At 45.1% G+C, this 47,931-nt stretch carries 41 protein-coding genes, 1 tRNA gene and 1 pseudogene; 21 read left to right on the top strand and 22 right to left on the bottom strand.

What is annotated here, in order from left to right; genetic code table 11:
- Positions 1 to 205: 205 nt before the first annotated feature.
- A tRNA-Glu gene (locus tag L2744_RS16135) sits at positions 206 to 281 on the top strand.
- 519 nt (positions 282 to 800) lie between these two features.
- Here L2744_RS16135 and L2744_RS16140 read toward each other — a convergent pair.
- Positions 801 to 2,630, bottom strand: coding sequence for an ABC transporter ATP-binding protein (locus L2744_RS16140; RefSeq protein WP_248992886.1), 1,830 nt, complete (start codon positions 2,628 to 2,630; stop codon positions 801 to 803).
- A 166-nt stretch (positions 2,631 to 2,796) separates the two neighbouring features.
- Between L2744_RS16140 and L2744_RS16145 the strand changes: the two genes are divergently transcribed.
- From L2744_RS16145 to L2744_RS16175, 7 genes are all read left to right on the top strand, one after another.
- Positions 2,797 to 4,443, top strand: a complete 1,647-nt coding sequence (locus tag L2744_RS16145) for a DNA-3-methyladenine glycosylase 2 family protein (protein ID WP_248992887.1) — start codon at positions 2,797 to 2,799, stop codon at positions 4,441 to 4,443.
- A gap of 60 nt (positions 4,444 to 4,503) precedes the next feature.
- Positions 4,504 to 5,070, top strand: coding sequence for a methylated-DNA--[protein]-cysteine S-methyltransferase (locus L2744_RS16150; RefSeq protein ID WP_248992888.1), 567 nt, complete (start codon positions 4,504 to 4,506; stop codon positions 5,068 to 5,070).
- 37 nt (positions 5,071 to 5,107) lie between these two features.
- Complete coding sequence (locus tag L2744_RS16155; RefSeq protein ID WP_248992889.1) at positions 5,108 to 6,391, top strand: DEAD/DEAH box helicase; 1,284 nt, start codon at positions 5,108 to 5,110, stop codon at positions 6,389 to 6,391.
- Positions 6,392 to 6,455: 64 nt separating this feature from the next.
- A complete protein-coding gene (locus L2744_RS16160; RefSeq protein WP_248992890.1) occupies positions 6,456 to 6,926 on the top strand; it encodes a phosphatase domain-containing protein in 471 nt (156 codons plus the stop codon).
- 131 nt (positions 6,927 to 7,057) lie between these two features.
- Positions 7,058 to 7,957 (top strand): chemotaxis protein CheV, encoded by a 900-nt coding sequence (locus L2744_RS16165; protein ID WP_248992924.1) that lies wholly within the window; start codon positions 7,058 to 7,060, stop codon positions 7,955 to 7,957.
- Positions 7,958 to 8,129: 172 nt separating this feature from the next.
- Complete coding sequence (sstT, locus tag L2744_RS16170; protein ID WP_248992891.1) at positions 8,130 to 9,356, top strand: serine/threonine transporter SstT; 1,227 nt, start codon at positions 8,130 to 8,132, stop codon at positions 9,354 to 9,356.
- A 76-nt stretch (positions 9,357 to 9,432) separates the two neighbouring features.
- Positions 9,433 to 9,957 (top strand): CIA30 family protein, encoded by a 525-nt coding sequence (locus L2744_RS16175; protein WP_248992892.1) that lies wholly within the window; start codon positions 9,433 to 9,435, stop codon positions 9,955 to 9,957.
- A gap of 66 nt (positions 9,958 to 10,023) precedes the next feature.
- Here L2744_RS16175 and L2744_RS16180 read toward each other — a convergent pair.
- A pseudogene (locus tag L2744_RS16180) lies at positions 10,024 to 10,551 on the bottom strand (alpha-N-acetylgalactosaminidase); the annotation flags it as partial.
- A gap of 329 nt (positions 10,552 to 10,880) precedes the next feature.
- On the opposite strand from L2744_RS16180, the gene L2744_RS16185 reads away from it, so the two are divergent.
- Positions 10,881 to 11,315, top strand: a complete 435-nt coding sequence (locus L2744_RS16185; RefSeq protein ID WP_248992893.1) for a hypothetical protein — start codon at positions 10,881 to 10,883, stop codon at positions 11,313 to 11,315.
- A gap of 66 nt (positions 11,316 to 11,381) precedes the next feature.
- Here L2744_RS16185 and L2744_RS16190 read toward each other — a convergent pair whose 3' ends face one another.
- The 3 genes from L2744_RS16190 to L2744_RS16200 form a co-directional block, all read right to left on the bottom strand.
- Complete coding sequence (locus L2744_RS16190; protein ID WP_248992925.1) at positions 11,382 to 12,053, bottom strand: RluA family pseudouridine synthase; 672 nt, start codon at positions 12,051 to 12,053, stop codon at positions 11,382 to 11,384.
- 180 nt (positions 12,054 to 12,233) lie between these two features.
- Positions 12,234 to 12,731 (bottom strand): protein disulfide oxidoreductase, encoded by a 498-nt coding sequence (locus L2744_RS16195; protein WP_248992894.1) that lies wholly within the window; start codon positions 12,729 to 12,731, stop codon positions 12,234 to 12,236.
- A gap of 149 nt (positions 12,732 to 12,880) precedes the next feature.
- Positions 12,881 to 13,495, bottom strand: coding sequence for an acyl carrier protein phosphodiesterase (locus L2744_RS16200; RefSeq protein WP_248992895.1), 615 nt, complete (start codon positions 13,493 to 13,495; stop codon positions 12,881 to 12,883).
- 208 nt (positions 13,496 to 13,703) lie between these two features.
- Between L2744_RS16200 and L2744_RS16205 the strand changes: the two genes are divergently transcribed.
- From L2744_RS16205 to L2744_RS16245, 9 genes are all read left to right on the top strand, one after another.
- The gene (locus L2744_RS16205) at positions 13,704 to 13,919 is read left to right on the top strand and encodes a hypothetical protein (RefSeq protein ID WP_248992896.1); all 216 of its coding nucleotides are present in this window, start codon (positions 13,704 to 13,706) and stop codon (positions 13,917 to 13,919) included.
- Positions 13,920 to 13,975: 56 nt separating this feature from the next.
- Positions 13,976 to 15,013, top strand: a complete 1,038-nt coding sequence (gene queA / locus L2744_RS16210) for a tRNA preQ1(34) S-adenosylmethionine ribosyltransferase-isomerase QueA (RefSeq protein WP_248992897.1) — start codon at positions 13,976 to 13,978, stop codon at positions 15,011 to 15,013.
- Between the two features lie 160 nt (positions 15,014 to 15,173).
- Positions 15,174 to 16,298 carry a tRNA guanosine(34) transglycosylase Tgt gene (tgt, locus tag L2744_RS16215; protein WP_248992898.1) on the top strand — a complete coding sequence of 375 codons (1,125 nt, stop codon included), beginning with the start codon at positions 15,174 to 15,176 and terminating at the stop codon, positions 16,296 to 16,298.
- A 26-nt stretch (positions 16,299 to 16,324) separates the two neighbouring features.
- Positions 16,325 to 16,657 (top strand): preprotein translocase subunit YajC, encoded by a 333-nt coding sequence (yajC, locus tag L2744_RS16220; RefSeq protein WP_248992899.1) that lies wholly within the window; start codon positions 16,325 to 16,327, stop codon positions 16,655 to 16,657.
- A 17-nt stretch (positions 16,658 to 16,674) separates the two neighbouring features.
- The gene (gene secD, locus L2744_RS16225) at positions 16,675 to 18,525 is read left to right on the top strand and encodes a protein translocase subunit SecD (RefSeq protein WP_248992900.1); all 1,851 of its coding nucleotides are present in this window, start codon (positions 16,675 to 16,677) and stop codon (positions 18,523 to 18,525) included.
- A gap of 12 nt (positions 18,526 to 18,537) precedes the next feature.
- Entirely contained in the window at positions 18,538 to 19,485 is a 948-nt protein-coding gene (gene secF / locus L2744_RS16230; RefSeq protein WP_248992901.1) for a protein translocase subunit SecF, read from the top strand.
- A 233-nt stretch (positions 19,486 to 19,718) separates the two neighbouring features.
- Positions 19,719 to 20,036 carry a putative signal transducing protein gene (locus L2744_RS16235; RefSeq protein ID WP_248992902.1) on the top strand — a complete coding sequence of 106 codons (318 nt, stop codon included), beginning with the start codon at positions 19,719 to 19,721 and terminating at the stop codon, positions 20,034 to 20,036.
- A 183-nt stretch (positions 20,037 to 20,219) separates the two neighbouring features.
- Complete coding sequence (locus L2744_RS16240; protein WP_248992903.1) at positions 20,220 to 21,131, top strand: precorrin-2 dehydrogenase/sirohydrochlorin ferrochelatase family protein; 912 nt, start codon at positions 20,220 to 20,222, stop codon at positions 21,129 to 21,131.
- A gap of 147 nt (positions 21,132 to 21,278) precedes the next feature.
- A complete protein-coding gene (locus L2744_RS16245; RefSeq protein WP_248992904.1) occupies positions 21,279 to 21,824 on the top strand; it encodes a YaeQ family protein in 546 nt (181 codons plus the stop codon).
- A gap of 56 nt (positions 21,825 to 21,880) precedes the next feature.
- Here L2744_RS16245 and L2744_RS16250 read toward each other — a convergent pair whose 3' ends face one another.
- The 17 genes from L2744_RS16250 to L2744_RS16330 form a co-directional block, all read right to left on the bottom strand.
- The gene (locus L2744_RS16250; protein ID WP_248992905.1) at positions 21,881 to 24,331 is read right to left on the bottom strand and encodes a S8 family serine peptidase; all 2,451 of its coding nucleotides are present in this window, start codon (positions 24,329 to 24,331) and stop codon (positions 21,881 to 21,883) included.
- A gap of 640 nt (positions 24,332 to 24,971) precedes the next feature.
- Positions 24,972 to 25,364, bottom strand: coding sequence for a rhodanese-like domain-containing protein (locus L2744_RS16255; protein WP_248992906.1), 393 nt, complete (start codon positions 25,362 to 25,364; stop codon positions 24,972 to 24,974).
- 31 nt (positions 25,365 to 25,395) lie between these two features.
- The gene (locus L2744_RS16260) at positions 25,396 to 25,608 is read right to left on the bottom strand and encodes a YgaP family membrane protein (RefSeq protein ID WP_248992907.1); all 213 of its coding nucleotides are present in this window, start codon (positions 25,606 to 25,608) and stop codon (positions 25,396 to 25,398) included.
- A 42-nt stretch (positions 25,609 to 25,650) separates the two neighbouring features.
- Positions 25,651 to 28,878 (bottom strand): efflux RND transporter permease subunit, encoded by a 3,228-nt coding sequence (locus L2744_RS16265; RefSeq protein ID WP_248992908.1) that lies wholly within the window; start codon positions 28,876 to 28,878, stop codon positions 25,651 to 25,653.
- A gap of 24 nt (positions 28,879 to 28,902) precedes the next feature.
- On the bottom strand, positions 28,903 to 29,925 hold the full coding sequence (locus L2744_RS16270) for an efflux RND transporter periplasmic adaptor subunit (protein WP_248992909.1): 1,023 nt from the start codon (positions 29,923 to 29,925) through the stop codon (positions 28,903 to 28,905).
- Positions 29,926 to 30,095: 170 nt separating this feature from the next.
- Positions 30,096 to 30,812 (bottom strand): SIMPL domain-containing protein, encoded by a 717-nt coding sequence (locus L2744_RS16275; protein WP_248992910.1) that lies wholly within the window; start codon positions 30,810 to 30,812, stop codon positions 30,096 to 30,098.
- Positions 30,813 to 30,919: 107 nt separating this feature from the next.
- Positions 30,920 to 31,306 (bottom strand): VOC family protein, encoded by a 387-nt coding sequence (locus tag L2744_RS16280; RefSeq protein ID WP_248992911.1) that lies wholly within the window; start codon positions 31,304 to 31,306, stop codon positions 30,920 to 30,922.
- A 104-nt stretch (positions 31,307 to 31,410) separates the two neighbouring features.
- Positions 31,411 to 32,718 (bottom strand): OmpP1/FadL family transporter, encoded by a 1,308-nt coding sequence (locus L2744_RS16285; RefSeq protein ID WP_248992912.1) that lies wholly within the window; start codon positions 32,716 to 32,718, stop codon positions 31,411 to 31,413.
- 347 nt (positions 32,719 to 33,065) lie between these two features.
- Entirely contained in the window at positions 33,066 to 34,517 is a 1,452-nt protein-coding gene (putP, locus tag L2744_RS16290; protein WP_248992913.1) for a sodium/proline symporter PutP, read from the bottom strand.
- Between the two features lie 156 nt (positions 34,518 to 34,673).
- Positions 34,674 to 35,378, bottom strand: a complete 705-nt coding sequence (locus L2744_RS16295) for a DUF3379 domain-containing protein (protein ID WP_248992914.1) — start codon at positions 35,376 to 35,378, stop codon at positions 34,674 to 34,676.
- Complete coding sequence (locus L2744_RS16300; RefSeq protein WP_248992926.1) at positions 35,371 to 35,934, bottom strand: sigma-70 family RNA polymerase sigma factor; 564 nt, start codon at positions 35,932 to 35,934, stop codon at positions 35,371 to 35,373. Before L2744_RS16300 ends, L2744_RS16295 begins: the two co-directional genes overlap by 8 nt.
- 58 nt (positions 35,935 to 35,992) lie before the next feature.
- Positions 35,993 to 37,639 (bottom strand): BatD family protein, encoded by a 1,647-nt coding sequence (locus L2744_RS16305; protein WP_248992915.1) that lies wholly within the window; start codon positions 37,637 to 37,639, stop codon positions 35,993 to 35,995.
- Positions 37,633 to 39,636, bottom strand: coding sequence for a vWA domain-containing protein (locus L2744_RS16310; protein ID WP_248992916.1), 2,004 nt, complete (start codon positions 39,634 to 39,636; stop codon positions 37,633 to 37,635). Before L2744_RS16310 ends, L2744_RS16305 begins: the two co-directional genes overlap by 7 nt.
- On the bottom strand, positions 39,636 to 40,655 hold the full coding sequence (locus L2744_RS16315) for a vWA domain-containing protein (protein WP_248992917.1): 1,020 nt from the start codon (positions 40,653 to 40,655) through the stop codon (positions 39,636 to 39,638). Before L2744_RS16315 ends, L2744_RS16310 begins: the two co-directional genes overlap by 1 nt.
- The gene (locus tag L2744_RS16320; protein WP_248992918.1) at positions 40,649 to 41,230 is read right to left on the bottom strand and encodes a DUF4381 domain-containing protein; all 582 of its coding nucleotides are present in this window, start codon (positions 41,228 to 41,230) and stop codon (positions 40,649 to 40,651) included. Before L2744_RS16320 ends, L2744_RS16315 begins: the two co-directional genes overlap by 7 nt.
- Before the next feature lie 79 nt (positions 41,231 to 41,309).
- A complete protein-coding gene (locus L2744_RS16325) occupies positions 41,310 to 42,263 on the bottom strand; it encodes a DUF58 domain-containing protein (protein ID WP_248992919.1) in 954 nt (317 codons plus the stop codon).
- Positions 42,264 to 42,289: 26 nt separating this feature from the next.
- Positions 42,290 to 43,246: an AAA family ATPase gene (locus L2744_RS16330; protein WP_248992920.1), complete on the bottom strand. Its 957-nt coding sequence runs from the start codon at positions 43,244 to 43,246 to the stop codon at positions 42,290 to 42,292.
- 269 nt (positions 43,247 to 43,515) lie between these two features.
- Between L2744_RS16330 and fadI the strand changes: the two genes are divergently transcribed.
- The 3 genes from fadI to L2744_RS16345 all read left to right on the top strand — a co-directional run bounded on the left by fadI (position 43,516) and on the right by L2744_RS16345 (position 47,438).
- Positions 43,516 to 44,826: an acetyl-CoA C-acyltransferase FadI gene (gene fadI, locus L2744_RS16335; RefSeq protein WP_248992921.1), complete on the top strand. Its 1,311-nt coding sequence runs from the start codon at positions 43,516 to 43,518 to the stop codon at positions 44,824 to 44,826.
- A 5-nt stretch (positions 44,827 to 44,831) separates the two neighbouring features.
- Positions 44,832 to 46,964: a fatty acid oxidation complex subunit alpha FadJ gene (gene fadJ / locus L2744_RS16340; protein ID WP_248992922.1), complete on the top strand. Its 2,133-nt coding sequence runs from the start codon at positions 44,832 to 44,834 to the stop codon at positions 46,962 to 46,964.
- 261 nt (positions 46,965 to 47,225) lie between these two features.
- Positions 47,226 to 47,438, top strand: a complete 213-nt coding sequence (locus tag L2744_RS16345; RefSeq protein ID WP_248992923.1) for a hypothetical protein — start codon at positions 47,226 to 47,228, stop codon at positions 47,436 to 47,438.
- Positions 47,439 to 47,931 lie beyond the last annotated feature (493 nt).

Below are 47,931 nucleotides of genomic sequence, written 5' to 3' on the forward strand. Positions count from 1 at the left end.
TGGTTCCTGTCGAATGACTAACGAGTTGTTTGATAAGAACAAAGCATTTGCTTCCTAGCCTACTGAAGTGAGTGTGTTACCAAGCTCGGTTACGAGTTAAATATAAGTCCGGGGTCCGCTTCGTTTTTTAGAAGAGAGTGCCTAGGACACCGTAGATGTTAAACGGGGACCTTTCATAACGAAAAGTTCAAATTAATATGTCCGGGTCCCCTTCGTCTAGAGGCCTAGGACACCGCCCTTTCACGGCGGTAACAGGGGTTCGAATCCCCTAGGGGATACCAATTTTAATCAAGGTTTATCGAAACTTTGGTTAAAGACAATAAACCACCTTAGGGTGGTTTTTTTGCGTCTAAATTTTGAGTATTTAATAGAAACCCACGCGATTAATTTACGATTGGTATTATGAGTCGAATTTACCCATCCAATCATATGACGATTAATAATGCTTCGAGGGCTTATCCCACGGGCTGCAACTCTGTTCACTCACAGCATCAGATTTGTTAGCTGTTTACGCCTAACCCTGTTTTAAGCCATTGCTAGAATCGAACTTGCTGAGTGTTCAATGCATTGGCACTCTGAATGCTGCTGCGAACGCAATTACTTTATCTCGTATCCCCAAACTAGTGTTGTGTGCAGTGAAAATCTCGCAGTATCTATTGTGGCTGATGTGTAGAGTGGAACTGGCTTGTGGCTTTGGATAAGGTGAATCCGAAGAAAGGGCTATTGCTGCGAAATTTATTTGAGAGAGAAGGCGACACTCAAGACTGTTCAGTGTCGCCTTTTGTTATTTAACTTTTGGCTTACTCTACACCTAAGAATCCACCGGTTTGGTGGGCCCAGAGCTGGGCATAAATACCGCCTGCGGCGATAAGTTCATGGTGCGTGCCTTGTTCTACGACTCGGCCTTGGTCTAGTACTATTAGTCTGTCCATTGCGGCAATGGTTGAAAGCCGATGGGCAATAGCGATCACTGTCTTACCTTGCATTAATTCGTATAAACTTTCTTGAATTGCGGCTTCGACTTCCGAATCCAGTGCTGAAGTCGCTTCATCAAGCAGCAAAATCGGCGCATTTTTCAGTAAAACCCGCGCAATGGCGATACGTTGCCTTTGGCCGCCAGAGAGTTTAACACCGCGTTCCCCCACTTGAGCCTCTAAGCCATGATTGCCGTTAGGGTCGCTCAAGCTTTGAATAAAATCATAGGCTTGTGCTTGTTTTATGGCACTGTCGAGTTGTTCTTCACTGGCACTGGGGTTACCGTAGAGAATGTTTTCACGAATAGTACGGTGTAAGAGTGAGGTATCTTGGGTCACCATACCGATTTGTGAGCGTAGCGAATCCTGTTTAACGGTTTTAATGTCTTGGTCATCAATGTAGATATGACCCTTTTCAACGTCGTAGAATCGCATTAATAAATTCACTAAGGTGGATTTACCCGCACCAGAGCGACCCACTAAACCGACTTTTTCACCCGCTTGAATATTTAGATTGAGATCCTCAATCACACCGACCTGCTCACCATAATGAAAGCTAACCTGATCAAATGATATTTTTCCTTGATTAACAATAAGATCACTAGCATTAGGTTCATCTTGGATAATTGTCGTTTTTGATAATGTGTTCATACCATCGGTAACTGTGCCGATATTTTCAAATAACGAGCTGATTTCCCACATGATCCACTGTGACATACCGTTTAGGCGCAGGGCTAAACTCACCGCAATCGCAATTGCACCTACTGTAATGGCGCTCTCGGTCCAAAGCGCAATCGACACAGCGGCAATACTAAAGGCCAATAGGTAGTTGATGATCTGCACACTGACACTGATCCCTGTGACTAAGCGCATCTGGCGATAAACCGTATCTAAAAATATCCGCATGCTGGATTTTGCATAGTCAGCTTCTTTTTGCGTATGAGCGAATAGTTTGACCGTGGTGATATTGGTATAGCTGTCGACAATGCGGCCCGTCATGGTTGAGCGCGCGTCGGCCTGCTCGGTGGAAACCGTTTTTAGCTTAGGTACAAAGTACCATTGCAACCCTATATATAGAGCTAACCAAACCAGCATAGGCAGAACTAAGCGCACGTCGGCACTGGCGATCATCACCAGCATAGAGGTGAAATACACTAAGATGTACACCAACACATCGAGCAGTTTCATCACGGTTTCGCGCACTGCTAAGGAGGTTTGCATCACTTTAGTGGCTATACGACCAGCAAAGTCATTCTGATAGAAGGATACGCTTTGCTTAAGCAGGTAGCGATGTGCCAGCCAGCGGATCGACATGGGATAATTGCCAAGCAAGGTTTGATGCATGATAAGCGCATGCAACAACACCAATATCGGCATCACAATTAAGACCATAGCCCCCATCAGCATTAAGGTTGTGCCTTCGTCTTCAAATAGGGTTTGTGGGTCTTTATTGACAAGCCAATCGACCAATTGGCCCATAAATCCGAACAGTGACACTTCGAGCATGGCCAGCATGGCGGTGAGTACTGACATTAAGATCAAGGGGCGCTCGTAGCCTTTGGTGTAGTGTCGACAAAAGGCATACACCCCAGTGGGTGGCTTAGTGGGTTCATCATCGGGAAGGGCTTCCACCCAAGATTCGAATCGTTTAAACATGAATTGGCTCTATTGGTGAGATAAAAAATAGTCGTGTCTAGCATATAGGATTTTATGTCTTAACAGCATTGAAATGATTGAGTTCCGTTTTCCGCTAGTTCTATAGGGTAGATTTACGTAAAGTAATGAACAAGGTTTTAATTGTGAGCGAATATTGTCTGGTGTTATGAAAATTAATCCAAGAATTGTATCTGAAGCATCTTGCTTGGCTGGAGCCGATGTAAGCTTATTATCGCCAGCAGTTTGTCGTGAGGCACGTCTGAGCCGAGATCCGCGCTTTGATGGTAAGTTTTTTGTAGGAGTTTTCAGTACTGGGATTTACTGTCGCAATGTGTGTCCCGCCGTTGCTCCAAAAGAGCAAAATGTTCGTTATTTTGACTCAGCAATAAAAGCTTCGCACGCGGGGTTGCGGCCCTGTTTGCGTTGCAGACCGGATAGTGCGCCGGGTTCTAATCCATGGAAGGGCACGGGCACGACTTTAGAGCGGGCCATTAGGCTTATTGATGCGGGGGCACTTTATGGCGACACAGCGTTAACCGTGACGGAGCTTGCCGATAAGTTGGGGATCAGTAGTCGGTATCTTAATAAGCTTTTTACTGAAGGTTTCGGTACATCCCCAAAACAATACGCACTATATCGGCAATTATTGTTTGCAAAACAGCTGTTACACCAAACCCAGTTACCTATCACTCAAGTGGCACTGGCATCGGGCTTTAATAGCATTCGTCGTTTTAATGAGGCGTTTAAACAAACCTTACAATTGACGCCGACTCAGTTAAGAAAGACCGCAGTAACTAAAGCGGCAAAGGAGCAGGGTATTGATTCTGCAACCGAATTACATAAGATTGATGCTATGGGTGAATGTGTGTCGCACTATGGATTAACCCTATTTCAGTATTACCGTCCGCCGCTGGATTGGGCATCACAACTGGCATTTTATCAATTGCGTGCAGTTACTGGAATGGAATGGTTCGCACCGCAGAGCGGTGCTCAACAAGCTGGCAGTGTCCGACAAGATAGTGCTGAGGTACAAGTCACCAATGATGGGCTCGAATATGGTCGCAGTTTTGCGCTAAAAAGAATGCGCGGCACAGTACACATTGCCCATGAGCCTAAATTAAATCGCTTTAAACTCTCGATTGCATTGACTGAAGATTCCCATGTAGAGGAGTTACAACGGTTAGTGACTGAGGTGCGGCGTATTTTAGATCTCGATGCAGATATGCAGCAGATAGAACAGAGCTTAAGTGCGTTACCACGTCTAGGATTAACCCCGCTGAGCGGCCTGCGTATTCCTGGGGCAGGTTCGTTATTTGAAGCGGTTTGCCGCGCAATTTTAGGTCAGCAAGTGAGTGTGTTGCAGGCAACTAAATTACTCAATCAATTGGTTGAGGCCTATGGTGAGCGCTTTAGTCTTAATGGTTGCGAATATCGTTTATTTCCCACCGCTGAAACCATCCGAGATGCGAGTTTAACTGAGCTTAAAATGCCGGGTGCGCGCAAACTCGCACTCAATGCCCTCGCGGCGTTTATCTGCGATCATCCTGAGGCGAGTGTCGATGATTGGCTCAGTGTTAAGGGCATCGGCCCTTGGACGATTGCGTATGCCAAGCTTCGCGGTTTAGGTGAACCAAACGTGTTTTTGCATACCGATTTGATTGTCAAAAAGCATTTGCTTGCTCTGTATGCGAACACCAATCAGCTTGATGAATCCGAGGTGGAAACAGTGAACTATCCCCAATTGTGCCAGCAGTTAAGCGCTGACATTGCGCCCTGGGGCAGTTATTTAACGTTTCAGCTTTGGCATCAATAGCGACCTAAAGCGATTTAAATTGATAGAGATAAATGTAAGACATAAATAGAGAGATAAATTATGAAACACGCTATTCGTCAATTGATCCACGCGCCGAGTATTGCAGAGTATCAGCCCTGCGCCGTGGATACTTTTATCAGCCCTGCCGGTTTGTTGCAGCTCAACGCCAATGCTTATGGGTTGACTCATTTAACGGTTGTTGGCTCCAATCGCACTGATATTGCGCTTGCTAACGTGAGTGACGAAGCCCTAAATCAAGCCAAGGCACATATCCGTGAAACTCAGGCGCAGCTTGCACGTTACTTTGCCGGTGAGCTGGTTGAGTTTGATTTAAAACTCGCGCCCAAGGGTACTGAATTTCAGCGTGACGTGTGGCAAGCCTTGCTCAATCTAGAGTACGCTCAGAGCTGTAGCTATGCCGATATCGCACAACAAATAGGTCGTCCTAAGGCTGTGCGTGCCGTGGGTGCTGCCAATGGCGCCAATCCCATCGCGATTATTGTGCCTTGCCATAGAGTCATAGGTAAAAACGGCAAATTAACCGGTTATGCTTATGGACTTGAGATGAAACAACAGTTGTTAATGCTGGAATCGGCAAGCACGGGCGCGAGTTTTACGCTAGAATAGCCGCCATATTCGTTATTGATGAGCTATTACATTTTCTATGACCCAAGCTTCTTCTCCTGTGGCAAGCTTTGCCAAACTCGGTATTATTGCGCCACTTTTGAATCGACTCTCTGAGTTAGCCTATGTTTCACCCACGCCTGTGCAGGTGGCAACCATTCCTGCTGTACTTGCGGGGCGTGATGTATTAGCGGGCGCCAATACCGGTTCAGGCAAAACGGCAGCCTTTGCTGTGCCTTTACTGCAGCAGTTAGTTGAAGCTAAAACGGATGATAAATCTGGGTCTTATATTCGTTGTCTTGTGTTGGTGCCAACGCGCGAACTAGCGCAGCAGGTTGCCGATAGCTTTTTATCCTATGCATCACATTTGAATGGCAAACTGAAAATAGTTGCGGCTTTTGGTGGTGTGTCTGTTAATGCTCAGATGCAAAGTCTGCGCTCCGGCGCCGATGTATTAGTGGCCACGCCGGGGCGTTTGTTGGATCTACTGTCGAGCAATGCCATCAAGCTTAATCGCGTTAGCGCCTTAGTGCTCGATGAAGCCGATCGTATGTTAAGCCTTGGGTTTACGGAAGAATTGACTCAAGTGCTTGAAGCCTTACCTCCTAAGAAACAAACCTTGCTATTTTCGGCGACGTTCCCTGAAGAAGTGCGCGAGTTAACCGCCAAGTTACTTAAAAACCCGCTTGAATATCAATTGCAAAGTGAGCAGGAAAGTACTATTGAGCAGCGAGTTTTCACTGTTAACCGTCCAATGAAAACGGCATTATTAGCGCATCTGATTAAAGAGCATCAATGGTCACAGGCGCTTATTTTTGTGAGTGCAAAAAATACCTGTAATCATCTTGCGCAAAAATTGTCTAAACGAGGGATTAGTGCCGAGGTATTCCATGGCGATAAAGCCCAAGGTGCGCGTACGCGGGTGCTCGATGGTTTTAAAAATGGTGAAATAAGTGTATTGATTGCCACGGATATCGCCGCCCGTGGGATTGATATCGATAAACTGCCCGTTGTTATTAACTTTGATTTACCAAGAAGCCCCGCCGATTATATGCACCGTATTGGCCGTAGCGGCCGCGCCGGTGAAGCGGGGTTAGCGGTGACGCTGATTTCCCATGAGGATTATCACCACTTTGGGGTGATTGAAAAAAAGAACAAACTTAAGTTAGTGCGTGAGCAAATTGTCGGTTTTGAAGCGGATGATGAGATGCCAGCCGAACTGTTAGAACAAGTTAAGCCTATGGCCAAACCCGAAGGGACAGGTAAAAAAAAACGTAAACGGTTACCGCCTGCCAATGTTGAATTTTGGGACAAAAAATCTTAAGTCGTTGGAAAGGCTACTATAAGCTAATCTTAACGTTAGTTGTTATCTCACTTGTGGGAGTTGTATGCAGCATTTATTCTGGTTGGTAGAAGGGCAGATTGCCGGTCGCAGTGGCCCCAATAAAGATCCTTGGGATTTAACTGAGTTGAAGGCGGCAGGCATTGGTGCCGTGCTGTCGGTCAATGGTGGTGAAGGCTGCGAACCTAACAGCTTTAAAGACTTGGGTTTACGTTATGAATGTATTCCTTTTTCACGTAATGTGCCGCCTCACGATGGGGATATCGCGATTTGTGTCGCCCAATTACCCCGGGCTTTGGCCTTTATTCAGCAGTGTGAGGCCGATAATATTCCCGTCGTTATCCACTGCCGCTCGGGTAAGGATCGTACTGGACTCATTATGGCCTATTATTTAATGGTCAATGGTGCCGCGCCTCTTCATGCAGTAAGCCAAGTGCGCAGTATTCGTGATATTGCATTTACCGCCGAGGGCTGGGATCAGTTTGCCTTTGACGTATTGTATGCATTGCAGGAGTAATTCAGTTGCAGGTCGACTTTTCGCCTGCTAATACAAGATAGATTTAGTTTCATTTGACCTTAGTCATCTCTTTTTGCTGTGATAAGGTTAATATACTGGCAGGTTACATTGAGAGAGTTATAAATTCAATGATGAAAAGTAAGGCAAATCAGTCACAAGGCTTACTCCTTTTTCGGCTATCCCAATCCCAAGTTTTTGCTTTGGGCACGTTAAAAGTGCGTGAGTTGGTGCCTTATACACCACTAAACAAAATTCCCCAATCACATCCCACGATTCTTGGGGCTGCAACTATCCGCGGCCATACTATTCCCGTGATTGATATGGCGGCAGCTATTGGTTATCGGCCGATTACGGTGGAAGAGCGGGAGAGTTGCTATATCATCATCACAGATTGTCAACGGATGATTATCGGCTTCTTAGTGCGTGGTATTGATAAGATCATTGAATGCAATTGGCGAGATATTGAGGCGCCGTCTGCTAATTTGGGTAAAAATGCGTTTTTAACTGGCGTAACCCGTTTTGAAAATCAACTTGTTCAGTTACTCGATGTCGAACTCTTATTATCTAAAGTATTCCCCGATAATCCTGAGGCTAATCGCGCTATTTTGACCGATGTGCAGCGTGAAAAATTAAAACCGATGAATATTCTGCTTGTCGATGACTCTAAGGTGGCTCGTAAACAGTTGTCGGATGCCCTCGATATGATCAATATTTCTTACCGAGTGACGGCTGATGGTAAAGATGCACTGGCGATAATGGAGCAGGCTGCCGCTGAGCATCATCCGATTGATATCTTAGTTAGCGACATTGAAATGCCTGGGCTTGATGGGTATGAATTAGCGTTTGAGGTGCGTGATAATCCGCAAACGGCAAATGCTTATATTATTTTGCATACTTCGCTTTCCAGTGAGATCAGCGTGAGTCAGGCTCATCAAGTGGGTGCCAACGAAGCACTGACTAAGTTTGATGCCCATGAACTGATCGATGCTATGTTGCGTGGCGCCGATTTGGCCACGAAAAAGTCAACCTAAGCTGATTATTGGATTTTTGTAGGCTTTTTGCGGCGAGAGGGTAATTTAGTTTACTTATTTCCCTGCAAAACTAGACAAGTCCCGCCACATCCTATAAAAACCTTATTGGCCTCAAATCCGAAGGCGTGGGTTGAGTTATCTCGGCCGAAATATAATAACGATAGGTTAAGTCATGAAACAAGAATCATCACTTTTAGCTAAGTTGGCTAATGGCAGTCTGGTATTGCAAATTCTATTTGGGATAGTCGCGGGGGTTATTCTTGCGAGCTTTTCACAGGATGCGGCTAAGCAAGTTGCGTTTTTAGGTAATTTATTTGTGGGGGCATTAAAAGCAATTGCTCCCATTTTAGTTTTTATCCTTGTGGCATCTTCTATTGCCAATCAAAAGAAAAATACTCAAACCAATATGCGCCCGATTGTGGTGCTCTATCTATTTGGGACCTTTGCCGCGGCGTTAACGGCTGTTATTTTAAGCTCGATTTTCCCAACTAATTTGATATTAGTTGCGGGTATTGAAGGTACCAGTCCGCCTCAGGGAATTGGTGAGGTCATTAATACTTTGCTCTTTAAGTTAGTGGATAATCCAGTTAATGCGCTGATGACGGGCAACTATATTGGTATTCTTGCTTGGGGTGTTGGTTTAGGCTTAGCACTACACCATGCCAATGATTCGACTAAGCAAGTGTTTGCGGATATGAGCCATGGTATTTCGCAAATGGTACGCTTTATTATCCGTCTTGCACCTATTGGTATTTTTGGTTTAGTGGCGGCAACCTTTGCCGAAACGGGTTTTGCTGCAATTGCGGGGTATGCGCAGCTATTAGCCGTATTACTGAGTGCGATGGCAATTATTGCACTGATTGTTAATCCACTCATTGTTTACGTAAAAATTAAGCGTAATCCTTATCCTTTAGTGCTTCGTTGCCTGCGTGAAAGCGGGGTAACGGCATTTTTTACTCGCTCTAGTGCGGCGAATATTCCTGTGAATATGGCGCTGTGTGAAAAGCTCAATCTCAATGAAGACACTTATTCAGTTTCTATTCCCCTTGGTGCGACCATTAATATGGGCGGTGCGGCAATTACCATCACAGTGCTGACGTTAGCGGCTGCTCATACACTTGGTATTCAAGTCGATTTACCCACGGCTTTATTACTGAGCGTGGTCGCCGCTATTTCGGCTTGTGGAGCTTCTGGTGTCGCGGGGGGATCATTATTACTCATTCCTCTGGCTTGTAGCTTATTTGGTATTTCCAACGATATCGCCATGCAAGTTGTGGCAGTGGGCTTTATTATTGGTGTGGTCCAAGATGCCGCTGAAACCGCGTTAAACAGTTCGACCGATGTGATTTTTACCGCAGCAGCCTGTGAAGCTGCCGAAAACAAAGCTAGACTTGGGTAAAGTGCTGTTATTAATGTAAGAAGAAAGTATCATAGGAGCAGTCACTTAGGTGGCTGCTTTTTTTATGGGAGTAGTTATGATCCTTTTTGATTTTAGAACGTTAGATGCCGCGAAGCCTTGGTATAGTGTGAGTGATACTGTTATGGGTGGTTTATCCCGCAGTAAAATGACACTTTCACCCTCAGGCTATGGGGTGTTTAGTGGGCATGTGTCGCTCGCCAATGGCGGTGGTTTTGCCTCGGTTCGTGCTGAGTTTACGCCTATTGATCTAAGCTCTTATACTGGAGTTTACCTCGATCTCGATGGCAGTCGAGCCAAACACTATAAAGTGAATCTTAAGGATGTAGGTACTCCTCAAAGTACCGTTTACCAAGCCCCTATGCCAGCTCCCTGTCATCAAGTCTTTGGTCTTGATGCAACGAGCGCACTTAACTGGCAGCGTATTGAAATCCCCTTCAGTGATTTTTTGCCCCAATGTCGGGGAAAACCTATTTCCCGTGTGGCAATAGACTTAAGCCAGCTTTGTAGCCTAGGGCTGGTGATTGGTGCCCAGCAGAGTGGTGATTTTTCGTTAAAGATTAAAACGATTGGCTGCTATTGATGGTGAGTGGGTATGTCACATAATCAATTGCAGTCAGCCGATAAGGATAAGATTGCCTCTTAATACTTAAGCGCCAACGATCCCTAAGGGGCGGGCATCTTCCCATACGCCGCGGGTAAAATCAGGGAAAGTCACTGAATTACTGCGATCATTAACCGATTGCTCACTTAAAATATTGACCACTGACCAAGAGGCTGCATCGTACACATCTTGATCTAATGCCTCACCATTACGTAAGCAATACACCATTCGCCACAACATCACAAAATCCATTCCACCGTGACCACCGTTGATCTCAGCTTCTTTGCCTATGCGTTTCCATAGGGGATGATCGTATTTGTCGTACCACTTTTGCATATCCATATCCCATTCATGATAGCTTTTTCCAAAGCCTCCGAGTTCAAGTGCAATGCGATTAGGGAAACCCGCAAACACGCCATTTGTTCCTTGAATAAGATTATGACGGCTGTAAGGTCTCGGCGTTGTAGTGTCATGTTGCACCATGATAGTTCGACCTTTAATGGTTTTAATCAGGCTGGTATTAATATCACCATTAATGTACTTGAGCTGATTACGCCCATGATCGGCGGTGAATATTATGCATAGCGCTTCCTGCATTATTTTTTGTTATGTAGGGGTATTGGCTTATTTGTTATATCAGAAACCCCATTAGAATTGGCAATAAAAGATGTAAAAAGCTCGTTCATTAGAGCAGCTAAATCATTTCGCTATCTTTACTTTAGCGATAGGTAAATAGTGATAAAGATCGCGTTTTTATTTTTAGATTAAGTTACACTGCCGATTAATTAGTCAAAGGTATTTATCTTTTATATTTTAAATATTTAGCAAATTTAAATTAACCAAAAAGTTACATTTCACGGTCGATTTGACGTAATTTGCTTCGGTGGGGAGTAAAGAGTTAAATGGGTTCTATGCTTAATGTATTACCACAACTGACTTTCACTTTAGGTGATTGGGTATTGCATAAGGATATCAGGATGTCTGGGATTGAAAAACGCCGTCGCCTTCACTGGCGGGAGACAGATATGCAAAATCGTGAAATTATTGGTCGTTGGCTGGATGAACGTCCTTTATTAGGTGACAAAATCACCCTGTATAAAGAGGACACCAAGTATTTTTTAGAAACATGGTTTAGCGATGGCTGCCATAGTTTAGATGAAGTCCTTATGACAGATACGTCTGAAGGTCATAAAGTAGAAGATGTGGGCGGTAATTTTTTTGGTGAGTTTTTTATTGTTACCCCAACACAGCAACTGCAATTTTGTAATGAGCAGGGCTGCTATTTCCAGGTTGACAAATTAATGGCTGATATCGATTTTGGTCAGCGAGTCGCTTAAGTTTATTCACTTATTCTGTATCTAAAAGGTCGCCTTAAAGGCGACCTTTGTGTTTATTTGGCATCATTATTCATTAAAAGGATGTTTGCTGCTAAAGCTCATAGCCTTACTTGAATAGGGATGGCTAAAACTAAGGCTTTGGGCATGTAAGCATAGACGGGGTTTGGCGGCGATCACTTCTGCATCACCGTAAAACTCATCGCCTAAGATAGGATGCCCTAAGGCAAGCATATGTACTCGGAGTTGGTGGGTTCGGCCAGTTTCTGGAGTGAGTTCAACTAAGGTGCTGTTTTCCCTACGTTCCAATACGCGATAATGGGTAATGGCGCTCTTACCGCCGGGTTCTCCCACTAGCAGCGCTTTTTGATAGGGAGGATGCTCACTGTCTGGCGCAATAGCCAATGTGATCATTCCCTGTTCCTGCGGCATATACCCCATTACCTCGGCAATATAAATCTTCTTACTTTGCCTATCCTGAAACTGAGTTTTTAAATGCGACTCGGCTTTTTTATTACGGGCGAACACCATAATACCCGAGGTCGCGCAGTCGAGCCGATGCACTAAAATCGTTTCTGGATATAGGGCTTGTAAGCGGGTTAACGCGCAATCAGAGGTGTGAGCCGCTCGACCCGGATTAGACAATAATCCAGAAGGTTTATTGATAATAATCAAGTCTCTATCTTTATAGCGGATGTCTAGCCAGGGAACTGCTGGGGGCTGGTAATCAAATATCTGCATCTTGTCCTCATCTTTACGCGGCAATACTAGCAAAATTTCCGAGGGTAAACAGCCATTCTCTATATCCATTACCTTGTTCAGGAGATCTTGTTCTAATCACCGGGCTCTGATTATCGCTCCTCTAACAAAAGAGGCGCTACAAAATATTCTTGAAAGAGGACGGGGTAAATTGCAGGGCGGTTAAAATTTTGCCAGCCATAATCGGAATTTCATACCTAGAGTGGAAGTGACCCCTGATGTGACATAACGAATTTGTCCTTCATTGTCGACAATATAAATGGCTGGAAATGCCATAGCCCCCCAAGCGTGACTTTGTGCTCCGTTATCATCATTTAACACGGGAAAATGATATTGATGCTCTGCCATAAAAGATTGAACTTCTGTATCGCTGCCAGATGCAACCGCAACGGAAATGACCCTGTGACTTTCACTTACGCTTTCAACCATAGGGGAGGTGATGCGACACACTGGGCACCAAGTTCCCCAAAAATACACTAGCGTCGGCGTGGTATTGTTAGTCGATAGCGCAAGTTGAGAACCATCGATAGCGATCCCACTTAAGGCCGGTGCTGGCCCCGTTACCATATCCCGCTGCAGATAACTCCCCATGACATAAAACACTATGCTAATTAGGGCGAGATCTCGAAGTTGCTTTAACCAAAACTGAGGACTTTTCAATCTTTGTTGCCAGCTTGGTTTTGGTATTGGATTGGATGGAGTATTAGGTGATATCACATTGCGTTCTTATAGTCAGTGGTCATGAAAGGGATCCTATCAACAAGGAGCATCAGCTTAGGCCTGTTGGCTTAAATGAGCCAGATTGATCCCTAAGGCAAAAATTCAGAGGGTGTTTTACGGCTCCATATACGGGTATAGGCCATTAATTGTGGATAAAAAGTGCGGAACGCTGTTTCGATTTCTATCTGCATTTTATTGAGCACTTTATGGGCATCTTTAAACAACGCTGCCTGTGGATGCTGCTTTGCCACTTGTGCTAAGGCTTGTTGTAATCCTTTTTCCGTGGTGTAGCTGCCAAGCCAGTCTTCGCTGCGCATCGTGGGTAGGAGCTTAAATAGTGCCTCTGGATGATATTTATCAACGCCTTGCGCAGCAAAAGTATCTAAAGCGTCATAGGCCTTGCTGCTAAATTCATCCAAAGGTTGGTGGTGATATTCTTCCCAGTAGTAGGCTAAATAGTGATCGAAACTTACTGCCATAAGCTCTGTTGCTATGCTTCTTAATGGCGCAGGAAAGGATTCCATTAACTCTATGGTGAGTTCGTGGCTGGCACAGAGTGTATTAATCTCTTGGTTTAGCCATAAAGCTTGGCGTAATTCAATGGGTGCTTGCGCAATTGGTGCTTGAATATAGTTACCCGTCACATTAGCTGCAAGGTGGGTTTTACTGATGTCGGCGAGATGTAAGTGCGTAAGAAAATTCATATTTTGTGCTTGGTTAACCACGTCGGTTCACGGTATCATGCACAGCCGCGCTTAGGAAAGCGCGGAAGCTAAAAATACTGTATTTTTTCACTTTTCATTGATAGCCACTTTTTATTCACCATGAATAATCCTAGCTAGTCTAAACGCTGATATAGCAATCAATAGACAAAAAGTGAAATTAAATCAATAACCTTTTTTAGGATCATGGATGATGTGGAACTGGTTCCGTAAAGTTTTCGGTAAAACCGAGCAGCCTAAGCGCAAAAAAGTGCTTGTAGATATTCCCTTTGAACAACACAGTTTCAGTTTGGATGATTTTGCCCGTTCGCGACCTAAATTCCATGCCGATGACAATCTGTCCCAAGATGACGTAACCCCTGCGGAACCAGATCGAGAAGTTGAGGCTGGCAATAAGTCATCTTGATCTTATTGGCCTCTAACCATAGACTAGCCGCCGTTCTAAGCTACCTAGAGGCCAATATGCGCGTTGCAGACTTTTCTTTCGATCTCCCCGATGAGCTGATCGCTCGTTATCCTATGGCGCAGCGTAATGCATCACGTCTGTTAACCTTAGACGGCAACTCAGGCGCCTTAGGCGACAAACAGTTTACCGATCTGCTGGCAATGATAAATCCCGGCGATTTAATGGTGTTCAACAATACTCGCGTGATCCCCGCACGTATGTTTGGCCAAAAGGCCAGCGGCGGCAAGTTGGAGATCTTAGTCGAGCGTATGCTCGATGATAAGCGTATCCTCGCCCATGTTCGCAGCTCAAAATCCCCTAAAGTCGATTCGTTAATCCATCTTGACGGGGGCTATCAAATGAAGATGGTTGCCCGCCACGATACTTTGTTTGAACTTGAGCTGTTATCTGAGTTAACCATCTTAGAAGTACTCGACGCGGTAGGGCATATGCCATTACCTCCTTATATCGATAGACCCGATGAAGATGCCGACAAAGAGCGCTATCAAACGGTTTATAACCAAAACCCAGGTGCGGTTGCGGCGCCTACTGCGGGCTTACATTTTGACGATGCCATGCTCGAAGCATTAAAAGCCAAGGGCGTCAATATTGCCTTTGTGACTTTGCATGTGGGCGCGGGAACGTTTCAGCCGGTGCGCGTTGATACCATTCTTGAACACAAAATGCATTCCGAGTGGGCGAATGTGCCGCAGGATGTAATCGATTTAATCGCGCAAACTAAAGCTGCGGGTAAACGTGTTGTGGCAGTGGGAACAACGTCAGTGCGCTCACTCGAGAGTGCGGCGCGTGCAAGCCTTGGTGAGCTTAAAACTTTTAGTGGCGATACCGACATTTTTATTTACCCTGGTTATCAATTCCAAGTTGTGGATGCGATGGTGACAAATTTTCATCTGCCTGAATCGACTTTGATTATGTTGGTCAGCGCTTTTGCAGGTTTTGATCATGTGATGACGGCGTATCAACATGCTATCACCCAAAAATATCGTTTCTTTAGCTACGGCGATGCCATGTTTGTGACGAAAAAAGCCCACTAAACTAAGATTTTGTTTTAAAATAGCCGCCCAAATGAGTTTGAGCGGCAATTTTTTTATCTATAGGGTTGAACCTTTTAGATCTGTCCCTATCTCTATTGTTAATCTAAATGGCGCTTGCCATTAAAAATGTAGTCAGACTGTTTATCTGGCGAGGTGAATTATGAAATTTGAACTTGATACTACCGACGGGCGTGCACGCCGTGGTCGGTTAATTTTTGAACGTGGCACTGTAGAAACCCCCGCTTTTATGCCTGTGGGAACTTACGGCACAGTTAAAGGTATGACGCCGGAAGAAGTGCGCGCCACTGGTGCGGATATTCTGCTTGGTAACACTTTCCATTTATGGCTACGCCCAGGCGAAGAAATCATGCGTAAGCACGGTGACTTGCATGACTTTATGAACTGGCAACGGCCTATTTTAACGGACTCGGGCGGTTTCCAAGTCTTCAGCCTTGGCGATATTCGTAAAATTACCGAAGAAGGGGTGCATTTTCGTTCGCCAATCAATGGTGAGAAAATCTTCTTAGATCCTGAAAAATCAATGCAAATTCAAGATGCATTGGGCAGTGACGTGGTAATGATTTTTGACGAATGTACGCCGTATCCCGCCACCGAAGATGAGGCGCGCAAGTCGATGCAGATGTCTCTGCGTTGGGCAAGACGCTCCCGTGATGAATTTGATCGTTTGAAGAACCCTAACTCACTGTTTGGTATTATTCAGGGTGGCGTGTATGAAGATTTACGCGACGAAAGCTTAAAAGGCTTAGTCGATATTGGTTTCGACGGTTATGCCGTCGGTGGTTTGGCTGTAGGTGAGCCTAAAGCGGATATGCATCGTATTCTTGAGCATATTTGCCCGCAAATTCCAGCAGACAAACCTCGCTATCTGATGGGGGTCGGTAAACCAGAGGATCTCGTTGAAGGTGTACGTCGTGGTATTGACATGTTTGACTGTGTGATGCCAACCCGTAACGCCCGCAACGGTCATCTGTTTACGAGTGAAGGTGTTATCAAAATACGCAATGCGCGTCATAGAGATGACACGTCACCACTTGATACTAAGTGTGATTGCTATACCTGTAAAAATTATTCACGGGCGTATCTTTACCACTTAGATCGTTGTAATGAGATTCTGGGTGCGCGTTTAAACACCATTCACAACTTGAGATACTATCAAATGTTAATGGAAGGTTTGCGCGGTGCGATTGAGACGGGTACATTAGACGCCTTTGTAGCGGACTTCTATACCAGCCAAGGTCGCGAAGTACCAGAATTAGTCGATTGATTTTTTGCTAATAAGAAGAGAAAACTATGTTTATTTCAAATGCATATGCAAGCGCAGCTGGCGCCCCACAGGGTGGCGGCACGATGGAACTGATTTTCATGCTGGCGATTTTCGGCCTGATTTTCTATTTCATGATTTTCCGTCCGCAATCAAAACGCGTTAAAGAGCATAAAAACCTGATGTCATCATTAGGTAAAGGCGATGAAGTGCTGACCAGTGGCGGGATTTTAGGCAAGATTGCAAAAATCAGCGATGAAACTGATTACGTGTTATTGAGCCTTAACGACACGACTCAAATTACGATCAAGAAAGACTATATTGCAGCTGTATTGCCTAAGGGCTCTATCCAGTCGTTGTAAGCCAAGAGGGCTCAGGCGTGTTAAATAAATACCCAATGTGGAAAAACATTATGGTGATGCTCGTCATCGCCATAGGTTGTTTCTATGCCGTACCGAACCTTTTTGGTGAAGATCACGCGGTGCAAGTGGTGGCGACTCGAGGTGCAGAAGTAACTGCATCAACCCAAGCCAAAGTGAACGAGCTGTTAGCCGGTAAGGGCATTGCGGTAAAGCGCTCTGAGCTTGAAAAAGGCCAATTGTTGGTTCGCGTACAAAACGCGGATCAACAATTATTAGCAAAAGAAGCGATTGCTGAAAGTTTAGGCGACAAGTTTAGTGTCGCGCTCAACTTAGCCCCGGCGACACCGCTGTGGCTAGAGTCCATGGGCGGCAGCCCAATGAAACTCGGTCTTGACCTTCGCGGTGGTGTGCACTTCTTAATGGAAGTGGATATGGGTGAAGCCATCCGTAAGATGGAAGAGGCCAAGGTTGCTGACTTTCGCTCGCAATTACGTGAAGAAACAATCCGTTATGCAGGCATTCGTGTTAATGCCACTGGGATTGAAATTAAATTCCGTGATGCCGAAAGTTTAGCCAATGCCGAGCGTTTCCTTAAGTCTCGCAGTAACGATATGGTGTTTAGCGATGTGAGCCGTGGCGAAGATTTCGCGCTGCAAGCAGTGATGAGTGAAACCTATCTTAAGCAGATTAAAGAAGAAGCACTGCAACAAAACATTACCACCATTCGTAACCGTGTTAACGAGTTGGGCGTGGCTGAGCCTGTAGTACAACGTCAAGGTGCCGAGCGCATTATCGTTGAGCTACCAGGGGTACAAGATACCGCGCGCGCTAAAGAAATCCTAGGGGCAACCGCATCGATTGAATTCCACATGGTGGATGACAAAGCGGACCCTAATGCTGCGCAATCAGGTCGTTTATCTGCGGGGTCTGAAGTATATCAACGCCGTGAAGGCGGCCAAGTGGTATTGAAAAAAGAAGTGATGTTAACGGGTGATCATATCACTGGCGCGCAGCCTAGCTTTGACCAATACAGCCGTCCACAGGTGAGCATTAACCTTGATGCCAAAGGTGGCACCATTTTCTCTGACGTGACTAAGGACAACATAGGCAAGCCTATGGCAACCTTATTCATTGAGTATAAAGACAGTGGTGAACGTAACGCCGATGGCAGCGTGAAAATGCAGAAAATCCAAGAAGTGATTTCTGTGGCAACCATTCAAGCGCGCTTAGGCCGTAACTTCGTTATCACTGGCTTAAGCCACGGTGAAGCACAAAATCTCGCCTTATTGTTACGTGCTGGAGCCTTGATTGCGCCCGTATCAATTGTAGAAGAACGTACCATTGGCCCAAGCTTAGGCGCTGAAAACATCCAAAACGGCGTGCAGGCCATGGTGTGGGGTATGGCAGTCGTCTTAGTCTTTATGCTGGTGTACTACCGTGGCTTTGGTCTTATCGCCAACCTCGCTTTAACCGCAAACTTAGTCATGGTCGTGGGCGTAATGTCGATGATCCCTGGCGCTGTATTAACCCTTCCAGGTATTGCGGGTATGGTGTTGACCGTTGGTATGGCGGTTGACGGCAACGTGCTGATTTATGAACGTATCCGTGAGGAACTGCGTGCAGGACGTAGTGTACAACAGGCCATCCATGAAGGTTATGGTAATGCATTCTCAACGATTGCCGATGCGAACATCACCACTTTCCTCACAGCGTTAATTTTATTTGCTGTGGGTACTGGGGCGGTTAAGGGCTTCGCTGTGACCTTGATGATCGGTATTGCGACTTCAATGTTCACCGCCATCGTGGGTACTCGCTCTATCGTGAATGCGATTTGGGGCGGTAAGCGCGTGAAGACACTGTCTATCTAAGGGGAAGTGACAATGCTTGAGATTTTATCTTTAAAAAAGACGGTAAACTTCCTCCGTCACGCTTTGCCTATCAGCATAATGTCGGCTCTGTTAGTGCTCGGCTCGCTGGTGTCACTCGCGACCAACGGTATTAACTGGGGGCTCGATTTCACTGGTGGTACCGTCGTTGAAATGGAGTTTACTCAGCCTGTTGATTTGAATGCATTGCGTGTGCAACTGACAACGCCTGACTCTGAAGGCGCAATAGTACAAAACTTCGGTTCTAGCCGTGATGTATTAGTGCGTTTACAGGTTAAAGAAGGCGTGAAGAGTGATGTGCAGGTTAAGTCTGTGATGACGGCTGCACAGCAAGTTGATCCACAAGTGCAACAGAAGCGCGTTGAGTTCGTTGGTCCACAAGTGGGCAAAGAGCTGGCAGAGCAAGGTGGTTTAGCGGTATTAGTCGCGCTGATCTGTATTATGATCTACGTGTCGTTCCGCTTTGAGTGGCGCTTAGCTTTTGGGTCTGTGGCGGCATTGGCACACGATGTTATCGTAACCTTAGGGGTATTTTCGCTATTCCAACTGGAATTCGATTTGACCGTGCTCGCGGGGTTGTTAACCGTGGTGGGTTACTCACTCAACGATACTATTGTGGTATTTGACCGGATCCGTGAAAACTTCCTTAAGATGCGTAAGAGTGAACCAGAAGAGGTCGTTAACACCTCCATCACTCAAACCATGAGCCGTACTATTATCACCACTGGTACAACCTTAGTGGTAGTCGTGGCGCTGTTCCTTAAGGGGGGCACTATGATCCACGGGTTTGCGACTGCATTGCTGATGGGTATTTTTGTGGGTACCTATTCTTCAATTTATGTGGCGAGTTTCTTAGCCATTAAACTGGGGATTAATCGCGAGCATATGATGCCAGTTGAAATTGAGAAAGAAGGCGCCGATCAACCTCCTATGATGCCTTAACGGCTCCGTTGGGATAAAAACCACCTTTGTAAGGTGGTTTTTTTTATCTTGTTTTTCAGGTAGTACAAACATTCTGCTAGCTATCTCACAAAGTTATAGTCAGTAATGCTGTAAAAAGTGAATGTTAATTAAATTAACAACTGGTGTAAAAAACAGCGCTCGACAGGCTCGGCTATTTAGCAGTAGGATGTCGGCAACCCGTATTCTTGATAGTTGTAGCAGTAGGATGTCGCATGGAAGAACGTAAGAATTTAGTTGCTGGTGGAAATTTATTACAGGCCCATACATGGAAAGGACTTTTGGAAGCTTGTGGTATTCATGTTGAATTACGTGGCGAAGCATTATTAGGTGGTATCGGTGAGTTACCAACGGATATGCACAATGTGGAATTATGGGTTGCTGAATCGCAATATATGTTGGCTAAGGCCCAATTAAGTGCTTTAGATGTGGTGAGCCCACAATGGCAGTGTGTGCAATGCCATGAGTTAAATGATGGTAATTTTGAATTGTGTTGGCAATGTAGCTCTGAACGCAGTGAAAGCCACAATTAGTTAGTTGTAGTCTGTGAGCTAATATTTCCTTATTAATATCCGTTAAAACCCAGTGTTATTATTCTAATTGAGTATAATCACCAGCTTAAGTGAGTATAGAAGCCTGCGGTACACAGGATACTCGAAGTGAAGCAATAATTCCTCTATTAGGATTAAGGCGATTTAGCTTTAGGATTGAATCTAATGCAATATTTTCCGTTATTTATCGATACCATTAACTTAAATGTGTTGTTAGTGGGAGCGGGTGATGTCGCGAGCCGTAAACTGGCGCTTCTAACCCGAACTGAGGCCAATATTCATGTGATTGCGCCACAAGTGAACACCGAGGTGCAGCGTTACGCTGAGGCAGGTCGTATTCTTCTCTCTGTGCGTGAAGTGGCTCACGCTGATATTCAAAATTACGATTTAGTTTACTTAGCTACTGCGAACGACAGTCTTAATGCCGAACTTGCGACCCTAGCTACAGCGCGGAGGATCTGGGTTAATGCGGTTGATAACCCTGCTTTTTGCCGTTTTATCACACCATCAATCGTTGACCGTGGTCGCTTAGTTGTGGCGATAAGTACGGCGGGTGCAGCACCAGTTTTTGCTCGGACAGTTCGTTCGCGCTTAGAGATCAGCCTGCCGCAATCACTTAAGCCACTCTTTGATTTTGTCGCCGATAAGCGTATTGAAGTGCAGGATAGGCTTGAGTCGACGACCGCCCGGCGTTTATTTTGGGAGCGCTTTTTTGACACAAATGGTGATCGTTTCGATAATCGGACTCTTGAACACTATCATAATGCCTTTAATAACTTGGTCGGCCGCGGTGAAATCTTACTAATAGAGGATGCTGTTCCAGTCGACTTACTACCCGTTGCCGCTATGCCATTATTGCAACGACTCGATTGGATATATAGCCAAGGGGAGTTGAGTGAAGAGCTTGCTGAATGGGTGCGTCGAGATGCTAGTCGGGGCGAGTTACCTGCACTTAGCGAATTGAGTAAAGCCTATGAGCAGGGTACGCGGATGTTGTTGGTTGCCGATATACAAAAAATCAATCAGTTAAAAGCCCATTTCCCTATGGCGAAGCATTTACGCCCCGGGGCGATTTAATCTCACTCTTGGATTTATCCTCTGGGCACGATTTAGCTGGGCGTATCCTATTGTTCGTTTGAGCTAATGGCGAGTCTCAGGTAGACTCGGCTCCTTTGTTATAGATTTCATATGACTTTGAATTTCACTCTTTATTCGGAATAGGCTATGGCCCTCAAATCGACCGTATTTAAGGTCAACTTACAGATTGCCGATATGGATCGGAATTATTATCAAGATCATCAACTGACCCTCGCGCAACATCCTTCTGAAACCGACGGACGTATGATGGTACGTTTACTGGCTTTCATCATTAATGCCAGCGATACCTTAAGTTTTAGTAAAGGACTTTGTGTCGATGATGAGCCTGAGCTATGGGATAAAAGCCTTTCCGGTGAAATCAATTTGTGGGTCGAATTTGGTCAGGCCGATGAAAAGTGGCTGAGAAAGGCCAGTGGTCGTGCTAAAGCGGTACAACTCTTTACCTACGGTGGCCGTAGTGTGCCTATTTGGTGGAAGCAGAATCAGCAGGCACTAGAACGTTATCAAAACTTAAAGGTTTGGAATATTGCCGAAGAGTCAGTGACCGCGATGGAAGCCTTTGTCGGGCGCAATATGGCATTGCAAGTTTCTATCAGTGAAGGACAAATTTGGATATCAGATAATGAAAACAGCGTACTGATCGAGCCTGAAATCTTAAAAGATAATCAGTAGACCAAACGAAAAAGAGCCTGCGAATGCAGGCTCTTATCATTTATATAGGTTTGTGGTTAGTTGAAACTTAGTTCCCAGCTATCGATATAACCTACATCGCTTCGACCGCTATCTACTGCTTTTAACTTCCACACACCACTCGATTCAACACCTGTCATATCAACAGTATAGCTTTGGTTGATATTGTCAGCGCCGGCACCGGTATTGCTGTGTAATGTTGCAGTTTGACCACTAGGGCTGATTAATTGAACTTTTAAATCACCAATATAAGGGTGAACTATGTTCACTACCGCGGTCACTGTGCCTGAATCACCCGTACGAGCCACCGTGATTGGGCTGGTGATCCCCGCTGCTTTATTATCAGGAATATTGTAATTGTCAGTATTGGTATAGCTTGATGGCTCGGTTGGTGGAGTACCTCCCCCCGTTCCAGCGGTGTAGCTAGCCGTTAAGGTAACACCGCTGAAGGTGGAGTAACCTTTCACCATGGCGTAGTAAGTACCTGATTGTACGTTGGTGATTGGGCAAGACTCACTATTGCCACTTTTATACGGGCGGCAATCGTAGTTGGAGGTAGTTGGTGCTGCGCCGTATTGAACATATAAGTCAGCATCACCTGTTCCCCCATTCATCACAAAGCCTAGGTTAGTTGCACCTGCAGGAACCTCAAATGAAAAATGTAATTCTTCACTTGCTGCGCCAGCTAAGCCTGTTTTCGCCACACCGTTCACGAGTACGCTATCGCCTGGCTCAGTTGGATCAACAGGATCCGTTGGGCCATTACAAGAGGCATCTAAAAAGGTTTTCGCAGCGACAGCATTCACTAGGCCATGACCATAGTAATTGTCACGACCTGCAGTGCCCAGATCTTCAGCCGTAGCTTTCAATGCATTACGAACTTGCGCTGCGCTACATTCTGGATGATAACTCCATACCAATGTAGCAACGCCAGACACGTGTGGTGTCGCCATTGAAGTACCGTTGTAGTACTCATAATCTTTGTTGCCTTGATTACTTACCGTAACCGTTGCGCCAACTTGATTACGTAGTGCTAAGCCTGTTGCGCGATCCACAGAAACTGACACTAAAGTGGCTTCGTTGTTGGCATCCACTAAGAATGGGTTTTGTAGGCCGGGTAAGCTAGTATTACTGAAAACAATTGCCGCACTGGCTCCCGCATTTTTACAGGCTTTCACTGCGTTAATTTCTGGATAGCTAGTGCCTTGATTACCCACACGTTCTACTAAACAGATTTTGTTGGTCATGCTACCGCAATTAAAGCTTGTGCCGCTAACGGTACATTCTGCCAGTGTTGCTGTGGTCGTGCCGTTAAACGGCGCCGATACATAGCTGCCACCAGAGGATATTAAACGGTTATGGGGCACTACACCGGCATTAAAATACGATTGGCTGCCAATAGTGATATCGGCTAAACGTCCTTCACCACGGGTAACGGTAGACAGAACCGCTTCACCAGGGCCAGCAATTTCGACTTGATTGGTGTATTGGGAAAAGGCCGAGTGATTTTTATTACTATCCACAGAGGCAACAGACATCACACTATCATAGGAGGCTGGATAGCTGTGGGTACTATCACCTGCATTTCCTGCGGCGGCTATGAGTAGCACACCATTATTGTAATGGGCTGCCATAGCATTACGTTCAGTCGTACTTGAACCTGATCCACCTAAGCTCATAGTTACTACATTCGCCCCGTTTGTGACACAGGTATCTATTGCTGAAACGAGGGATGAAGAGTAACCCCAGCCTGATTCGTTAAATACTTTAACAATATGGATATTGGCATTTTGATTTGGCATTACTCCGACAACACCATCGTTGTTGGCTATTGCCGCGATGGTGCCAGCAACGTGGGTGCCATGGGCATTATTATTACCCGGTTCAAACCAGTTACCAGTACCTGAGTTATTGGTGCCAGTGGCATTGTTTCCACTGAGATCACTATGTCCGCGATCGTAGCCAGAATCGATAATACAGATAGTACGATTACCCGCTTGACTATCACTTAACTGGGTTGCACCCACATAGGTTTGTCCCCAAGGTGTAGTTTCACTCAGAAAATGACGAGGTAAATCCTCTTCAACATATTCCACATCGGGTCTAGATTTTAATGCACTAATCCCTTTGGCATCGAGTTTGACTGAGTAACTATTTGTGCGCCCAATGCGTTTCATTTCTTTTGCTTGAACCCTATTAAGGGCACTGTGTTGAGCACTGATCTCAGCTACTAGGGGCTGATAGTTCATTGTTGTGGGCAGTTCATCTATTTGGGCACTATCGGCAGATTGCAAATCGTTGACTGACATTGTTGCCGTAGTATCGGCATTTTTGAACTTGACGATATAACGCTTTGGTAGCGGAGAGGTTTGGGCTTGCATTCCTGCAGCTAAATCAAGTGGTTGTGGGGCAGCATTTACCCCTACTGAAATAGCAATGGCTAAGCTGGATAGGCTCAGGGCTATTTTTGTGCTTTTACTCATAGTCATTTTTTTTCGTCCATGGTCAATTTAGTGTTAATCATTATTATTTTGTATTTTTAAAGAATAACTACGACTTGGATGCTACTCGGTTAGTGAATTTATCTTTGATAAAAAGATTTGTAAATTAATTGTTAATAGTACGGCAGCTGGTAAAATTTGGTGTTTAATAATCATTATTGATGAATAAAAATTCAATATGTAACATATTGTAACGATTATTGGATGCTTGTTGTGTTTTTTTATGTGGTTAACATGAATAAGTGAACGCGAATTTACTCGAGATGTTTATCTTTGATGTTTACATTCTATGTCATAATGCACTGATATTTAATCATATATTTATTTGTTATTTAAAAACTAAAGTTAATGTCATTTTGTTTTTGTTAAAATGGTGTGATTTCGACAAGTGATTGATTATGCGTATCTATCGCAATAGTTAGTCAGTGGGGTGACATATGCCAATTAATTGGCTGATGATAAGGAATAAGGAATAAGGAATAAGGAATAAGGAATAAGGATGACTTGGATTTTCTTCCGGATGATTTTATAAGTCAGTAAAAGTAAAGTGCGAGTGATACAAGTTAAAGACTTAAACTTGAACAATAAAAAAAGCGCCATATGGCGCTTTTAAGCTGTCAAAAATGTATTACTTAGCCGTTATCTTTTGAGCTTCGATTAAGCTCTGATACGCTCCACCATTAAAGGTTTGGGTGTATCCTGTTGCAACTAAATCGGCTATTGCTATACCACTTCGTCGGCCACTGCGGCAATACAGTACAACAGGCGTATCTTTAGGTATGCCTCGGTTAATAAATTCTTGTGTCACCTGTTCAAAAGGAATATTAACGGCATTAGCTAAATGACCCTCTGCAAATTCCTCTGGTGTTCTGACATCGAGCACCATAGCACCAGCCAATATTTTCTCCCATGCCAAAGTGGGATCTTGCTCTGTGGCCTTTGTCATTAATGGCACTAAAAATAGGCTAAATAATGCCATGTACAGCAGACTCTGACCGCGAAGCATCAGTTTGTGGATCACGTCAATTCCTCCTAGATAGGTTATCTTATGATTAAGATTGTTTAGCTATTTCAGCCTCTGACTTTACCCCCAATTTACGTAAAACCATGGCGGCAGGGCAAAAACCTGTGAATGCACTTTGGAATAGATTAGCGCCAACAAAGGCTGTTAACCATATAAAGTTAGGGTGCACATAGACTGTTAACACTAGTGACAGTAACACCATCAATCCTGCAAAAGCCATAATGCTGCGTTCTAAAGACATATTTTACTCCTTGAGGCAGCACTATAACTGCCAATGTTATGGTTAACTTAATGTTTTATTTAAATTTATGCGGTTTTTCATCGCCGCGTAGTACAACACTGGGATCACAATAAGCGTCAATAGGGTAGAGATAAAAATACCAAAGATCAGACTTATCGCTAATCCGTTGAAAATGGGATCGTCAAGGATAAACAATGCCCCGATCATGGCCGCTAATGCAGTCAACATAATGGGTTTGGCTCGCACTGCACCCGAGTGGATAACAGCCTGCTCAAAGGGTACGCCAGATGCGGTCTCTTGATTGATAAAATCGACCAATAATATCGAGTTACGCACAATGATCCCCGCCAGCGCTATGATGCCTATCATGGATGTTGCCGTAAATTGTGCTCCAAGTAAGGCATGTCCTGGCATTACCCCAATGATGGTCAGTGGGATAGGGGCCATAATAACGAGTGGCACAAGATAGGATTTAAACTGGGCCACGACTAACAAATAAATGGCTATCATGCCAACGCCATAGGCGATCCCCATATCCCTAAAGGTTTCGTAGGTGATCTTCCATTCACCATCCCAAAGTACTGCGACTGAATCTAACCCCGTAGGTTGGTGGATATAATGTTGATCAAACCCTAAACCATCTACGCTATCAATGTTACCCGCCATATCAAACATACCGTAGAGCGGACTGTCCAGTGGCCCCGACATATCAGCAATGACCATGATCATCGGGATCATATTTTTGTGGATAATGGGTGCATCAATCTTGCCACGTTTAATGGTGACAAGTTCAGAGACGGGTACGGATTGCCCTGTTTGGCTCTGTAGTTTCATATTCAGCACTTGCTCTAAATCGACCTTAGCACCTTCTTTGAGTTGCAAGCGGATTGGAACGGGTTGCTTTTGCTGAGCTTGATGCAAATAACTCACATCTTTACCACCAACTGAGGTGGCAATAAGATCGACGATATTGCTATAGGGAACCGCCATCAGACTGGCTTTACTGCGATCGATCATCACTTGCCATTTTTGCTGTGCTGCGGGCAAGAAGATATCGATATCCACAACATCTTTGGTTTCGTGAAAGAGTGCCTGTAAGTCATAGGCTGCCTGTTCGCGGATTGTGGCACTCGGACCATAAACTTCCGCGACTATGGGTGACCAGACCGGTGGCCCTGGCGGCACTTCTACCACTTTAATATTGGCTTGATACTGTTTACCTATTTGCTGTAAGTCGTCCCTTACCGATATCGCAATACTGTGGCTGTCGCGTTTACGATGTTTTTTATCCACCAGATTCACTTGAATATCGCCGATTTCTTGGCTGTTACGCAGGAAATAATGGCGCACTAAGCCGTTGAAATTCATCGGTGCGTTAGTGCCTGCATATAATTGTACGTGTTCGACTTCAGGTACTGTCGTGAGGTAGCGACTTAAATCCTGCATAACTCTTTGTGTTTGTTCTACTGGTGTGCCTTCAGGCATATCCACCATCACTTGGAACTCAGATTTGTTGTCAAAGGGCAGCATTTTAAGGACAACAAGTTGAGCAATGGGCAGCGCGACGGCAATGCTAATAAGCACAAATACACCAGCGGCTAATCCTATTCTCGCTTTACGTGCATTTTTACCGAGTAGGAAAGGGCTTATTAAATGAGTAAAAAAACGCACCATTTTGTTTTCAGTTTGCTCACCATGGGGAGCGTGGGTCGGAACATGGCTTTTAAGCAGTTTACGGCTAAGCCAAGGGGTGACGATGAAGGCAACGACGAGGGAGATAAGCATTCCCATACTGGCATTGATAGGTATAGGGCTCATATAAGGCCCCATTAGGCCCGAGACAAATGCCATAGGTAATAATGCTGCTATAACGGTAAACGTTGCCAGAATCGTGGGGCCGCCAACTTCATCTACAGCAATGGGGATCAGCTCACTAAAGGACTTTTTACCCAACGCCATATGCCTGTGAATATTTTCTACCACGACGATGGCGTCATCGACCAAAATCCCAATAGAGAAAATTAAGGCGAATAATGACACCCTATTGAGGGTAAATCCCCATGCCCAAGAGGCAAACAGAGTGATCGCCAGTGTAACAATAATTGCGATACCGACGACTAAGGATTCGCGGGCGCCCATGGTTAATAATACCAACACGACAACAGCGCTAGTGGCAAAAATAAGTTTTAAAATAAGTGTGTTAGATTTATCTGCCGCAGTTTCACCATAGTTTCGAGAGACTGTAACGTCCACATTTGCGGGGATTAGCACATTGTCGACTTTGGCGATACGCTCCAATACCGCATCGGCAATATCAACGGCGTTCTGCCCCGGTTGCTTGCCAATGGCGATAGTAACAGCAGGATAAATATCGGTTTTATCGCCATACCAGACGTTCTGTGTCGGGAGGTCACTCTTCAGATTTATATCGGCAATGTCCGCTAAATAAATGGGAATACTCTTGCCGTTATTGTCTTTATAGACACTGATAACTAACTGTTTAATATCATCGATAGATTGTAAAAATTGCCCAGCTTGAACTTTAATCTCTTGATTACCTTGAACCAGAGAGGCTGGCATCGAGATATGGTTATTATCGTTAAGACTTTGCTTTAGTTTGTCGTAGGTGAGGTTATAGCTATTCATTTTGGCAGGATCGATCCGCACATTGGCCACTATTTTGTGTTGACCAACCGTATAGATCTCGCGGGTGCCTGGAATACGTTTAATCTCGGTTTCTAATCCTAGAGCCACATGGGTCAGTTCTTCTGCTGAAGTGTTTTTATCCTTCGACCAGAGGGTTAGGCTAACGATCGGCACATCATCGATGCCTCGTGGTTTGATAAGCGGTTCTCCCACCCCCGCACCTTGGGGCAATTTATCCATATTGGAATAAATTTGGTTATACAGACTAACAATGGCATCGTTACGCGCGACGCCAACCTCAAAAATAACAATGATCAGCGCACCATCGGGTTGAGAAAAAGAATAAAGGGTATCTATTCCCTTTATTTCGGAAATCACTTGCTCAGCAGGTAGAGTGACTAAGTTTTCAACCTCAGTTGGCGTCGCACCGGGAAAGGGAATAAAAACATCGGCAAAAGTGACATCAATTTGCGGTTCTTCTTCCTTTGGTGTCACCAGAATAGCGAACAATCCCAGTAGCAGTCCAAGTAGTGCTAATAATGGGGTTATTGCACTATTTTGGAATGCTGCGGCAATTTTGCCGGAAATACCAAGCGTGGTTTGCAAAGTCGGTTCCTGTTTCATAAAACAACCTCAATAAAACATCAGTCACTCAGGGCGTGATTGCTTATTTAGCAACACTTGATAGGCATCTGTCGCGACCTTGTCACCCGATCTTAACCCTGCCAACACTTCGACCTCACCATTTACAGGTTCACTTACACGGACTTGGGTTAGTACAAATTCGTTACCTTGTTTGAGATAGACACTGCTGAGTTCATTCATTGTTAGTAATGCAGAGATGGGCAATTGGATTTTTTCCCGCTCACCGTTTCTGAATGTCGCCTTTGCCCAAGCTCCCGGCTGGAGATTGGCTTCATCTTTAGGCAGATTAATTCGTACTTGGTAGCTGTGACTTACGGGATCGGCAAAGCTGAAGATAGTGAGATCTGTTGAAGTAAATTCGCGTCCATCACTTAAATGCACCCGGAATTCTGGTGCATCTTTTAGCTGATTGATATAACGCTGCGGTACATGGGTTATTGCCCGCATTTGATGTTGGGAAAAGCCTGAAAGTAGGGGTTGTCCTGGACTTATCGTTTCACCTAGTTGCACTAAACGTTCTGTCACTATTCCGCTAAAAGGCGCTGATACTACTGTATATTTTACCGACTCAGTCGCTTTAACGACTCGAGCTTGTGCTGCCCGAACGGCTTGCTCAGTGGCTTTAGCATTGGCGGTTGCTTCATCCATCGCGCCTTTAGAGATAGCCCCCTGAGGAAAGAGTTCCTTGTAGCGTATATATTGGGCTTGGGCTTCAATATTTAAGGCTTTGGCTTTGGCAAGATCGGCTTCAAAGCTCGCCAGTTCTGCGCCTTGTTCTTTACTGGTAATTTCCAGTAGTGCAGCTCCCTCGGGGACGATATCGTTTACATCATAATTGAGTTTAATGATGCGACCAGAGGTTTGTGCCGACACAGTTGCTGCTTTTACGGCCTCAATTGTGGCATCCAAAGTTACCCAATTAGCATAGGGTTTACTCAATACTTCAATGGTTTCTATAGTATTGGCTTGGATTTGCGCGCTTGATAAAGCGACGAGCAAGAGTAAAACCGGGGAAGTTGACATCATCACTAGTATTGCCTCAAATACAATTCATGAGAAAATTCTAATGGAGTTATTTTCAATAGGCAATCAATATTTATTAGAAAGATTTAATATGGTGTTTTTTCCTAATTTAGGAATAAGACGAACAAACGCCTTATTCCTATTTTTCAATGAGTCACGATGAAGCCTAAAATTTAGTCATTCAAATAATAGCTCAATGTTGAAACAATCCTAATTTGTTTAATATAAGGAGTGCTGCTGTCGCGGTCGGAAATTGTAAACTGACCTTGACTGGCACTCTTAATTTTACCGAGGCGAGAGTCAGAATCTTTTGCAAACTTCTCTGCAACTTCGCGCGCATTCTGAGTGGCTTCCTGCACCATAGTGGGTTTGACGGTATTTAGTTCGGTAAAGAGGAACTCTGTACGGTTGTCATAGTCTTGGTTTGCGATGGCAATTCCTTCTTTCACCAAACTAATCATTTTTTTGCGGGTGTTTAGCATTAAATCAATTTGTGAGGTGTAAACGGATAAATTCACTTTTGCCGAGTAGCGGTATCGCACATTCGGATCGACATAGCCTTGGGCTTGACGATCTTCGATTGAAGGTAGCGAAATGGTGATTTCCGTGTCGCTAAAGCCTTGTTCTTTTAAGAAGCTGACAACTCTATCGGTTTTTTGTTGCACGGTTTCATAGAGTTTTGGCAGATTATTATCGACCTCAGTGAAGTTGATAGGCCAAATAGCCACATTGGCTTTGACTTCTTTTTCAGCAAGTCCTTTTACCGTGACAGTTCGTTCCATGGTTTTCATTTCAAGCAAAGCGGAGCTCGCACTTTGACCCACATAAATGAGTCCAGCACATAAGAAACCACCCAGTAATAGGGCGGGGAGTGTATTTGTTTTTTCCATGGGGCAATCTCTATGTTGAATAACTCAAACTACGATACCCAATAAACTTGGGCGGTGCACTGGGTTTATTCCGAATGTACGCCGCTTTAATTAGGCCTAGCAATAGCTTAGTTTTCAGGAGGGATAGCACTTGGCTGCCATAGTTCGACTTTGTTACCGTCTGGGTCGATAAACCAACCAAAGCGACCGAATTCAGAATCTTCTATTATACCGACTTGTTGACCACCCCCATGGGTGACTTGGAGGAGTGCTTGTTCAAGATTATCTACCACAAAGTTGAACATAAAATCTTTATTTGTCGGTGCAAAATACTGGGTACTTTGGGCGAAAGGTGTCCAAACATGATAGCTAGGTGTGGGCTTCTCATTATGGTAAAACGCTGCACCTCCCCAGTTTTCAATGGGGACATGGAGATGGTTTTTATACCAAGTTGCCAATGAAATAGGGTCTGTACTTTTAAAGAAAATTCCACCGAGTCCAATGACTTTAGCCATAGCCGTAGCTGTATTAAGAAGTGTATGAGTTAACTTTAGGCAATAAATGCTTAAGATACAAAAAAGCCGCAAAAAATGCGGCTTTTAAGCTGATTTACTCTAGATTAGAACTGATAGCTGTACTGCATTGAGTAGTACATACCAGTTGATTCAGTAATGGCATTGACTGGACCTGCGATAGCACTGTTTTCAATTAAGTGAACTTCTTCACCTTTAACATAGGCGATACCAAAATCAACCGTATTCTGTGGATTCACATGATAGCTCATACCTGCAGTAAACCAGTTACGATCTGAATCAGGAATGGAGATAGAGCTAATTTCATCCACTACGCCTTGATCATGCAAGTAACCAGCACGTACTGTAAATTGGTCATTGATAGTGTAAGTGCCACCTAGACTCATTAACCATGAATCCTCCCATTGGTATACTTTGAGGGGTGCATCACCTGCATTTATTGACATACCCGCGCCAGCTTGACCCGGTAGAATTGTCGCTACGCCATCTTTTGCCGTAATTTGGTGAAAATCACCCCATTGGGTAAATTGGGCCGTGTAATGAATTGCAAACTTAGGTGTGAGCTGATGAAAACCTGCCACTTGAAAAATATCGGCTAATGGCACATCAAGGCTATCAAAACGGGTGGCAAGTTTGGTTTGTGCACCAAGTCCTAATGCGGATAAATCTTTAGTCGAAATGGTGTTTACATCACCTTTAACATTTACCGTGGGGCTGAAGCGGTAGCTTAAACCAAAACGGTGATCCTTATTTAGTTCAATCGTCGCGCCAACGATACCACCAAAGCCCCAACCATCCGCGTCTACATCAAGTAATGGTGTTGTACCTGCATCTCGTGTTAGGCGACCTTCACCGTAAACGGCATCAAGACCGACACCGATACTGAACATCTCATCGATGCGATATGAAACACTGGTATTAAAGTTTACTGTGGTGACTTCTGTCTCACCCAGTAAGTCATAGGGTGCGGCAGGCTTGTTGTTTGATAGGGTACTTGAGTCTGTACCTGTGCCAAAATTAGAGAATGCAGCAAAACCAATAGCGAATTTATCGTCGATGGGATGAATGTAGAACATATTTGGGATAAGTTTTGTGCTGCCCGCATTGTCGATGCTACCAAGATCGATTGTACCGCCAGCAAAGTTTACATCTTTTACATCAACGGTGATATCGGCATAGGTCAAACCAACAGACAGTGCATCATTGTCAAATAATGCCATAGCAGCAGGGTTACGAGATAGCACTGAAGCGTTATCGGCGATAACAGCATCACCGGCAAATGCACGTCCAATACCTGTTGCGGATTGGCTATTGAGCTGGAAGCCTGCAGCTAAGGTTTGCGTGCTTGTTAATGCTACCGAAACGGCAATGAGTGTCTTGTTGAATGTTTTCATTATTATTCTCTCAATTATTATCATTATTGGATTTTTGTTCGCCTTGTCCCCAGAACAGTAATCCATTTTAAATCTTCGGCATCTTAGGGATCGAATGTAACCTCAACAAGTCCGACCAGATCTGTATTTTGTTAATTTTCAGTTAATTAAATGCTGTTAAAACTCTTGTTTTACTTGGAGGTGATTGAATGGTCTGGCCAGATGCCTGATATAAAGGACTTTGATAGACCTACAGGGTTAATTTGAAGTTAACAGTTTGTAAGTGAGGTTTTACTGATAAAAAAGAAACAAAATGTAAAAAAAGCGTACATCTGTACGCTTTTTGCCGTAAGAAGTAAATCCTATGTTTATAGTGTGGATTTAAATTGCTCAAATTCAGCCATAACTTTCACATCAGGAGCAGACAATTTACTGACGGCAACCCCAGCAACAATGGCTAAAATAAAGCCAGGAAGGATTTCATATACATCAAAAATCCCCCCTGTTAATTGCTTCCAAATCACTACTGTCAAGGCACCCACAATAATAGTGGCAATGGCACCATTGCGGCTGTATTGCTTCCAAAATAGAGAGAGTAAGACAACAGGGCCAAAAGCTGCGCCAAAACCTGCCCATGCATAGCTGACTAAACTGAGTACGCTGCTCTCGGGATTAAGTGCAATGATGCCTGCAATCACAGCGATAGCCAGAACCCCTAAACGGCCAACCATCATTAACTCACGATCATCGGCTGTGGGGCGTAACCATTTGCGGTAAAAGTCTTCGGTGATAACGCTTGAGCAGACTAAGAGTTGCGAGTCGATTGTGCTCATAATGGCTGATAAAATGGCCGCGATTAATAGGCCGCCAATCCATGGATTAAACGCTGTTTGAGCTAAATGGATAAAAACGGTTTCAGAGTTCGCTAAAGGCTCATTTGCAAAATACACTGAACCTGCCAATCCGGTGGCGAGTGCTCCAATAAGCGCAAGAATCATCCAACTCATGGCAATGCGGCGAGATAATGGCAGGGCATCAGCACTGCCTATCGCCATAAAGCGTGACAGAATATGTGGTTGACCAAAATAGCCAAGTCCCCAAGCAAGGAGTGATAGCATGCCTATGGCAGTGGTTTTATCATTCACTAGTGTCAACATGGCAGGGTCAATCGATTCTATTCCCGCATGGCTTTCTGGGTGAGAGAAAATGGCAAAGGGGATAATCAATAATGCGATAAGCATTAGACAACCTTGAAAAAAGTCAGTCCAACTGACCGCAAAGAACCCGCCAATAAAGGTGTATCCAACAATAATGGCCGAGCCAATCACTAAGGCTGCTGTGTAATCTAAGCCAAAGACCTTTTCAAATAAAATGGCACCGCCCACCATACCTGAAGAGGCATAAAACGTAAAAAAGACTAAGATAGTCACGGCAGAAACCAACTTAAGGTAGCCTTGATTATCGTGGAAACGTTTCTCGAAAAAATCCGGAAGGGTGAGGGCATTATCGGCCAATTGGGTGTAAATTCGCAGACGCTTTGCCACAAATAACCAGTTAAGCCAAGCACCAAAAATAAGGCCGATCCCAATCCATGCTTCACCTAAACCGCCTAGGTATACCGCGCCGGGTAAGCCTAGTAATAACCAGCCTGACATATCGGACGCCCCGACGCTAAGCGCCGTAACAGCAGGTCCCATTTTACGGCCACCTAAAATGTAGTCATCAACTGTATCAGTGGCACGGTAAGCCCAAAAACCTATCGCCATCATTAATACTAAATAACCCACAAATGTGATTAAAATTGGGTTTTCGATCACCATAATTGCCCATACCCTCTTTTTATTATTAAAAGTGGCAAGCATGCTACCAGATGTTTGAGCAAGAACCCATTAGCAGATAAAAAGGTGATCAAAATCTGACCTTGGGTAAAGTGAAAACTTTAGTGGGCGATAGTTCAAATTTTTTAAAACAATGCGTTATATGAAGGTGTTGTTGATTTCTTCTTTTACATAACGAAGATCGGACAGTTCTTCACCTACCAGTAAAATAAATACCTCGGCAGTTTCAAAGCCTATTCCCTGATATTTACTGTCGGCAAAGGTTTGATCTAAAACCATGCGTTTTTCAACAGGCACGATAAAGAGAGTGACTTTACCTTGCTGTCCTTGCACGACTAAGTGCAGGCTTTTCACCCCTTGAAAGTCACAGTACGAGGTGAAATAGACTTTACCCGGTTGCTGAGTGAATTTGACATTACCGAGATTTTTTATCGAAGCGAGTTGAGCATTCACTTGGTTAACATTGACGTTTTGATCGATATGCAACGCAATATCTTCATGGTACACATGGGCAAGTGCATGCTCAGCTAAATCGACAGGGCCTAATCGTAATAAGCTAAAACTGATCCCGACCACAAAGGCGATAGAGGCGGCCATTGCGACTAAAAAACTCGTTTGGCGACGGTATTTATGATGTTGCTGTAACTGCTGTCGTAAAATGAGTTTATCAGCTAAATCTTCGGGAACATCGACTTTGAGTGCATGCATTAATTTGGCATCTAAGCCTTTTAGCTCATTGACCAGTGTCTGATGTTCACTTTTCTGACGCATTTGTGCGAGAAACTCGGGATCTTGATTATGAGGATCTTCATAAGCTTGACGTCTAAATTTAAGCTCATCCATTGGATTGACCTCTCACATCGGTTTTTTCAAGTAGATCTTTCAACTGGCTTCTTGCCCTAAATAAGCGAGTCATCACGGTATTACGATTGAGCTCCATCAGTTCAGCTATTTCATCACCACTAAAGCCACCAATGAGTTGTAATAGCAGTGGCTCGCGATATTCCATATCTAACTTAGCAATATGTCTGCGGATCAAATATTGTTCAACCAGTTCTTCACTGCTATTGCCCTGACTATCTTCTAACGTGTCTTGCTCAATATCGGCGTAATCAAATTGCTTGCGTTCAAAACGACGCGCATTTTCTCGTCTAAGGATGGTGATCAACCACGCTTTTGCTGCTTTATCATCTTTAAGTGAATCTAAAGCGCGCCACGCCCGCAGAAAGGTTTCCTGAGTAATATCTTCAGCCACGTGCTTATCGCCGCATAACCAATAGGCATAACGGAAAATATCGGCATGTAATGCCTTAACAAGGCTGTTGTATCGTCGCTGTTTGCTCATCATGTCTGAAGAGACCGTCGGTCCAACGGATTTATTTCGCCAAGAAGCAAACATTTTCATACTTCATTTTTTATTTTAGTATTCAATATCTTCTAGCTCAGTTATTCACGTCTTACCTTGGATTAAGTGGACTTAAAGGCGCCGTAGTTTTCGACGATGCTATAAATTCACTGGCTTTAACGGCCTTGAGTAACGCATTGGCTGCCTCGTTTAAGTGGCGGTTACCTTCGTTCGCACGGCCTTTGGCGCTATAGGCCGCCATTTGCAGTTGGTTAATGGCTTCTGCTAGTTGGGGAGAAACGGCCGCAATTTTATCTAAGGTCATGGTATTGCCAGTGGTTTGACTAAAGTGATGCTGCAATTGCGACAGAATATCGCTGGCATTGCCGTTAGCGCAGGCTTGCTCTAAGCCTTTTAAACCCTGTATCGGTTCTGCCACAGGAAGAAGGGGGGGAGTGGCTACAATAGCTTGATGTGTAAGCGCACGGCGCCATGCAACTAAGGTTACGAGCCAAAGCACGGCAAAAACGGCACTGACCCAAGGCCAGTAATTTTCTGTACCGCTATCAACTTGCCAAGTGGGTTGCACGGCTGCGTCAGGAACCGCTCCACCTTTAACAATGATTGTACGTGCTGGCAGTGTGGCGGTTTCTTGGCGTTTAAGGTGTGGATTCCACCAAGGGACTTTGACCTCTGGCAGGGTAAATGTGCCTGCTTGGGTTGGCACTATCGCCGAGGTAATACTGTACTGGGAGACAATTTGTGCATCGCGCACAAAGGTTTGCCGTTGAGGTTTTTCTGGGTATTGCTTTAATTCATCAGGTAAATCTTGGACAACATCTGGCAGACTATTTTCATCGGCATTTGAAGCCAAAAGAGTGATAGTCCGGGTAATCGGGTTACCAAGGGTAAAGTCTTTACTCTCCTCGGGGAAATTCTCTTTTAGTACCACTAAGTCCGCAACTAACCATTGGCCTTGAAAACTGTTTGGTGCTGGCTCTACTTGCACTGTCAGTGACGGGGCTCCTGCCTGCATAGGGCGGCTTTCGTTAAAGCCAAACATGCCACCACGGCGTTGGGATTCAAATAATACATCACCCGAGAAGGTTGCTCCTTTAATGTTCACTTGGCCTGGTAAATCGGGGATGATGCCATAGGTGCGTTCAATTACGCGATAACGGCGGCCATCAACAATTTCTGATCCATCTTTATCCTCACCAATTTGCTTGATTTGTGCACCTTCAATAACGGGGGCGTTCAACACTCCACGTTGTAACTCTACCGCAAGGTAAAGTTTCACTTTGTAGGTGATCAGCTGTCCTACGTAGGCCTCATCGGTTGAGACTTTTGCATCGATAAACAGATTGTTTGTTTGCGCAACTTGGCTGCCACTATCGACCACTTTTACAGGAATAGGTGCCGAATTTACGCCATCAATACTGAATGCCGGAATCGTCAATTGCCCCTTTTGTTTTGGCGCTAGTAGCACTTGCCAGCGGGTCTCTTTGACCGCATCGAAATTCATTATCTGAGTGCTGCGACTCACACTGGTGCGGCCAACGATAAAGTCTCTTAACAGGGCTGAAGTGTCGAGCTTAGCTGTATCAATTTCATCATCTGCGCTGATATTAAGCACAAAGTATTCGCCCACCATGACTGGGTTGCGATCGACCGATGCCTCCAGTTTAGTGATGGCATATACGGGGCTTGTCACTCCGATAGCAAGGAGTAGGAGGATAAAAAATTGTCTGATCACCACTGTTCGTTATCCCTTGATATTTGGCCGTTTTGACGGCGTTTTTGGTATTCCAATTGCATTTTATTGCGTAATAACACTTGCGGATCTTCATTCACGCCCCTCAGTGCCCGCTGCATTTCCGGTGGAAGCGGCTCGCTATTTGTCGGTGGCGCTTCGGCAGACTCACTCATTGCAGCGTCTTGTTTATCTTGGGCGTTTTGTTCTGGGGCTTCTTTGGCGCCAACGTTTTGCTTTTCCTGTTCGGCGGATTGTTCGGCATCGGTTTTAGCCTGTGCTTGCATCTTAGCCTCATTATCTACAGGCTCATTTTCCTCGGGATTCTTATTCTGGTTATTTTGAGCCTGATCATTTCCATTTTGCTTATCTTGGTCAGGTTCATCCGCTTTTTGCTGATCAGGATTTTGATCAGAACGTTGTTCAGCGTTGGTTTTATCCTGTTGCTCATCAGACTCTTGTCCCGCTTGATTTTGCTGAGATTTGTCTTGGTCGGATTGCTGTTTATCCTGCGACTCTTGATCGCCAGATGGTTGCTCGCCTGATTGCTGCTCACCTTGGTCTGACGAGTTTTGTTGATCCCCCTGTTGACCTTGGTTTTTATCCTGTTGATCATTTTTGTTTTGCGACTGCTGCTGTTGCTGCTCTTCCAAGAGCTTTTCAGCAAGGGCAAGATTAGCCTTTGCATCGGGAAAGTTAGGTTGTTGTTCAAGCGCCGCTTGATAGCGCTCCTTGGCTTTGTCTGGTTTACCGAGTTGCATCAGCGCATTGCCTTGATTGTAGAGGCCATTGGCTGAGCTATCTTGCTCAAAGGTTTTCAGCGCTTGCTCGTATTCCCCCGCTTTATATTGCGCGCTGCCACGCCATTGGGGGGATTCAAATTTTTGCACGGCGTTAGCATAATCTTGGGATTGATAGGCTTGCATCGCTTGCTGATCTGCGGTTTCCCATAAATCATCCCACACACTGGCTTGGGCTGACTGTGTCGCAGTTGTTAGCAGCAAGCCACCCATCACAGTGAACAAACCAGCGACTATACCTTGCCTAAAGCTAAACAGTGCGGGTAGGAGTAGCAAAATAGTAAGATATGGGCCAAGATCTTGCCAGATTTCACCATCAAGATCAGTGGCTTTGGCATCGCCAGTTTCACTCAACCACTGTTGTAATTGGAGTAAGTCACTACCATCGGTGCGATTTTGAATTAATGTGCCTTTATTGTTCATTGCCAGTTTTTGCAATAACGCAAAGTCTGTGCTGGCTACAACGACTTCATTGCTGCTATCGCGTTGCAACTGACCATCGGGTAGGCGGATTGGTGCACCTTGGCTGGTACCAAAAGCGATAATAGCAAGGCGATATTGTGTGTCACCTAATACTGAATTGGCCTCAGCAAATTGACTTGGGGTAATGCCATCTGTCATCAGGATAATATCACCGCGAATATGTCCACCCTGAGCCAGTAATGCTTTGGCTTGGGTTAAGCCTGCCGTTAAGTTTGAGCCCCGCACTGGCATAATCTCAGGACTTAAGGTCGGCAGTAAATTAAGCAGTGTGCTTGTATCGCGCGTTAATGGACTGATAGTAAAGGCATCACCGGCAAAGGCGACTAAGCCAGTTTCACCCTCTTTTAAATTACGCAGTAAATCCGTTGCCCGAAACTTGGCTTGGGTTAACCGATTGGGCGTGATATCGGTGGCAAACATTGAGACGGACATGTCCATCATCAGTACGCGACCTTGCTCGGCGGCAAACACAGGTAAGGATTGTTTATTAACGGCAGGTCCGGCGAGTGCCAACGTCGCAATCAACCAAGTGAAGGCTAATAAATGCAACGGACGGCGAGATTTTTGACTGCCTTGGCTGACCAATACTTTGGCTAAATGCGGTGCAATATAACGGTTCCATGCACTATGGTTTTCGTGCTGGCGCCACAGTATTAATAGCACGAGAGCGAGTGGCAGTAGGGCGAGTAGCCATTCGGGACGAATAAAATGTAGGCTCATTATTTAATCTTCCCCTGTGGAGTTGTTACGACAGAGGGGCTGACGCGGCGCGCTGCAAAGAGTGGCAATTGACCTAAGGCGATCCACAGGCTAGTGAGCAGCGCCAACGCCAATGGCCAGTAGAATAGATCTGACTGGGGGCGATAGCTTAATTGATCGCGGCTGACTGGTTCGAGTTTGTCGATTTCTTGGTAAATCTGATCTAACTCTTGGCTATTGCGGGCGCGAAAATAACGGCCATTGGTGACATTAGCAATATGCTTAAGTTGGTTTTCATCTAAATCCATTGACGGATTAACGCGTTCGCGACCAAATAAAGTGCGGCGCTCCATCACATCGGCACCCACGCCGACGGTATAAACAGTGACTTTTCGGTTAGCGGCAATTTGCGCTGCTTGTTCTGGCTCAATATTACCCGTGTTGTTGGAGCCGTCGGTCAACAAAATAAGTACTCTGTTACTCTCGTCGATTTTATCAAAACGCTTAACGGCCAAAGCGATGGCTTCGCCAATGGCGGTTTGCTTACCGACTAAACCGATTTGTGCTTCTTTTAAAAATTGTGCAACCGAGCGCCTATCTTGGGTAAGCGGCGCCTGTAGGTAGGCGTGATCGGCAAATAAAATTAACCCGATACGGTCACCTTTACGACGCTCGATAAAGTCACTTACGACGTGCTGGATCAAGGTAAAACGGTCGACAGTTTTGCCATTAACGATCATATCTTCAATTTGCATACTGCCGGATAAATCCACCGCCACCATAAGATCGCGCCCTTTGCTTGGTAGTTCTATAGGATTGCCAAGCCACTGCGGGCGAGCAATAGCGAGTACTAACAAGCACCACATTAACCAGTAGCGTTTACGGCTTTGGCGAGTGTTGGCCGTTGTTATCGATTGACGGGTTTGGCTTATGCCCGGTAATTGCAAGCGGCCACCATCCACGTTAACGCTTTGCGCCCGCCAAAAAATCAAAGGTAAAGGTAATAACACCAATAACCAAGGCCATGCAATCGTTAGCATTGCTCCTCCGGTATTTTAGTTGTTATGGATGTCGACATAACTGATATCACCTTGGTTTTATTACTTTTTATGGGTGCTGCCAGTTTTGTTTTTGACGAGAACCAAGCTTGCGCAAGTTCATGTAACTCATTGGCTTCATCTACTGTTAGTGGTATTGCTCTATGACGTTTTGCTAACAATGGTCCTATACGCTCACGCTTGTTTACTGGCAGAGAATTATCTAGCCAAGCTGCCCATGCATCGCCATCTAATTTGGCAATTTCGTTACGGTCAAGGTAGCTCAAGGCTGTACGTTTCAGTAGGCTGTTGACTTCAGAAGCGTAATTTACAGCCTGTCTATCGAGTGTGGTAAACAATTTTTTAGCGGCTTTTTTTGGGGCTAAGTACTTTGCACGTTTCCTTAGCCAGCCTAAGGTCACTATCAGTATGGCGATAAGCATGATTAACACTAACCAATAGCCTAGCGCCCACGGCCAAGCGCCGATGGGATCGGGGACTATGATGTCTTTCAACTCCGCGAGTGCGGGGTTTACTGCCTGATCCAAGGTCGATGGATCCACTGTTTGTGTGTTCACTCTGTTGGACTCACTTTTAGGTGTTTTGAATTTACACTTGTCATACTGCTTATGCTTGACTGATTTGCTCTACATTCACTTATTGCAATAGGGTCAATTGGTTCGCAAGGGGAATACCTGCATCAATAAGCTGAGTGCGCACCCGTAATTTTTGCATCATGGCAATAAAGTTATCCTGTTGGCGCTGTTGTTGTAAAAGCCAAGCTTGATAACTATGGCGAGTCAGCACAAGGTCTTGATCCGCTTCGCGTACTGGCAAACTAAATTGCTTAGGTAGAGTTAACGTCCCTTGCCTAAGTGGATCGGTAATAAGGTAGGCACCAATGTCGCAATGCCGTTTAAGCTCCGTAAGGGGAGCTAAACATTGGGGCGTAAAATGGCTGCCATCGGTAATAATCCAAATTAATGATCCTGGCTTAGCGATACGCTGTAACCGCTGACAAGCGCGCAGTATATGCTCGGGATCGCGCTGACTACTTCCCATGTGGTTGAGCTGATTCTCGTGAACGCGGCACAGCCCTGAGATCAGTTGCAATATGCCCTGACGGCGGCTGCGGGGTTTGAGCTCTAGATGCTCTGATCCACTCGCGATTAAGGCGCCAAGCCTATCCCCATGGTTTATTGCATTCCACCCTAGAGTTGTGGCTAGGTGTCCTGCTTGTACCGATTGCAACAATAAACTTGAACCAAAATAAAGGCTTTGGCTCAGGTCGATTAACAACAGAATAGGGCGCTCACGCTCTTCAACAAAAAGTTTGGTATGGGTTTGCCCTGTGCGGGCGGTGACGCGCCAATCAATGGTGCGCACATCGTCGCCCTGTTGATAGTGGCGCACCTCGGCAAACTCCATACCGCGGCCCTTAATCAGACTACTGCGGTGACCAGCAAGATTAGCCCGAGCACGGCTATTGCGCTCTGGCATTGCCTTAGCGATATTTTGGCACGCTAGCAGCTCTTTTTCGGTCAAGTGTAGCCCATCGGCAAAGAGCGGCAGGCCATTGGGGGAGCCTTTGGGTTGCACTGTGTCACTCATTTCATTCGACCTTTTTTATCGACTCGCTAGGGGACGGCAACTTGGCTCAGGATGTGGTTGATCACCTGGTCGCGGTTTACACCTTCGGCTTGCGCTTGGTAACTGAGCAATAGTCTGTGTCTTAACACATTGGGTGCAACGGCTTGAATGTCTTCAGGTGACACAAAATCACGCTCGTGCAGCCAAGCGCGGGCGCGGGCGCAGCGTTCTAACGAAATGGTCGCGCGCGGGCTGACGCCATACTCTAGCCATTTTGTGAGATCGTCACTGTAACGCGAAGGCTCACGGGTCGCCATGACGATTTCGACTATATATTTTTCAAGTGGCTCAGCGAGATAGATTTCCATTGCCTCATCACGGGCGGCGAACACATCCGCTTGAGCGATCGGCTCCGTGGTTGGCAATTCGTGGGTCAACGCTTCTTTACGGGATTGGCGCAGAATTTCAATTTCAGTCTCGCCGCTCGGGTAATCAAGATTTAAGTGCATTAAAAAACGATCAAGTTGCGCTTCAGGCAAGGGATAAGTGCCCTCGTTTTCCAATGGGTTTTGGGTTGCCATCACTAAAAACAGTGGCGGTAACTTATAACTATTTTTACCGACAGTCACTTGGCCTTCAGCCATAGCCTCTAATAGCGCTGACTGGACCTTGGCTGGGGCGCGGTTGATTTCGTCCGCCAAGATTAAATTATGGAAAATTGGCCCGGCTTCAAATTCGAAGGTACCGGTTTGCGAACGGTAAATATCTGTACCGGTTAAGTCGGCAGGCAGAAGATCAGGGGTGAATTGAATACGGTGAAAATCGCCCTCAACCCCGTCACATAGGGCTTTTACTGCACGGGTCTTTGCCAGTCCAGGTGGGCCTTCTACCAATAAGTGGCCATTGGCAATTAAGGCAATGAGCAGATTTTCGGTCAATACTGGTTGCCCTAAAACAACCTTATTGAGGTAAGTGCGTAATGCATGAAAGCGACTCAAAGGCATGATGCTACTCGTTTTCTTATTGTTGAAAATACGTGTGTGGGCTATAGACCATGGATATGGTAAAGAATTCCATTAGGGTTTGGCTAGTGTTAAAAAAACAAACAGGTGTTTAAAACTTGCTGACAAGAAGTTAGAATCAGATCACACTTTAATGGTCAGACCTGTTATTGGGCGTTTTTCACCATAACACAATGACAATAGGTCAAAACGGAAATTCGATAGCGCCGCCTGAAATCTCTCAGCGATTGCGCACATAAAGAGGGTGACAAATGAGTGATAGACAACAGGTAACGAATGCTAGAGGCGAGCGTATTGCCATTGTAATGGGTTTAAGAACACCCTTTGCAAAGCAAGCTACTGCGTTTCACGGTGTATCGGCGCTCGATATGGGCAAAATCGTGGTCAATGAATTATTGGCGCGCTCTGAACTCGATCCTAAGCTGATTGAGCAATTAGTGTATGGACAAGTCGTGCAAATGCCGGCTGCACCTAACATTGCCCGTGAAATCGTACTCGGTACTGGCATGAATGTCTCGACCGATGCCTATAGTGTCACTCGTGCCTGTGCGACTAGCTTTCAATCTACGGTGAACGTGGCCGAATCTATCATGACGGGTAATATCGAAATTGGTATTGCGGGCGGCGCCGACTCTTCCTCTGTATTGCCTATCGGAGTGTCGAAAAAATTAGCCCATGCGTTAGTCGATTTGAATAAAGCCCGTAGCTTTGGGCAAAAATTACAAATTTTCCGACGTTTAGGCCTTAAAGATTTATTACCTGTGCCGCCTGCAGTGGCCGAGTATTCAACGGGCTTGTCGATGGGACAAACGGCTGAGCAGATGGCAAAAACCTACAATATTAGCCGCGCCGATCAAGATGCCTTAGCGCACCGTTCGCACACCTTAGCGAGTGAGACTTGGGCTTCGGGATATTTGCGTGACGAAGTCATGGTCGCCCATATACCCCCGTATAAACAGTTCATCGATCGCGATAACAATATCCGCGAAAACTCGGTACTTGAGTCATATGCTAAGTTGCGCCCCGCATTCGATAGGCTGCATGGCACAGTGACAGCGGCCAACAGTACGCCACTGACTGACGGTGCGTCAGCGATTATTCTGATGAGCGAAGGTCGAGCAAAAGCCTTAGGTTATCAACCTATTGGTTATATTAAGAGCTACGCTTTCAGCGCCATCGATGTATGGCAAGACATGCTGATGGGACCATCCTATGCGACGCCACTGGCGCTGAAACGTGCCGGAATGGAATTAGAAGATCTTACTCTAATTGAAATGCACGAAGCCTTTGCGGCGCAGACATTAGCGAATATGCAGATGTTTAGCTCGAAAAAATTTGCTGAAGAAAAACTCGGCCGCAACCGCGCGATTGGCGAAATCGACATGAGCAAGTTCAACGTGCTCGGCGGTTCGCTCGCCTATGGTCATCCCTTTGCTGCTACGGGAACCCGTTTGATCACCCAAGTGTGCCGTGAGCTTAAGCGCCGTGGCGGTGGAACTGGCCTAACGACAGCCTGTGCGGCTGGTGGTTTAGGTGTGGCTATGATAGTGGAAGTGGAGTAATCGGCATGGAAAAGACCTTTAATTTAACCCGCCGCGAAGACGGTATTGCCATTTTGACTATGGATGTTCCTGGCGAAACCATGAACACCCTAAAAGCGCAGTTTGGCCCTGAAATCAGTGAGATCCTTGCTGAGATCAAAAGCGATCCTCATATTCGTGGACTCGTGCTTATCTCGGGTAAAAAAGATTCTTTCGTCGCGGGTGCGGATATTTCCATGCTCGATGCCTGTAAAACGGCGGGCGATGCCAAAGCCTTATCCCAGCAAGGGCATGTGGTTTTTAATGAGTTAGAAGCCTTAAAAATCCCTGTTGTAGCGGCAATCCATGGTGCTTGTTTAGGCGGTGGTTTAGAGCTGGCATTGGCTTGCCATCAAAGGGTGTGTAGCGACGATGGCAAGACTATGCTCGGTGTACCGGAAGTCCAACTTGGCCTATTGCCAGGGGGCGGTGGGACGCAACGTTTACCACGTTTAGTCGGCATTACCACCGCCTTAGACATGATGCTAACCGGTAAACAAATTCGCCCTAAACAAGCCTTGAAAATGGGCTTAGTCAATGATGTTGTACCGCAGACGATTCTGTTGCAAACCGCAGTCGAGATGGCACTTGCGGGCAAACGTGCACCAAAATCTGTTAAAAAGTCACTGGTTAACCAACTGCTTGAAGGCACGAGCTTTGGCCGTAATATTATTTTCGATCAAGCGACTAAACAGGTCGAAAAGAAAACCCAGGGTAATTATCCAGCGCCTGCCAAGATCATTGACTGCGTGCGCCAAGGGATTGCTAAGGGGATGCAAAAAGGGTTAGAAGTCGAAGCCAGCCATTTTGCCGAATTAGTGGTATCAAAAGAATCTGAAGCGCTGCGTAGCATTTTCTTCGCGACCACTGAAATGAAGAAAGAAACCGGCGCAGAGGGTGCAACTGCGCGTAAAGTCAAAAAAGCGGTGATCTTAGGTGGTGGCTTAATGGGGGGCGGTATCGCATCTGTGACGACCACAAAAGCCAAGATCCCCGTTCGCGTCAAAGACATCAGCGAAAAGGGCTTAAGCAATGCGTTATCCTACGCTTATAAGTTATTGGACAAAGGCGTGAAACGCCGCCATATGACGCCCGCTGCCCGTGACAATTTAATGGCGCTGATGACTACAACCACTGAGTATAAAGGTGTTAAAGATGCCGATATCGTTGTGGAAGCGGTATTTGAAGACTTAGCGCTTAAACATCAAATGGTGAAAGACATTGAGCGTGAGTGTGGTGAGCACACGATTTTTGCTTCAAATACCTCATCTTTGCCTATTAGCCAAATTGCCGAAGCCGCAACGCGTCCTGAAAACGTGATTGGTCTACATTATTTCTCGCCAGTGGAAAAAATGCCGCTGGTGGAAGTGATTGCCCACGCTAAAACCTCGCCAGAAACCATTGCGACAACCGTAGCATTTGCCCGTAAGCAAGGTAAAACACCGATAGTGGTGCAAGATGGCGCGGGTTTCTACGTAAACCGTATTCTGGCGCTCTATATGAACGAGGCCGCGCAATTACTACTCGAAGGCCAAAGTGTTGAGCATTTGGATAAAGCCTTAGTGAAGTTTGGTTTCCCTGTGGGACCTATTACTTTGCTCGACGAAGTTGGCATTGACGTGGGCGCTAAGATTTCACCTATCCTTGAGAAAGAACTGGGTGAACGTTTTAAAGCGCCAGCTGCTTTTGACAAGCTTTTAAGCGACGATAGAAAGGGCCGTAAAAATGGCAAAGGTTTCTATCGGTACGGCCAAAAAGATTCTAGCAAGAAAGCGAAAGTCGTCGATGAGAGCGTTTATGGCGTGTTAGGGATTAAACCTAGCACCAATAAGGATGCGGAAGCCGTTGCCGAGCGTTGTGTCGTACAAATGCTCAATGAAGCTGTGCGTTGTTTAGATGATGGTATTATTGCATCGCCAAGAGACGGTGATATTGGCGCTATTTTCGGTATTGGCTTCCCGCCATTCCTCGGTGGCCCATTCCACTATATTGACACTTTGGGCGCCGCGAACTTAGTGAGGATCCTTGAAGGTTATCAAAGTCAATTCGGTAACAGATTCGAACCTTGTAAGCGCTTAAAAATGATGGCACAAGATAATACTCGATTTTTTAATCGATAAACTTAGATGGCTGTACAAAAAAGCGGCAGAACATTGCCGCTTTTTTATTGCCTCCCGGTCTCTTTTTGCCTAAAAAATAGCCATAATTAAGTGTCGCCTAGGTTATTATCTGGCGCGTTAATAAAGATGAGCTTGTGATGATGACTGGCAGCAATAAATTAATAGACTGTTAATACAGCTTTGTCTTAGGGACTTACACGACAAGTTTTTTGTATTAACCTATAATTTTTTAGATAATTAGTTGATTTAAATTATTTTTTAATGGGGTGGGTTGTGATTTTTGGCATATTTATAGTCGGATTGATTTCTGCTTGGTATTTCGGTTATGCAGCCTTTAGGACTGGGCTTTCTGTTAAACGCTGGACATTAATGGGATTAATTCTTGGTCCTTTAGCATTTCCACTATTTACGGCACATAACCTTTTTGCATTAAGAAAGGTTCGTGGTTATGAAGAATGTATACTCAATAGCTGATTTATCAAATAGTTAATAATCAATATTGATTATTAAAGCTTGTCTATTAAAAATGGATAAAACTAAAGGGAGTCTGAGCTCCCTTTATTGTTTTTTAAGGCTTGTCAATATAGCTAATGTTGTAACGGGTTGAAGTCAGTTTGCTACTCATCACTATTACTTTGAATAATAAACTTAGTTCCACCAACCCTTTGCAGGGATCACCTCAAGGCGGTTTAAACCTTCAGGCAATTTAACTTTTTTACGCGCTGGCTTGGATAAACCGAGTGCTTTTTTGATTGAATCTAGCATAGTTATCTCCTTAATAATGATGTCTTATTAAGCAATACTTGTATCGGTAAACCGGACATTAGGAACTGCAGCAATATCAATAGACTTGAAGCGGACATTAGGAACTGCAGCAATATCAATAGACTTGAAGCGGACATTAGGAACTGCAGCAATATCAATAGACTTGAAGCGGACATTAGGAACTGCAGCAATATCAATAGAC

The sequence above is a fragment of the Shewanella profunda genome (assembly GCF_023283765.1).
GTDB lineage: Bacteria > Pseudomonadota > Gammaproteobacteria > Enterobacterales > Shewanellaceae > Shewanella > Shewanella profunda.

Coding starts and splice junctions, on each gene's coding strand:
- L2744_RS16140 (WP_248992886.1), bottom strand. CDS start 2,630: ATGTTTAAACGATTCGAATCTTGGGTGGAAGCCCTTCCCGATGATGAA.
- L2744_RS16145 (WP_248992887.1), top strand. CDS start 2,797: ATGAAAATTAATCCAAGAATTGTATCTGAAGCATCTTGCTTGGCTGGA.
- L2744_RS16150 (WP_248992888.1), top strand. CDS start 4,504: ATGAAACACGCTATTCGTCAATTGATCCACGCGCCGAGTATTGCAGAG.
- L2744_RS16155 (WP_248992889.1), top strand. CDS start 5,108: ATGACCCAAGCTTCTTCTCCTGTGGCAAGCTTTGCCAAACTCGGTATT.
- L2744_RS16160 (WP_248992890.1), top strand. CDS start 6,456: ATGCAGCATTTATTCTGGTTGGTAGAAGGGCAGATTGCCGGTCGCAGT.
- L2744_RS16165 (WP_248992924.1), top strand. CDS start 7,058: ATGAAAAGTAAGGCAAATCAGTCACAAGGCTTACTCCTTTTTCGGCTA.
- sstT (WP_248992891.1), top strand. CDS start 8,130: ATGAAACAAGAATCATCACTTTTAGCTAAGTTGGCTAATGGCAGTCTG.
- L2744_RS16175 (WP_248992892.1), top strand. CDS start 9,433: ATGATCCTTTTTGATTTTAGAACGTTAGATGCCGCGAAGCCTTGGTAT.
- L2744_RS16185 (WP_248992893.1), top strand. CDS start 10,881: ATGGGTTCTATGCTTAATGTATTACCACAACTGACTTTCACTTTAGGT.
- L2744_RS16190 (WP_248992925.1), bottom strand. CDS start 12,053: ATGCAGATATTTGATTACCAGCCCCCAGCAGTTCCCTGGCTAGACATC.
- L2744_RS16200 (WP_248992895.1), bottom strand. CDS start 13,495: ATGAATTTTCTTACGCACTTACATCTCGCCGACATCAGTAAAACCCAC.
- L2744_RS16205 (WP_248992896.1), top strand. CDS start 13,704: ATGATGTGGAACTGGTTCCGTAAAGTTTTCGGTAAAACCGAGCAGCCT.
- queA (WP_248992897.1), top strand. CDS start 13,976: ATGCGCGTTGCAGACTTTTCTTTCGATCTCCCCGATGAGCTGATCGCT.
- tgt (WP_248992898.1), top strand. CDS start 15,174: ATGAAATTTGAACTTGATACTACCGACGGGCGTGCACGCCGTGGTCGG.
- yajC (WP_248992899.1), top strand. CDS start 16,325: ATGTTTATTTCAAATGCATATGCAAGCGCAGCTGGCGCCCCACAGGGT.
- secF (WP_248992901.1), top strand. CDS start 18,538: ATGCTTGAGATTTTATCTTTAAAAAAGACGGTAAACTTCCTCCGTCAC.
- L2744_RS16235 (WP_248992902.1), top strand. CDS start 19,719: ATGGAAGAACGTAAGAATTTAGTTGCTGGTGGAAATTTATTACAGGCC.
- L2744_RS16240 (WP_248992903.1), top strand. CDS start 20,220: ATGCAATATTTTCCGTTATTTATCGATACCATTAACTTAAATGTGTTG.
- L2744_RS16245 (WP_248992904.1), top strand. CDS start 21,279: ATGGCCCTCAAATCGACCGTATTTAAGGTCAACTTACAGATTGCCGAT.
- L2744_RS16250 (WP_248992905.1), bottom strand. CDS start 24,331: ATGACTATGAGTAAAAGCACAAAAATAGCCCTGAGCCTATCCAGCTTA.
- L2744_RS16260 (WP_248992907.1), bottom strand. CDS start 25,608: ATGTCTTTAGAACGCAGCATTATGGCTTTTGCAGGATTGATGGTGTTA.
- L2744_RS16265 (WP_248992908.1), bottom strand. CDS start 28,878: ATGAAACAGGAACCGACTTTGCAAACCACGCTTGGTATTTCCGGCAAA.
- L2744_RS16270 (WP_248992909.1), bottom strand. CDS start 29,925: ATGATGTCAACTTCCCCGGTTTTACTCTTGCTCGTCGCTTTATCAAGC.
- L2744_RS16275 (WP_248992910.1), bottom strand. CDS start 30,812: ATGGAAAAAACAAATACACTCCCCGCCCTATTACTGGGTGGTTTCTTA.
- L2744_RS16280 (WP_248992911.1), bottom strand. CDS start 31,306: ATGGCTAAAGTCATTGGACTCGGTGGAATTTTCTTTAAAAGTACAGAC.
- L2744_RS16285 (WP_248992912.1), bottom strand. CDS start 32,718: ATGAAAACATTCAACAAGACACTCATTGCCGTTTCGGTAGCATTAACA.
- putP (WP_248992913.1), bottom strand. CDS start 34,517: ATGGTGATCGAAAACCCAATTTTAATCACATTTGTGGGTTATTTAGTA.
- L2744_RS16295 (WP_248992914.1), bottom strand. CDS start 35,378: ATGGATGAGCTTAAATTTAGACGTCAAGCTTATGAAGATCCTCATAAT.
- L2744_RS16300 (WP_248992926.1), bottom strand. CDS start 35,934: ATGTTTGCTTCTTGGCGAAATAAATCCGTTGGACCGACGGTCTCTTCA.
- L2744_RS16310 (WP_248992916.1), bottom strand. CDS start 39,636: ATGAGCCTACATTTTATTCGTCCCGAATGGCTACTCGCCCTACTGCCA.
- L2744_RS16315 (WP_248992917.1), bottom strand. CDS start 40,655: ATGCTAACGATTGCATGGCCTTGGTTATTGGTGTTATTACCTTTACCT.
- L2744_RS16325 (WP_248992919.1), bottom strand. CDS start 42,263: ATGAGTGACACAGTGCAACCCAAAGGCTCCCCCAATGGCCTGCCGCTC.
- L2744_RS16330 (WP_248992920.1), bottom strand. CDS start 43,246: ATGCCTTTGAGTCGCTTTCATGCATTACGCACTTACCTCAATAAGGTT.
- fadI (WP_248992921.1), top strand. CDS start 43,516: ATGAGTGATAGACAACAGGTAACGAATGCTAGAGGCGAGCGTATTGCC.
- fadJ (WP_248992922.1), top strand. CDS start 44,832: ATGGAAAAGACCTTTAATTTAACCCGCCGCGAAGACGGTATTGCCATT.
- L2744_RS16345 (WP_248992923.1), top strand. CDS start 47,226: ATGGGGTGGGTTGTGATTTTTGGCATATTTATAGTCGGATTGATTTCT.